The following is a 56,870-nucleotide window of genomic DNA, read 5'->3' as shown; positions in this document are numbered from 1 at the left end:
CGGCCCGACGCGCAGGCTCACACCGCGCTCGGAGGCCTCCACTCCCTTGGCGCCGATGAAGGCCTGCAGGTAGGGATCCTGGAGCAGTTCGGCCTGCTCAACGGGAAATTTCAGGGGACCGGTGGCGGAAATCCTGGCGAGGTATTCCTTCGCGGAATCGTGTTGTCCGATGCTCATGAAACCGGCGATGGTGTGGAGCTGGTTGGCGAACTCGTGGCGTTGGGCGCGCAGGGCCGTGGACATGGTCCCGACAGCGTCCAGCTGGCGTGTCAGCTGCTGCAGCTCGGTGCGGTCACGGAGCATGACAACCCAGCCGAGATCCTCTTTCCGATGCCATGCTTTCCGCGCGCTGGCCACCAAAACCCGGCCGCCAGCCACAAGTTCGACGGGCTCTGCATCCCGGGCCGCAGGCTGCGTCAGCTGCTTGAGCTGTTCGGGGACGCCCGCAGTTGCCCAGTCCTGGCCGGTGGCATCGGGCAGGTCCAGCAGCCGGGAGGCGGCCGCGTTGAAGACGGAGATCCTGCCGTCGGCGGCTATGCCGATCACGCCGTCGTCCACCCCCTGGAGCACAGCCACCTGATCGTGGACGAGGGTGCTGATCTCTTCCGGTTCCAGGCCGAGCGTGAGCCGCTGCAGCCTGTGCCGGAGGAGGAAGGAGGCCAGCACGCCTGCGAGGAGCGCGCCGCCGGCGGTGAAGGCAATGGGCACAATGTCGCGTGCCAGGCTGTTGCTGAGGGACTCCACGGAATAGCCCACGCTGACCTCACCCACGATGGTGCCTGCAGCATCGGGCGAGTACACGGGGACCTTGGCACCGGCGGACGGGCCCAGCGTGCCGGTATTGCGGGTGGTGATTTCCTTTCCCGCGAGGGCAACGGAGGGGTCGGTGCTCACACGTTCGCCCAGCCGGGCAAGGTCGGGGTGGGCCAGGCGCAGGCCTGTTTCGTCCGTGATGACGACGAAGAGGGCTCCGGTGCGCACCCGGACGGCTTCGGCGGCGGCCTGGAGGGGGCCGACTGCCAGCACATCCGCCGGTGGGGTTCCCTCTTCCTTGCTGATTTCCTGCACGCCGGTCCTGATGTCCGGATCTGCTGCGACTGTCCTGGCCAGGGTGAGGGCCTGGTTTTCGGCTTCGTCACCGATCCGTCCGTACACCAACCAGGCGTGGACGGCGCCGCTGAGCAGGACCACCAGCAGGACCACTCCGAGCTGGAGGAGGAGGGTTTGGGTGGAGAACCGCATACCCACCTTGCTGAAAACAGGCACCTTTGCTCCTTTCCTCCTGCTCCATTGAAGCACTGAGCACAATGCGCAAAACGTGCGCAACGAGCACTATCCTGAACAATTCCCTGAAACCCCGGTCCGTGATCGACGCCACCCTATTGTCTGTAGTGCGCATCACATCGATGTGGTGCCCTTCACAGTAGTAAAGGAGCCGGCCATGCTGGTTTTGCTTGGATTCGCAATGATTGCGGTATTCATGGTCCTGATCATGACCAAAAAGTTGACGCCGGTTCTGGCGCTGATCATCGTCCCCACCATCTTTGGTCTCTTCGCAGGGGCCGGCCTGGGCATCGGACCCATGGTCATGGATTCGATGAAGTCCATGACGTCAACGGCCGCGCTCCTGATGTTCGCCATCATCTACTTCGGCTTGATGATCGACGTCGGACTCTTCGACCCGCTGGTCAAGTTCATCCTCCGCAAGCTGGGCAACGACCCGGCCAAGGTTGTGCTGGGCACCGCGATCCTGGCAGCAGCGGTCTCCCTCGATGGGGACGGTTCCACCACGTTCATCCTCACCACCGCCGCGATGCTCCCCGTCTACCTGCGCCTCAGGATGAGCCCCGTGGTCCTGACCTGCGTCGCCGGCCTCGCCAACGGAACCATGAACATCCTGCCGTGGGGTGGCCCCACTGCCCGCGCTGCCACTGCGCTCAAGCTCGACGTCAACGACGTCTTCGTGCCCATGGTCCCCTCGCTCATTGTTGGGCTGATCGTCGTGCTGGTCTTCTCCTGGCTGCTCGGCTTGCAGGAACGCAACCGCCTCCGCTCTGTCGCTCCGGAGATCTGGGGCGACGTCGCCGATCCTGCTGACGCGTTCGACGGCGGCACCGGCCGCGGCGGTTCTGTCGCCGGCGGCTCCGGCTCCGGCAAGGGACGTTTCGGATTCGGCCGTACCGGCTCAACTGCTCCCGTCGGCAAGCCGGGTACCGGCGGAGGTTCCGGCGTCGCGGTCCTGGAACGTACCGAAGAACTGGTGGACGACCACGACACCGCCATGGCCGACACCGCGCTGGACCCCAACCGCAAGACCCTGCGTCCCAAGCTGTTCTGGTTCAACCTGGCCCTCACCGTGGCCGTCATGGTCACGCTGGTCGCCAACGTCGTTCCCCTGCCGTTTGTCTTCATGGTCGGTTCCGCGATCGCCCTGCTGGTCAACTTCCCCAAGGTCAAGGACCAGGGTGCACAGCTGATCGCCCACGCACCGTCCATCGTCGCCGTTGTCAGCATGGTCATGGCCGCCGCAGTGCTCACCGGTGTCCTGAACGGCACGGGCATGGTCAAGGCAATGTCCGAGTGGCTGGTCCAGATCATCCCTGCCGAGATGGGTCCGTTCATGGCCATCATCACGGGCGTCCTGAGCATCCCCATGACGTTCTTCATGAGCAACGACGCGTTCTACTTCGGCGTCCTGCCCGTCCTCAGCGAAACCGCAGCGCACTACGGCGTTGGTGCAGCGGACATGGCCCGCGCCTCCATCACCGGCCAGCCGTTCCACCTGCAGAGCCCGCTGGTCCCCGCCATCCTGCTGCTGGTGTCCCTGGCAAAGGTGGAACTGGGTGACCACCACAAGAAGGTCCTGTGGCGGACCGCAGTCATCTCAATCGTGATGCTGGCCGTCGGAGTCCTGACCGGAGCCATCGGCATCGGCTGACCGACGTGGGTGGCAGGAGTGCCCGGCCCCCACACTGACGGCAAATGATCAGCCCACCGGGTTCGTAGCCTGGCAGGTCTGGTCATTTGCCGTTTGTGTGGGGATGTTGCCTTGCGTAGTGCTTTGGGCTGGCTTGTCGCCGGAAACGAAGTCTTCACCGGCGTAGAGCTGCACGCCTTGGATACCCGTCACCTCCTGGACGTTTGCTGCCGGGAGCCCGAACATCCCGGCGATGTCCGCCGCGACGTCGGCGAAGCCGGCCTGGTAGTACACCATGGTCTGGGCGCGGGGTTGGCCCTGCAGCCGGACGGTCTTGGTGTAGCCCGCAGCCGTGACCAGGGCCGCGATTGCGTTGCTTCTGCCGGTAACACCGGTTCCGTTGGCAATGCTGATGGGCTGGAGTGCTTTGTCAAAGGCGGGTTTGGCTTCGGAGCTTGACGGCGGCGCGGGGGAGGGGGTTCCGGCTTGTGCAAGGTCCGCGCTGTTCCTGAGGGCAGCAAAGAGGTTCGAGGCTGCCGGTTCATCCAGTCCGAGCCTGTTGGGATCTGACGGGGCCGGGACGGTGGGCACGGTGATGAAGTTCACCTTGGCGGGGTCGATGTTCTTGAGCCGGTCGCCAATGGTCAGCAAGGCAGGAACCGAGGCCAGGCCAGTGTCCACCGTCAGGTTCTTGGTCATCGTATCGGCGATGCTCAGCAGCTTTTGTGGGTCGCTGAGCGTCCCCTCGGACTTCAGTTTCCTGGTGAGGGAGCCCAGGAAGGACTGCTGGGCCTTAATGCGGCCCAGGTCGCCGCCGTCGGCAAAAGCGTGGCGTGTCCGGAGGAACGCCAGGGCCTGGTCGCCTTGCACTTGGGAGGTCCCCTTGGGGAGGTGGAGGCCCGAGTCGGAATCGTCGACGGCGGAATTGACGCACACGTCCACCCCACCCACCGTGGTGGTCAGCTCTTTGACAGCGTTGAAATCGGCCATCATGAAATGGTCCACTTCCAGCCCGGTGAGCTTGTTGACGGTGTCAACAGCGCAGCCGATTCCGGCTTCGGCCATGGCGCTGTTGATCATCACGCCCGGCCGGGCGTCGTGCTGCTCGTTGCTTGCCTGGTCTTTGCAGGCGGGCACGTCCACCAGGAGGTCCCGGGGGAAGCTGATGACGTTCACGTGGTTGTTGTCCGCGGAAATGTCCACCAGCATCATGACATCCGACTGCCCGTAGCCGGAGGACTGGTCCGCTGTTCCGTACTGGCTGTTCTTACCGCTTCGGGTATCACTGCCCAGCACCAGGATCTGGAGGCGGTCCTTCCTGTCATCAACCGGACCTTCACTTCGCTGGCCGCCTGCTCCAAGGGAAGTGGTGGAGATATTCGATTGAAGCCGCCACAGCCAGTAACCGCCAAAGCAAAGGACTCCAACGACTGCAGCAGCAACCACGATGACCCCAATCCGGAGCCAGCGGGGGCGCCTGCGGCGCGGTGAGCCGGTACTTTCCTCGACGAGGCTTCCTTGTCCGGGGTAGCGGGGAGAATCACCATCCGGTGAGTTGGGGGCGGGGCGTTCGTGGCGACCGATCACGGCACTGGCCTTTCCTCTGGGTAGGGGCGGGCCTATGCTACTGAGCGATTCTGGGAAATACCCAAGGGCGCCCCCAGGTGCCTATCATTGCTCTGTGCCGCCCTTTGACGTCCTCGTCAGCGCCTGGCAGATCGACTGGGCAGCTGTGATCATGATCAGCGCTTTCGGCGTGCTCTACGGTCTTGGACTGAAGTCTGCCGCCGCCAATGGCCGCCGCTGGCCCCTCTGGCGAACCGTCGCGTTCTATGTCCTGGGCCTCGGATCCTTGGCCGCGCTTACCTGCGGGTTCCTCGGAGTCTATGGCTCAGACCTGCGGTGGGCCTTCACGGTCAAGGTCTCCCTGCTCCTGTTCGTGGTGCCGCTGCTGATCGGATTGGGCAGGCCGATCTCACTGGCCCGAGCTGCCTTGCCTCCCTCCGGCATCGAGAGGCTGAACACCGTCCTGGCCCATCCCGCCGTGCGATTCGTCAGCAATTCGCTCGCCGCGCCGCTCCTGGGTTTGGCGCTGTTCTCCACCTTCCTGACCCCTGCCTTCCACACCCTGCGGGCCGATCCTCTGGCGCAGGCTCTCCTGACCATCCTGATTCCGTTGCTGGGCCTTCTCATGGCACTGCCCATCATCGAGGAAGCCGATTTCCAGCGGTCCAGCGCCTACATCACCTTGGAGTTCGTCTTCGTATTCATCGAGCTCCTGGTTGATGCGGTCCCCGGCATCCTGCTCCGCCTTAACGGGCAGGTGCTCGATCACGTGATGACGACGCAAGCGGCGTTGGGCTGGTTCCCGGATCCCTTGCGTGACCAGCAGTTGGCGGGGGATGCTTTGTGGTTCATCTGTGAAATCGTGGACCTGCCGCTCATCATCCTGATGTTCATCCGGTTTTCGCGCAGCGACAAGCGTGAGGCCCGGGGCTTCGACGACCTGACCGACGAGCAACTGGAAGAACTGAACGCCCAACATCTTCGAGGGCGCTGAGAAGGAGATCGCCATGCCTGACCTTCGCGCCGGCCTGCCCGCGATATGGGCCGACGGTCTGGGACGTGCCAGCATCCGCTCCATCCAGGCCCTGACTGTAGGGGCGCTGGCCTGGGCTGTCATCTGGGCGCTGACCCGTGTCCCACTGGTGTTGATCCCGCTCACGATCGCGCTGATCCTGGCCGCTGCGATCGCGCCGCTGGTGCGTTGGCTTGACCGGCACGGCTGGCCGCGCGCCCTCGCCGTACTGGCCTCGTTCGTGGGAATCCTTGTGGTGTTCGGCGGGATTGTGACGGGGATCGTGTTCCTCATCCGGGCACAGTCGAAGGACCTGACAGCGAAGGCGGTTGCCGGCCTCGACCACCTCCACGATTTCCTGACCTCCGGACCGATCCCGGTGAGCGACGCCCAAATCAACGACACCCGCGAATCGGTACAGCGGTTCTTCACCTCCAGCTCGTTTGGTACGGAAGCACTGACCGGGGCACGGACATTGGGGGAAATCCTGGCCGGAATGGTGCTGATGGCTGTGATCCTGTTCTTCTTCCTCAAGGACGGGCACAAGATCCGCAACTTCCTCATCGGCTTCCTGCCCGCCGAACGCCGCCCCAAAGCGCACATGGCCATCGAACGCAGCGCGGTCGTCCTCGGCGGCTACGTCCGCGGAACTGCCATCGTTGCCGCAACGGACGGAATCATCGTTGGGGTGGCCTTGGCCATCCTGGGCGTTCCCTTGGCGTTGCCGTTGGGTGCCTTTGTCTTCATTGGAGGGTTTATCCCGATCATCGGCGCTACGGCCGCGGGAACCTTGGCGGTCGCCGTCGCCCTGATCTCCAACGGTCCTGTGACCGCGCTGATTGTCCTGGCCGTCGTCATCGGCGCAAACCAGCTGGAACACCACCTCCTGCAACCCCTCCTGATGGGCAGGGTGCTCAGCATTCACGGATTGGCGATCCTGTTGGCCCTGGCTGCCGGCACCATGATCGCCGGAATCGTGGGTGCACTGCTCGCCGTTCCTGTCACCGCCGTCGGATGGACCGTCTTCAAGACGCTGTCCGGGCCGGAACCGGATCAGGAACCTGAACCCGGACCGGACGCTGAAGCAGTTGCGGCTGAGGGCTGACCGAGGCGCGTGCCCGGCCAAGTAGACTGGTTCGGAAAACCAATTGAACTTTGCAGGGGAGATCCATGGCTGCGATCAACCGTGACGACGTCGCGCATCTTGCGCGTCTGGCTCACATTGAAATGAGTGCCGAAGAACTGGACAGGATGGCCGGCGAGCTCGCCGTCATCGTTGATTCGGTGAAGTCCGTCAGCGAAGCCGCGGGAGAGGACGTGCCGGCCACGTCGCACCCGATTCCGCTGACCAACGTGTTCCGTGAAGACGTCGTGGGTCACACGTTCACGGCTGAGCAGGCGTTGTCCGGCGCTCCGGATGCGTACGAGAACCGTTTCAAGGTCCCGGCAATCCTGGATGAGGACTAATTACTGATGACTGAACTGAAGAACGAACTCATCCGCCACTCCGCTGCTGATCTCGCGGCCAAGCTGGCCTCCGGCGACGTATCCGCTGTTGAGGTGACACAGGCGCACCTCGACCGGATCGCCGATGTCGATGGCCAGGTACATGCCTTCCTGCACGTCAACACGGAAGAAGCGCTCGCCGTAGCCGCCGAGGTTGACGCTGCCCGCGCCGCCGGGGGATCCGCCGCCGAGGAACTGCACGCCCTTGCCGGTGTGCCCATCGCCGTCAAGGACCTCATTGTCACCATTGGCCAGCCAACCACGGCCGGTTCGAAGATCCTTGAGGGCTGGCACAGCCCGTACGACGCCACCGTGGTCAAGAAGCTGCGCGCAGCCAAGATGCCGATCCTGGGCAAGACCAACCTGGATGAATTCGCCATGGGTTCTTCCACGGAGCATTCGGCTTTCGGTCCCACCCGCAACCCTTGGGACCTGGACCGCATTCCTGGTGGTTCAGGCGGTGGCTCCGCGGCCGCCGTCGCCGCTTTTGAGGCCCCGTTGGCACTGGGCACCGATACGGGCGGTTCCATCCGCCAGCCTGGCGCCGTCACCGGAACCGTGGGCGTCAAGCCGACGTATGGCGCTGTGTCCCGTTACGGCGCCATTGCCATGGCGTCGTCGCTGGACCAGATCGGCCCGGTTTCCCGTACGGTGCTGGACTCCGCTTTGCTGCAGGAAGTCATCGGCGGGCACGATCCTTTCGATTCCACGTCCCTGACCGACCCGTTCACCAACCTGGTGGCCGCTGCCCGCATGGGCAACGTAGCCGGGATGAAGATCGGCATCGTGAAGGAACTCCACGGCGAGGGCTACCAGGCCGGCGTCGAGAACCGTTTCAACGAGTCCCTCCAGATCCTCAAGGATGCCGGAGCTGAAATCGTTGAGGTTTCCTGCCCCAACCTGAAGTACGCCCTGGGTGCCTACTACCTGATCATGCCGTCCGAGGTGTCCAGCAACCTGGCCAAATTCGACGGCGTGCGGTTTGGCCTGCGTGTCCTGCCCAAGGACGGCCCCATGACCATTGAGCGTGTCATGGCAGCCACCCGCGCGGCAGGTTTCGGTGACGAGGCCAAGCGCCGCATCATCCTGGGCACGTACGCTCTGAGCGCCGGGTACTACGACGCCTACTACGGCTCGGCCCAGAAGGTCCGCACCCTGATCCAACGCGACTTCGACGCCGCGTTCGCCCAGGCCGATGTCCTGATTTCTCCGACTGCACCCACCACGGCGTTCAAGCTCGGCGAGAAGCTCGACGATCCGCTGGCCATGTACTTGAACGACGTCGCGACGATTCCGGCCAACCTTGCCGGCATTCCGGGGTTGTCGTTGCCGGGCGGCCTGGCCGACGAAGACGGCCTGCCGGTCGGTATCCAGCTGCTGGCTCCGGCCCGCGAGGATGCCCGCCTGTACCGCGTCGGTGCTGTCCTTGAATCCATCCTTGAAGAGAAGTGGGGCGGCCCGATGCTCGCGCAAGCACCAGCACTTGGCGCTGCCGCAACTACCGCCGGAGGTTCCAACTAATGTCCGTCGACGCAACCCTGAGCTTCGAAGAGGCCATGGAGAAGTACGATCCCGTCCTGGGGTTCGAGGTTCACGTGGAGCTCAACACCAAGACCAAGATGTTCTCCTCCGCTCCGAACGTTTTCGGTGACGAGCCGAACACCAACGTCAACGAAGTAGACCTCGGCATGCCCGGTGTCCTCCCCGTGGTGAACAAGACGGCGGTGGAGTCATCCATCAAGATCGGCCTTGCCCTGAACTGCAAGATCGCCGAATCATGCCGTTTTGCCCGGAAGAACTACTTCTACCCGGACACTCCCAAGAACTTCCAGACTTCCCAGTACGACGAGCCGATCGCGTATGACGGCTACCTCGACATCGAGTTGGAAGACGGCACGGTGTTCCGCGTGGAGATCGAACGCGCACACATGGAGGAAGACGCCGGAAAGCTCACCCACATGGGTGGCGCTGCCGGCCGTATCCAGGGTGCCGACTACTCGCTGGTGGACTACAACCGTTCGGGTGTTCCCCTGGTGGAAATCGTCACCAAGCCGATCGAGGGCGCCGGAAGCCGCGCACCGGAACTGGCCAAGGCGTACGTTGCGGCTGTTCGCGAAATCGTCAAGAACCTTGGGGTTTCCGATGCCAAGATGGAGCGCGGCAACGTCCGTTGCGACGCCAACGTTTCGTTGCGGCCGCACGGCCGGGAGCGCTTCGGTATCCGTTCGGAAACCAAGAACGTGAACTCCCTGCGCGCCGTCGAGCACGCCGTCCGTTACGAAATCCAGCGCCACGCTGCCGTCCTGGATTCCGGCGAGCCGGTCATCCAGGAAACGCGGCACTGGCACGAGGACACACGTTCGACGACGTCCGGTCGCCCCAAGTCCGACGCCGACGATTACCGCTACTTCCCGGAGCCGGACCTGGTTCCCGTCGTTGCTTCCCGTGAGTGGGTGGAGGAGCTTCGCGCTACCCTCCCGGAGCCCCCGGCGGAACGCCGCAAGCGTCTCAAGGAAGCCTGGGGCTACTCTGACCTGGAATTCCGCGACGTCGTCAACGCAGGCGTCATGGACTCCATCGAGGAAACCATCGCAGCCGGTGCCTCAGCCGACGTTGCCCGCAAGTGGTGGATGGGCGAGATCGTTGGCCGCGCAAAGGTTGCCGACGTCGATCCTTCCGAGCTGGGTGTCACCCCGCAGGTCATCGTGGAGCTGAACAAGCTGGTTGAAGACGGCAAGATCAACAACAAGATGGCCACCCAGGTCCTGGACGGCGTGCTCGCCGGCGAAGGCACCCCGGCGGAGATCGTGGAGAAGCGCGGCCTGGCCGTGGTGTCCGACGACGGCCCCCTCCTGGAAGCCATCGACGCCGCACTCGCCGCGCAGCCGGACGTCGCGGAGAAGATCCGTGGCGGCAAGGTCCAGGCCATCGGCGCGATCGTTGGTGGCGTCATGAAGGCCACCCGTGGCCAGGCCGACGCCGGCCGTGTCCGCGAGCTGATCCTGCAGAAGCTCGGCGTCGAGGGCTGATCCCTTGGCTTGACCCGCAAGTAGCCCGCTGTGGTGCCCGTTCCGATCCGGAACGCCACCACGGCGGGCTACTTTTTTGTCCGGACGCGCGCACAATGGATGCATGGGCACCATCACACCAGGATTTCGAAAGGTCCTCCTTGCCGGCGGGATCGCCGTCGCGTTGACCGGAGGTGGGGCCGCCGCAGTGTGGGCGGGCACCCAACCCAGCCCCTCGCCGTCGAGCTCCACCGCCTCACCAAGCCCGACAACCTCAGCGGACACCAAGGCCGCGGAGGGCCGCGGAAAAGCTATCCACGGCGAGCACGTCGTGAAACAACAGGATGGCAGCTACCGCACCGTGGTCACCCAGGCCGGAACCATTGAATCGGTGAGCGACTCGGAGGTCACGGTCAAGAGCGAAGACGGCTTCACCCAGCGGTATGCCATCAACGCCGAAACCCGCATCACCAAGATCCCGACGGACCTGTCGCAGCTCCGGAACGGAAAGGGCAAGCCCACGCTGCCCTCGGCCACGGTTGCTGAGCTGAAGGCCGGTGACACCGTGCACGCCAGCGGGATCAAGGACGGCACTGCGGTGACCGCGACGCGGATCGTGTCAGGCGAACTTCCGGCAGGACCCAAAGGGAAGCTCGGGCATCGGGCCCACGGCCGCGCCTGAGTCAGGGGCCCGCGCCTGAGTCAGAGGGCCACTGTCCGGAAACCCAGGTTGGCGCTGGCTGAATCGGGCGTGTTGGAACTGCGCGCTGACAGCCGGTAGCGGTTGCAGTAGGAATCGTGGCAAAGGTATGAGCCTCCGCGCATGACCCGCCCGCTGCCGATCGTCGGGCCTGGCGGGTCCATCACAGTGCCCTGTGCCTGGCACGACCTGTAGTACTTTGGCAGGAACCAGTCGCTGCACCACTCCCAGACGTTTCCGCTGGTTTGGTAGAGCCCGTAGCCGTTGGGGCTGTATGAACCGACCGGCGCGGTGGTGAGGTAGCCGTCGTCGAGGTCGTTGCGGACCGGGAAATCGCCTTGCCATATATTGCAGTTGTGGGCGTCCAGGCCTGGAGTTCCGTTGTGGAGTTCGTTGCCCCACGGGTAGCGTTGCCCGGCCAGGCCACCGCGCGCGGCGTATTCCCATTCGGCTTCCGTCGGGAGCCTGCGGCCCGCCCACGCACAGTAAGCCAGGGCATCGTTGTAGGACACGTGGGTCACGGGGTGGTCCGGGATGTCTGTCCAGTGCGAGAGCGGCCCCGCAGGGTGCGCCCAGTCAGCTCCGCGGACATTGAGCCACCAGGGGACCGCGTTGACCCGGTTCAGGATGTCCTCCGGCCTGGCTTTCACGGCCAGGTGGAACACCGCCGAGGTCCCGTAGATTTCGGACTCGGTGCGGTGCCCGGTGGCGTCGACAAAGCCGGCAAATTCCTCATTGGTTACCGTGGTGGCGCTGATTCGGAACGCCGACACCTGTACCTCGTGCACGGGAGTTTCGCCGTCTCCGTCGTAGCCTTCGCCGAACGGATCGCCCATGGCGAAGGTGCCGGCCGGAATGTCGACGTCGGATGTTTCGGATGCTGCGGATGCTCCGTTTGCTTCGGGTGAGGGCGCCGCGCTTTCGACGGCGGTGCCCGCAGCGTTTTCGACGGCGTCGCCCGCCATTGGGCGAACACCTATGGTGTGCAGGGGGAGGGGTCGGCCCTGCTCGAGGGATCTGCCCTGATGGGTATGCGTCCGGGCGCCTGCGCCTGGGCTGCAGCAATCTGCCATGTGAACTCTCTGTCTGAACTCCGCCTGCTAGTACTTTAGCGGTGCCGGAGGCTTGGCCCGCGCCCTGGGCACCCCTTGCACCCGCGCCCCGCGCACCCGCTGCCGCCCTGCGCACCCATTGCAACCCTGGCCCGCACCCCTAGAACCCACACCCCACCGCACCCGTTGCCGCCCAGCGCACCCCGTGCACCCCTGGCACGCACCCCTTGCCGCCCTGCGCACCAGCACTTACGGGGGCGAATGGCGCGTGCAGGTGCGGAGCGCCTCCAGGGAAGCGCCACCCTGCACCAACAAAGTGATGGAAAGTGATTTCTGTGATCAGTTTCAATCATGTTCTTGCAAAAGTGGAAAGCGTCACTTATCGTTTGTTAAACGGTTAACGAGCGTGGCCTGAATCACATTGATGATTTGGGCTCAGCACTTGAGGAGACAGCATGAACTCGACGACGGAACAGGCTCCGGCATTGCCCGAAGCTCGCCGAGTCCCGGCCAGGGCGGGCAGCAAGCCACCCGGAACCGGCCCTAAGAAGCGGAAGGGCAAGGCCCCGCAGCAAAGCTTCCGGTCACGCCTGCGTCGAGACAAGCAAATGCTGCTCATGATGGTGCCGGGCGTGGCCTTCCTGCTGCTCTTCTTCTACATTCCCATCCTCGGTAACGTCATCGCGTTCCAGGACTACCAGCCCTACTTGGGCATCGGTGACAGCCTGTGGGTTGGCTGGCAGAACTTCGTGGAACTGTTCGGAAACCCGGACTTCCTCCACGCTTTCTGGAACACCCTGTACCTGGCAGCCTGGCAACTGGTCTTCCTGTTCCCGGTGCCCCTGGTGCTGGCCCTGATTGTCGACTCGCTGATCAGCACCCGGGTCCGCAAGATCTTCCAGAGCATCGCTTACCTGCCGCACTTCCTGTCGTGGGTCTTGGTAATTGCGTTCTTCCAGCAAATGCTCGGTGGTGCGGGATTCGTCAACAACCTGCTCCGTGATTGGGGCATGGACCCGATTCCGTTCATGACCAACCCCGAGACCTTCCCTCTCATGGTGGTGGTCCAAATGATCTGGAAGGACGCCGGCTGGGCCATGATCATCTTCCTGGCAGCCCTTGCCAGCATTGACGCGTCACTCTACGAAGCAGCCGCGGCAGATGGTGCAGGGCGCTGGCGCCGGATGTGGCACATCACCCTCCCCGGGCTCCGGCCGGTGATCGTTCTGCTGCTGATCCTGCGGATCGGCGACATCCTGTCCGTCGGCTTTGAGCAGTTCATCCTGCAGCGTGACGCAGTAGGGGCCGGAGCTGCGGAAGTGCTGGACACCTTCACCTATTACACAGGCGTAGTGGGCGGCGGTTGGAGCTCCGGCGCAGCAGCCGGGCTCGCCAAAGGTGTGGTCAGCGCCCTGCTGATCTACGGCGCCAACAAACTTGCCCACCGTTTCGGAGAAGACGGAATCTTCGCAAAACAAGCGCGCTGAGAGCCACGCAGGCCCGCGCGGCAGCCGCACAAGGAGAACCCATGGCAACAACACTTTTTACCAGGAAACCCCGGGAACTGACGTACAACCCCAAACGCCCGGTGTGGAAGGAAAAACCTTCCGCGCTCTACCAAACGGTCAAAGCAGTCGTCCTGATCGTCTTCAGTATCTCCATCCTGACCCCCATCCTGTTGGTGGTCTCCACCTCCCTGGCTGACACGGAGCAGCTCGTCAAGGCAGGCGGGTTCGTCCTCTGGCCGGAGCGGCCCACGTTCGAGGCCTATGCCACCATCTTCAAAGGCCCCATGGTCCTGCAGTCGTTGGGCGTTAGCATGCTGATCACGGCAGTGGGCACCATCCTGGCGCTGTTCGTGACCATCACCATGGCCTACGCCACCAGCCGCACTGTCCTCTTCGGCCGGCCGGTGATCCTGGCAGTGCTGTTCACGCTGCTTTTTGCACCGGGCCTGATTCCGTCCTTCCTCATGATCCGTCAGCTGGGGCTGCTGGACTCCTTGTGGTCGCTGATCCTTCCCGGCATTTTCGGTGCCTTCAACTTTGTGGTCCTGCGGTCCTTCTTCATGAACATCCCGGGGGAACTGATTGAAAGCGCCAGGATCGACGGCGCCAACGACTGGCAGATCCTGTGGCGGATCGTCATGCCGCTGTCCAAAGCCGTGATCGCCGTCGTCGGGCTGTTCTACGCGGTTGGTTTCTGGAACTCCTTCTTCAATGCATTGCTCTACATCAACGACCACTCCAAGTGGCCCATCCAGTTGCTGCTGCGCAACTTCGTGGTCCAGGGCAGCGGCGCCGCAGATCAACTCGGAATCACCACAACGCCTCCGCCGCAGTCCATCCAGATGGCCGTCGTCGTGGTTGCCCTGGTCCCCATCCTGATGGTTTACCCGTTCCTCCAAAAGCACTTCGCCAAGGGCGTCATCACTGGCGCCGTGAAGGGCTGACCGCTTCCGCGGACCCGCCAAAGAACTGACACAACACACCATGAAGCAAGTAACCAGAAAGGGTTATGCCATGACGAGCACTACCTCACAGGCTGGATTCAGCCGCCGCGGTTTCCTTGGCCTCGCAGGCCTGGCCGTGACCGCCGTCGGCCTGTCCGCCTGCGGTGGTGGCGGGTCCGCAGGCAACGGAGGCGCCGCCGCCTCAGCCTCGGTCAAACTGCCCACGTACAAGGAATTCACCGGCGTCACCCCGGATATCGCGGGCAACGCCAAGGGCCTCCAGGCCGGATACTTCAAGCTGCCCACCGCTGTGCAGTCCGTGAAGACCCCGCCCCTCAAAGGCAAAGTGACCGGGCTGACCGAAACGTTCGACACCATGAGCCCCGGGCTGAAGGACAACCCGTTCTGGCAGAGGCTCAACGCCAAGCTCGGCGGCGACCTGGAGCTGCAGATCGCCGAGGACATTGGCGACGGCTACCCGGCGAAGTTCGCCACCGTCCTTGCCAGCAACGATCTCCCGGACATGATGTGGGTTCCGCCGAACCAGGGCATCCCCAACGTCGGCCCCATGCTGGAAGCCAAGTTCCAGGACCTGACGCCCTACCTCTCGGGCGACGCCGTCCTTGAGTACCCCAACCTCGCGGCCCTCAAGCCCGATTCCTGGAAGACCGCCGTCGTCAACGGCAAAATCTGGGGAGCTCCCATCCCGAGCACCCCGTTCGGCCAGGTCTATGTGGGCAACCACGCCGTGTGGGAGCAGGTAGGGGGTTTTGAGGCCGGCAGTGCTGATGAGTTCCTGGACAAGGCCAAGGAACTGACGCGTCCCGGTGAGCAGAAGTACGCGTTGGAGCCCGCCTACATCAACGCCCTGCACATGGTCACGGAGTGGTTCGGCGCCCCGAACAGCTGGGCAGTGAACAAGGACCGCACGTTGACGCACCTCTACGAAACCGACGAATACCTGGCCGGTGTGGAGTTCACCGCCAAAATGTTCGCCGCCGGTGTCTTCTACCCGGACTCCAAAGCCACCGACATCCGTTCGCGCGTAGCCAATGGCAGCGTCGCGGCCCAGGTGGTGGTGGGTCCGCACGACATCCGCAGCTACCGCTCGCTGAACAAGGACGCCCAGTTCGACATTTTGATCCCCTTCAGTGCCGACGGCAAGGTCAAGCCCGTCTACGACATGGGGTACGGAACGGTCGGTTTCACACCATTCAAGAAGGCGGACGAGGGCAAGATCCGCGAGCTCCTCGCGCTGATCAACTACCTGTCGGCGCCGTTCGGCACCGTGGAGTACATGCAAAAGAACTTCGGCGAGCTCGGCCAGGACTACACCATCGACGCCTCCGGAACACCGGCACGCACCGAAACCGGCACCACCAACGCCCCCGGCCTGGTATCGGCGTTGAACATCATGGCCAGTCCGGAAAACGTCATTTTCAACCCGGGCTTCGACGACGACACACGCTACGTCAGCAAGCAGGAAGAAAAGCTCCTCGAATTCGCGTGGCGCAACCCCACCAACGGTTCCTACTCGGATACCAACGCCAAGGTGGGAGCAAAGATCACCAAGCAACTGCGCGACAAGGTAGTGGACATCATCACCGGCCGCGCCAAGATCGACGAACTCAAGGACGCCGTGAAGCGCTGGAAGAGCGAGGGCGGTGACAAGATGCGCGACGAGTACCAGGCCGCGTTGGACCCCAACGCCCCGGTCTTCAGGAGCTAGCCTCAGACCAACAAACGAAGAAACCAAGCACGCACCAGCAGGGGGAACCATGGCCAAAACAAGCAGCACCGGAGTCCGACCCACCATCCGTATGGTGGCCGAATTGGCGGGCGTCTCCACGGCCACGGTTTCCTATGTCCTCTCGGGTCGCCGCGGTGATGGCGGACCGGGTGTTTCGGATCCGACGGCGGAAAAGGTCAAGGCCGCTGCGGAGCGGCTCGGCTACCGCCCCAACCAGGCGGCCCGTGCAATCCGGACCGGCCGTACCAACACCGTGATCCTGTCGCTGACCATGCTGTCCGATCCTTGGTCCCTGTCCGTCATTGAGGCCGTCCAGAAGGCGGCCGCCCCGCTGGGCATCACACCGATGATCCTCGGAGATGCGGACTGGGTGAAGGTCCTGGGCACGCATAACGCCGACGCCGTGTTCGTGGACGCTGTCAGCAAGGGCCAGCGGGATGAACTTCGTAAGCTCGCCGAGCACGGAACCACCCTGGTGGTCTTCGACGAAGGGTTGGACGCGGAAGGGTTCGACGTTATCCGTTCCATTGCCGGGCCTGGCTGCCGCATGGCCGTGGAGCACCTGCTCCACGGCCATCGGAAGATCGCTTGCCTGACTCCGGCCACGGCCCAGGGAACCTCTGGTGGGGCACGCTACAGGGCCTACTCCGAAGCGCTCGCAGCCGCCGGAATTGCGGAACGGGAAGACTACGTGGGCTTGTTCGATGGCACCAGCGCCGGGGCCTACGCTGCGGCAACGCGGGTACTCAGCAAGCCGGACCGGCCGACCGCTATCTACGCCACCACTGATTTCGCCGCAGTCAGCGCCATCAACGCCGCTCAACGCCTGGGGCTGGCCGTGGGCGCCGATGTAGACATCATCGGCGTCGGCAACACGGTGGAAGGTGAACGGATGTCGCCGTCGCTGAGCACTGTTGGCCCAGTGGACTTTTTCGACAAGCTGGCCCGGCTGCTCCTGCGACGTGCCACCGGCCATACCGGAGACTCTGCCGGAGGTGCCCCAAAGGAGCCGGGTGTCCTGGACTTCCCCTGGCACTTGTTCGTGCGTGAATCGGCGCCGCATCGCAGCGCCGCAACCAGACTTTACTAATGAATCAGCAGAAGGAAATTTCACACCATGGAAAAGGATTTGAAGGTCGGCATCGTAGGTTTTGGCCTGCGGTCGGGGCTTTGGAAGCATGCCCACAAGCCGGGCGAAGGCTCTGAAGTCACCATCGTTTGCGACCTCAGCGAACGCGGCCGTGCAGACGCTGCTGAACGCATCCCCACCGCGCGGATCACGAATGATCTTGAGGAGCTGCTGGCCAGCGGCCTGGACGCCGTACTTGTCCTGACCCCCGATAACCAGCACGCCGCCGTCGCCGTCCGTACGCTCAAGGCGGGCATCCCCACCTTCTGCGAGAAGCCGCTGGACATTACCGTGGAGGCCGCGGACCTGATCCTGAAGACGGCCTACGAAACCGGTACCCGGCTCTACGTCGGCCACAACATGCGCCACATGCCGGTGGTGGTCCAGATGCGCCAGCTCATCGAGGACGGCAGGATCGGTGACGTTAAGGCGGTGTGGTGCCGGCATTTCGTGGGCCACGGCGGTGACTACTACTTCAAGGACTGGCACGCGCAGCGGGCCAACGTCACGTCGCTGTTGCTCCAAAAGGGTGCCCACGACATTGACGTGATCCACTGGCTGGCCGGCGGGTACACCAAGCGGGTTGCCGCCGTCGGCGATCTCGCAGTCTACGGCGACGTGCCGAATCGAAGCGATAACGCCGGAAAGCGCATGGGCGACTGGTTCTCCATGGACAACTGGCCGCCCACGGAGCAGAAGGACCTCGCGGAGGTGATCGACGTCGAGGACATTTCCATGATGAACATGGTGCTGGACAACGGCGTCCTGGCCTCCTACCAGCAGTGCCACTTCACGCCCGACTACTGGCGCAACTACACCGTGATCGGCACCAAGGGCCGGATCGAAAACCTCGGTGACGGGCCGGGGGAGACCATCAACGTGTGGACCAGCCGGTCGTCCGGCTATGCCGCACCGGATGAAGTCATCACCATTCAGGGCGGCGAAGGCGGCCACGGCGGTGCGGATCCGCGACTCATCGATGAATTCCTGCGGTTTGCCTCCGATGGCGGCCAAACACAGACCAGCCCGATCGCCGCGCGGCAAGCCGTGGTGGCGGGCATCCTGGCAGCCGAGTCCCTGCGTGGCGATGGCTCCGCACAGGAAGTGCCGGAACTCCCGGCCAAGCTGGTGGAATATTTCGACGCCGGCCAGCCCGCCCTGGTCCGCGACTGAGCTAACGGGGGCCGGACAGTTCGATGAGCTCGGTCATGACGGTTTGAAGTGACTCGCAAACCGTCATGACCGATTTTCTTTTGAGAGCCTCAGGCCGGGCGAGTATGTCGATTTTGCGTACGGAATTCACTCCGGCCAGCGGGCGCAGCACCACGCCGGCGTCCAGCACGCGTCGGGCCGTAAACCTCGGCAGCAACCCGATCGCACCACCGGCCGAGACCAGCGCCGCAACGGTGGAATAGTCATTGATGCGGTGCAGGACCTCCGCGGGGCGCCCGCTCACGGCCACGACGGCGGCCAAGACATCCGCGGGGGAGTAGCCATCGCGGCTGGTCACCCAGGTTTCATCGACGACGTCGCAGGGTTCCAACTCGGTCCGGGCCGCCAGGGGGTGATGCGCGGGGAGCGCAATGTCCAACGGTTCGTCGGCCAACGGAATCACCGCGACCTTGTCTTCGGGCCAGGGCGGGCTGTTGTCCATCCGGTGCGCCAGGACCAGGTCGTACCGAGCGGCCAACCCCGGGAAATCCTCCTGGGCCACGTCTTCGTCGGACAGCCGCAGTCGCGGTGACATCCCGCCGTCGGACGCTTTTTCTGCAGCCAGCAGCGCTGCCAATGGCGCGAACAGCGCCTGCCCCGCACTGTGGAAGGCGCTCACGCTGACAGGCGCGTCCGGAGCGTCGTGGTAGGCGCCGATCGCCGCCCGCGCATCTGCCATGGCGTTGACGACGGCGGCACCCGCCTCAGCGAGGACGCGGCCGGCGTCGGTCAGCACCAAAGCCCTGCCCTCCTTGCGGGTCAAGGGCACATCCACCGACCTCTGCAGGAGCGCGAGCTGTTGGGATACGGCGGACGGGGTGACCATGAGGGTCTCCGCCACGGCCTTCACGCTGCCGAGGTCCCCAAGTTCGCGAAGCATCTGCAGCTGATGAATTTCCATTAGCAAATCCTAAATCGTTGATTGAGAAGAATCTAGTTGTGCTAAATCATTGGCGGAGCTTCAATGGACTCAGCAGCAGCGAAGCAGCCCTAAGCCAGTGAGGAATCCCATGAAGGCTCTCTACAAATCCGGACCCCACGCAGGGTTTGAACTCGTCGACCGTCCCGAGCCCGAAGCCGGCCCCGGCGACGTCAAGATCCGGGTCATGACCACCGGCATCTGCGGGACCGACCTCCATATCCAAAGCTGGGACGCCTGGGCGCAGGGGATCATCGAGGCACCCCTCATCGCGGGCCACGAGTTCTACGGCGAAGTGGTGGAAATCGGCGAGGACGTCCGCGACGTCAAGGTAGGGGACCGGGTCTCCGGTGAAGGCCACGTGGTCTGCGGAATTTGCCGCAACTGCCGTGCCGGACGCCGCCAGATGTGTATCCATACCGTCTCCGTCGGCGTGCAGCGCGATGGCGCATTCGCAGAGTACGTTGTCATCCCGGAAACGAACGTTTGGGTTCACCACGACGAATCCGTCACCCCGGAACTCGGCGCCATCTTCGACCCCTTCGGCAACGCCGTGCACACCGCATTGAGCTTCCCGCTGGTCGGCGAAGATGTGCTCATTACCGGTGCCGGACCCATCGGACTGATGGCCATCGCCGTCGCCCGCCACGCCGGCGCCCGCAAGATCGCCATCACCGACGTTTCCGCGCCCCGCCTGGAACTCGCCCGGCAGATGGGCGTGGACCTCGCGGTTGACGTGTCCAAGATGCGTGTCCGCGACGCGCAGCAGGAACTGGGCATGCGTGAAGGGTTCGACATTGGACTGGAAATGTCCGGACACCCCACGGCACTGCCTGAGATGATCGACAACATGAACCACGGCGGACGCATCGCCATGCTGGGCCTGCCCAGCCAGTCCATCGACATCGACTGGGGCAAGGTTGTCACCCACATGCTCACCCTGAAGGGCATCTATGGCCGTGAAATGTTCGAGACCTGGTACGCCATGAGTGCCATGCTCTCCTCCAACCCGGTGCTCCACCGCAGTATCTCCGCAGTGGTCACCGACAAGCTCTCCGCATCCGACTGGGAAAAGGGCTTCGACATCGCCCGCAACGGTACCGGCGGAAAAGTGGTCCTCGACTGGACCGAACTCTAACCGGACCGAATTCCCCTCACCCTTAGGAGCACCCATGTACTCAGCCATCAAAGACCAACTGCAGGGCGAACTCGACGAGATCCGCAGCGCCGGACTCTTCAAGACCGAACGCCACATCGACTCCCCGCAGGCCAGCCACATCGCTGCCGGCCAACTCGGCCAGCCCGCCAACAAGGTCCTGAACTTCTGCGCGAACAACTACCTGGGCCTGGCCGACCACCCGGACATCATCGCCGCGGCCAAGTCCGCCATGGACGAGCGTGGCTTCGGCATGGCTTCCGTACGTTTCATTTGCGGTACCCAGGACCTCCACCTGGAACTGGAGGCCCGCGTTTCGGCGTTCCTGGGCACCGAGGACACCATCCTGTTCTCCAGCTGCTTCGACGCCAACGGGGGTGTTTTTGAGTCGCTGTTCGGTCCGGAAGACGCCATCATCTCCGACTCCCTGAACCATGCCTCCATCATTGACGGCATCCGCCTGAGCAAGGCCAAGCGCTTCCGCTACGCCAACCAGGACATGGCTGACCTGGAAGCGAAGCTCGTTGAGGCCTCCGGTTCACGACGCAAGATCATCGTCACCGACGGCGTCTTCTCCATGGACGGCTACCTGGCACCCCTCGAAGCCATCTGCGACCTCGCCGAAAAGCACGACGCCCTGGTCATGGTGGACGACTCGCACGCCGTTGGCTTCATGGGACCCACCGGTGCCGGCACCCCCGAGCACGCCGGCGTTTCAGAAAGGGTGGACATTTACACGGGTACCTTCGGCAAGGCCCTGGGCGGCGCCTCCGGCGGCTACGTTTCCGGCCGCGGTGAGATTGTTGCCATGCTCCGCCAGAAGGCACGCCCGTACCTGTTCTCCAACTCCCTTGCCCCGGCCATTGTTGCCGCGACCATCAAGGCGATCGAACTGGTCCAGGAATCCGGCGAACTGCGCACGCGCCTCTTCGAGAACGCTGCCCTGTTCCGCCGCCGCATGAGCGAGGAAGGCTTCGAACTCCTCGACGGCGAACACGCCATCATCCCGGTCATGTTCGGCGACGCCGTCATGGCGGCACGCGTGGCGGACCAGATGCTCCAGCACGGCGTCTTCGTCACCGCTTTCAGCTTCCCCGTCGTGCCCAGGGGCGCCGCCCGGATCCGCGTTCAGCTTTCGGCTGCCCACAGCTCGGACGACGTCGAAGCGTGCGTTCAGGCGTTCGTCAAGAGTCGCGCCGCAGTCGCCTAAGCCCGACGCTCTCTCACGTTCCGCCTGTTTGGGCCCGACGCTCTCGCACGTCCTTTAGGAAAGTGCGTGAGGGTTTGGGTTTTGTGGGTGGGATGTGAGAGGGGATCTGTTCTGACAGGATGGAGCCATGGCTTCGAATTATGACGTGGTAATCGTTGGCGGCGGCATCGGGGGGCTTTCCCTGGCCGCGGCACTGGCAGGCAAATGCACGGTTGCATTGGTTGAGGCCGAACAGACCTTGGCTTTCCACACGTCCTCGCGTTCTGCCAGGCAACTCATCCCCAGCTATGGTCCCGCCGTGGTACAGGACCTGACCGTCCGGACACTGGAGATGCTGGGGGAGAGGGACGCGCAGTCAGCCGAACCAATCCTCACGCCCCGGGGCTTCATGCTGGTGGGTGACGAGGAGACCGTCCGGGCTGAAGCCAGCGGCAACATGCACCCTATTTCCCACGACCAGGCCATGCAGCTGTGCCCGGCCCTTAACCCTGATTACTTCACAGCCGCGGGCCTGGATAACGGGTCGTTCGGCTGCAACGCCCCGCTCCTTCTCGAGGAACACCGCCGTACGGCCGAAGCTGCCGGAGTGGACATCATCACCGGAGCCAAGGTGCACTCGGCACAGCGGCTGGGCAGTGGCTGGCAGGTGGGGGCAGGAACCGAAGGGTTCCAGTCCGGCGTCGTGGTTAATGCGGCGGGCGCGTGGGCAGATGAACTGGCCGTCATCAGCGGAGTGGAGAAGCTGGGGCTTCAGCCGTACCGCCGGACGGCGGCGATCGTCAACGTCGACCATCCGCTGACGCCGGAAACGCCCATGGTTTGCGCCGCGGACGATTCCTTCTATTTCCGGGCCGAGGGCCGGCAGGTCCTGATTTCGCCGTCGGAAACGGTGCCGAGCGGTGCCGAAGATGCCAAGCCGTACCCTGGGGACGTTGAGGCTTTGATCACCAGGCTCAACGCCGTGACGTCGTTGGGAATCCGCTCCGTGGACCGCGCCTGGACGGGGCTGAGGACCGAAGCCGCGGACGGAATCCCGGTGGTGGGATTCGACGCCGAAGCGCCTGGTTTCTTCTGGCTCGCCGGACAGGGCGGGTACGGTTTCCAGACATCGTCCGCCATAGCGCAGCTGGCCGCAGCACTCATCCTGGGGGACGTTGAAGCCGACAGTCCGGAATCCCGGACAGCGGAGCAACTCGCGGCAGTACGCTGGTCCATCCGGCGCTGAACAATAGGGTCATGAGCGGAAACAGGAACAGCGGCAGCACACTCATCACCAACATCGGCGAGCTGATGACCCAGGACCTGGAGCACCGGGTCCTCAAGGATGCGGCGATCGTCATCGAGGGGGAGCGCATCGCGTGGCTGGGGTCCAGCGCGGATGCCCCGTCGGCCGATGAAATGATCGACGCCGAGGGCCGCGCCGTCCTGCCCGGCTGGGTGGATTCGCACTCGCACCTGGTCTTCGCAGGTGACCGCACTGCCGAGTTCGAGGCCCGCATGGCCGGCGAAAGCTACAGTGCAGGCGGAATTGCCGTCACCACGGGAGCCACACGATCAGCCAGCGACGACGAACTGACCCGCCTTGTGCGGGACCGCGTGGCCGAGGCAGTCTCCCAAGGCACCACCTACCTTGAAAGCAAGACCGGTTACGGGCTGGACGTGGAAAACGAGGCCCGGAGCGCCCGCATCGCGGCTGCGGAAGTCGATGAAGTCACCTATCTCGGCGCGCACCTGGTCCTGAAAGGATCCGACCCGGAGGAGTACACGGACCTTGTCTGCGGTCCCATGCTCGACGCCGTCCTGCCGTACGTCCGCTGGGCCGACGTTTTCTGCGAGCGGGGTGCCTTCACGGAGGACCAATCGCGCCGCGTCCTGACTGCCGCCCGCGATGCCGGCCTGGGCCTCCGGGTGCACGGCAACCAGCTGGGCGAGGGCCCCGGCGTTGCCCTGGCTGTCGAGTTCGCGGCTGCGAGCGTCGACCACGTCAACTACCTTTCGGACAAGGACGTGAAAGCGCTCGCGGAAACATGGGCCGGCTGGGATCCGGCGACGGGACAGGGGACGAAGGGGACGGTGGCAACCTGCCTGCCCGCCTGCGACCTGTCCACCCGCCAACCACTGGCACCCGGCCGCGAACTGATCGATGCCGGGGTGCAGATTGCGCTGGCGGCCAACTGCAATCCCGGCACCTCCTACACCAGTTCCATGGCGTTCTGCGTCACCACTGCTGTGCTCCAGATGCATCTGAGCGTCCATGAAGCCGTCCGCGCCGCAACGTATGGCGGCGCCTTGGCGCTGGGCAGGGAGTCAGGGAACGACGCCGACGGCGAACGGGCGGTGGGTTCGCTCGCCGTCGGCCATCGCGCTGACCTGCACATGCTCAAGGCGCCGTCGGCCACGCACCTGGCCTATCGTCCCGGGATCCCGCTGACGCACTCGGTGTGGCGGGCGGGCATACGCGCCGTCTGATTCTCAAAAGCAACGCGGGGTCACTTTCGGCCCCTTCCGAAGGTCCGGATGGGCTATAAGTGACCCCGCGTTGGGCCTCCCGCGTTGGGCCTAGGCGCAGCTGAACTTCGCGTCGGCCCAGTCGCCCCAGTCATCGCCTGCGTCGTCGCCGTTCTTGTCGGCGATCAACTCGATAGTGCGAACACCGGTGATGTCCACGTTGAGGGGCAGTGCTGTCGAGTCGGCGCTGAGGACGGGGGTGCGCAGAAGCTCCCGCCCGTCGCCCTTCACGATGAACACCACTGATCCGTGCAGGCCCTTGTTCAGCTTAGTGTCGTCGACTCCCACCACGGCGGTGAAAGCGTTGCACTTGGCTTCCGTGGCGATGCTGATCTTCGAGTCGGCATGGACGCCGATTCCCTTGGAGTACACGACGCCGTCGAGCCGCAGCGCTGGCCCGTCGCCGGCGTTCTGCTCACCATTCGCCCGGTCCCGTTCCGCAGGTCCCCAACCGTTGGTGCTGCCGGTCCAGGGCAGGTCGGAGGCGAACACGGTGCCCGACAACACGGGTGCCGGGGGCTCCTGCGCGGTGGAGGAACACGTGAACTTTGCGTCTGCCCAGTCGGCGTGGTCGTTGCCATTGGAATCGCCGGCGTCGTTGGCCACCAGTTCCACGTACTGGGCCCCGGTGACGTCGACGGTGAGGGGGAACGGTGCACTGGTCGCTCCCAGCACCGGGGTAGTGACCTTGGTGGTGCCGTCAGCCACCACGGAGAACTTCACGCTGCCCCGCGTCGCTTGCGCATCATCAATGCCCACGGTCGCGGTGAAGGCAGTGCAGTAGCCGCCAAGGTAGTACCGGACGTTACCGTTGGCGTGGGCACCGAGGCCTTTGGCATAAACGGTGCCGTTCAGGGTGAGCGGCGTCCCGTCGCCGGCCCCGGTCCCGCCGTTGGACTGGTCCTTCTCCACGGGTCCCCAACCGTTGGTGGCGCTGACCCAGGGATGGTCGCTGGCGTACACCGTGGCCTGGGGAGGTTTAGGTAAAGTCCGCACCGTGGTGGTGGTGCTGAGGGCCCGGGTCCCTGCTGGCTCTGTGGTGGTTGAATACTTGGCCCTCGCGGTGATGGGGTAGTCGCCGTCCGCCGAAGCCGGTGCGGTGATCTTCCACGTGGTGGTCAACGTACCTCCGGCGGGCAGGGTTGCAGCCGTGGCGGGAGTGGCCGGGGTTGCCGCCCACCCGTCGGGCAGCGCAAGGGAGATATCCAGCCCGTTAATGGGGGCCGGTTCATCCGAGGTGAAGGTGGTGACGAAGTCCTGGGCCTTGCCCTGCTGGATCACGTCGCCTTGAAGGGCCGCTGAGAGTTGCGCGCAGGCCGGGACCGATTCGGAGGCTCCGAGGTCTTCCACCAGGAGGTTGTCCAGGGTGAAGTCCGAACCGTTGGAGCTGCCCGTTCGCTGCAAACCGACGAAGTAGTCCCCGCAGAAGCCGGTGTCCAGGGTCTGCTCGAACCGGGTGGTGGAGGTGGCGGCGTCGATCGCCTGGCTGCCTGTCACTGCCGGGCCGGCTTGTGAGTCGTAGCCTGCGACCCAGGCGTATTGCCCGGCCTTGGAGTTCTGGTAATCGAACGACACCTTGTACTTGTGGCCGGCCTGGAACGGCATGGTTGCCTCGGTGGAGCGGTACACCATGCCCGGTCCCCCGTTCGGGCCAAGGTTTTCGTCATGGGCGATCAGTGACCAGTTTCCGCCCAGCACTTCGTCGATCACGTTGGTGTTCCAGCCCTTTTGGGTGAAGGGTTCGTGGCGCTCGGTGATGTGCGTGCGCGGGTCCGTGGAGCCGCCGGCGTCGCCCTTGACGAACGGTCCCCATCCTTGGTCCACGTTTTCGAAGTCCTCGCTGAGCACCCCTGTTGTGGCCACCCGGGTGGTTTTCACCGCCCGGAAGTCGTCGACGCGCACTGTGGCATCGCCGTCGGCGGCTGTGACGGCGACTGTGGCTTTGGTGTTGTTGTGGGGAACGTCCACCAGCACGCGGATGCGCTGGAACGAGGTCCCGTGTTTCTCGTCGCCGGCCACGAAGTTCTCGGCGTTGGAAGAATCAATGGTGGTCTTTTCCGTTTTCCCGTCAACGGTGACGGAGAGCGTCGTGGTCCGGGTTTTACCGGGTTCAATTTCCACCCAGGCGCTTACGGATTGGGTTCCGGCGTCCAGCTTCACGTCCTGGCTGATCGACGACGGCGTTGCCCCCAATGCGGCGAAGCGGCGGCCCTTGTCGTCGCGGACCTGCGTGACGGTGCCGGTGGGGTTCCACGGGGAGAGGTCTGCGCCGTTGAAGCCGGGGTCGTTGAAGGATGTGCCCTCACCAAAGTCCGCCTTCTTGGGAAGTGCGTTGTCCTTGGCGGTGAGGACGTAGGGCTGTTTGGCATCGGCCGTGACGCTGACCTGGCCGTTGACCACCGGGACATCGGCGACCTTGACGCGGCCATTGTCGGTCAGTTTGAACAGCTCAAGCGTGCGGGACTTGGCGAAGTCCTTGGTCAGGGTCCACGTGCTGGCTCCGCCTGCGGGGTTGTAGTGGTAAAGCTTGTCTGCCTTGCCGTCATCCTTGGACGCCCATGGCAGCAGGTACGTTCCACCCTGGAGGACCGATGCGCCGGCAACGGTGATGGTGCGCTCGGCAGCGGTGTTTCCAGTCACGGCCACGCCATCGGCAAGATCGATGCGGTCGGGCGTCCACTTGGTGATCTGGTGATGCTGCAGGAATTTGGCCGGCAGGTTGGCCGTCCACACGTTCTCGCTGAACGCATTGAAGTCGTTCTGCCCGGTCCACCCTTCGAACTCCACAATGTGGCTCACACCGAGCTTGGGGTCCGGGTTCCACACGTCTGATTGGGTGTTGTTGATGAAGCGCAGGATTTGGGAATTGATGCCCTTGTTGGTGGAGCCGCCGTATTTCTCGTCGTTGGCCCAGTGCGACCAGGTGTTGTTCCTGGACAGGTGGTCCGCCCATTCGGACCCCACCCTGAAGCCATTCTTGACGAGTTCCTGCTGCAGCCGTTCGGCGAGCCAACCGAACTCGTAGTAGACGTCCACGTAGACGAAGTCCAGGTTTTTGTCGGTGGCGTCGCGCAGTTCTTTGATGCGTTGGGCGAGCTTGCCGGAGTTGATGTCCTGGCGCTGGTTGATGTAGTAGGACTGGTCCAGCCAGTTCCAGCCGAGGCCCTTGTCCGCCCTCAGGAGGTCTTCGCTGAAGGATTTGGCTTCGGGGTAGATTTCCGTGGCATTGATGTGGACACCGAAGCTGGCGTTCCAGTCCTTGCCTTCCTTGACCAGCTTGTTGAGGTCCTCAAGCCCACCGGCCCGGGTGTTGAAGTTGTTGCCGTAGTCCGTGTTGGCCGAGTCGTGGCCCTCGCTGGTGTAGCCCTTGAGCATCGCCACCTGCCCCAGCCCGTCTGTTGCCAGGGAGATGCGTTTGACGTCGTCAAGGGTGCGGAGGAAGGGGTGGGTTGCTTGTGAGGCGAAGTTGAAGGGGATGTGGGTGATGACGTTGTCCGGGGTCTGTTCGCCCTTGATGGCGCTGACTTGGATGGACCTCATGGCGATGGCCGCGTCCTGCCAGTCCACGCCGCCGTCCGCGTTGGCATCTGCTGTGATTGCCACCCGGGTCCACGGCAGTTCCTCTGTACGCTCGGAGCCATCGGCCCGGTAGAGCCATTGTCCGCTCGCCAGGCCCATGGAAACCCCTCCGGCGCCGTCGCTCACTGCCTGGCGCCAAAAGCGTCCGCGGTCTTTGGCGCCCGGCCCGGACGATGTGTCGTAGAGGGCGTTGGATTCAACGGCGGCGCCCAAGGATGCGGTGTTGGCCAGCGCATATGCGGAGCTCTTGGCCGCAGCATCAAGCGGGGTCGAGGCGGTGATGGGTGTGAACTCATCGCCGGTGACGCTCCGGTCCACGGAGAGGTTTGCCGTGGACACCTGGGCGCCTGGCTGCGTGGAGCTGACGGTCACCAGGTTCAGCCGGGGGAGTTGCAGTGTTTTTACTTGGTGCTCCGCCGTGTCCTTGATCTCCGTGACGTTGAACGAGACCACGTTTTTCTTCACGGACAGCCGGGCTTTGATCACGGTATTGCCGAACCCGGGCACGGTGAGGACGTAGTCCCTTGCATCTTTGCCGGAGGCGGTCGAGGTGCCGCTGACGCTGTACTCCGTGCCGTTGATGGTGATGGAGGCAAGCCGTGTGGTGGTTCCGTCCAGGCGGGCCTTGGTGGCTGTGTCGGTGTAGCCGAGGACTTGAGGAAAGGTGGTGGCCACGTCCACCCGGAGTTGTCCGGAGGTGATGGTGGTCGAATCGGACGCGCTGATGGTTTCGGCGGGTTGGGTGGCGGCGGAGGCCGCTGCGGGTGGGAGGGCCATGAGGCCCAGCGATGATGAGGCGACGACGCACGCCAAACTGAGCGAGGCGAGCCGTCCGGGGGATGACAAGCGGGGCATGATGCTCCTTCTTGATTTTTCCAAGCTATTAACAGTCATGTTCTTGCGGACTCAACCAAGACTGCTGCATCGGACAGAAGTTGACAAGAGTTAACAGGTAGTTAACTAAAATGCACACGAAACCACATGATTTTCGTTGTCCGACACACATCGCACCAATGCGCGGTTCATGAGCAGTCTTCTCCCATGGATGATCCTTGTGAGATCGAAAATGATCGTTTAGTGTTTCTATAGATCAGAAAACGTCATTAACTTGAGCGGGAACGGGAACACGATGAGCGAGAACACACTGGGCGCCTTCATGGAGGAAGAGCTGGTTTCCCAGCCCGACGTTTGGCAGCGGGCCGTTGAACAGGCGGGATCGGAGCAACTGCTCCCCGCCGACGGCCAGCGCATCGCCGTCATCGGCTGTGGAACATCCTGGTTCATGGCCCAGAGCTACGCGGCTGCCCGCGAATCTGCCGGCAAGGGCGTGACCGATGCGTTCGCTGCCTCCGAGGCTTTCCTGAACCACAACAGCGCCGATCGCCAGTACGACGCCGTTGTGGCCATTACGCGTTCCGGCACCACCACTGAGGTACTTGAGATCCTGGCCGATTTGAAGGGGATCGTTCCCACCGTCGCGATCATTGGTGACACGACGTCCCCGATCATTGACTTGGCAGACACTGTGATTGGCCTGCAGTACGCCGATGAGCGTTCCGTGGTCCAGACCCGGTTCGCCACCACGGCTTTGGTCTACCTGCTCAGCAGCCTCGGGATCGACGTGCAGCGGGCCATCGAGGACGCCCGTGACGCCGTCAGCGCTCCTGTCTCCCAGGAACTGTTGGACGCGGAGCAGTTCACCTTCCTTGGCACTGGCTGGACAGTCGGCCTGGCCCACGAGGCCGGCTTGAAAATGCGCGAGGCAGTCCAAGGCTGGACCGAGTCGTACCCCGCCATGGAGTACCGCCACGGCCCCATCTCCATCGCTGCCCCCGGTCGTGTCACCTGGTTGTTCGGTGCCCAGCCCGAAGGCCTTGACCACGACATGGCAGTAACCGGAGCCCTGTACGTCCACACGGACAAGCACCCCCTGGCCGAATTGGCCCGCGTGCACAAAGTCACCCTGGAACGCGCACGCGTCCGCGGACTCAATCCGGATCTGCCCAGGAACCTGACACGCTCCGTCATTCTCGACGCCTCAGCCTAGGTACCCAGCATGGTTCTCGGAGCCGCGGAATCACCCGTCCTGTCCTTCGACGTTGGCGGGACCGACATCAAAGCTGGTTTGGTGGATGCACGGGGTGAAGTCCTTGGCATGCGCCGGGTCCCGACGCCACTGGACTCCTCCCGGCCGGGCGAGGCAGTGCTGGACCGGCTCGCGGAGCTTGCTGCCGAGTTGGCTGCCGAGTTCCCGGGATCACCCGCCCGGGCAGCCGGCATCATTGTTCCCGGCATTGTCGACTCGGTGGCCGGTGTTGGTGTCTACTCCGCAAACCTTGGGTGGCGTGACTTCCCGTTCACAGCCGAAGCCGAGAGGCGGCTGGGCATCCCGGTCGCTTTCGATCACGACGTCCGCTCCGCCGCCGCCGTAGAACACAGCCTGGGTGGGTCCAGGGAGTTCAATGACGTTGTGGTGATGGTAGTGGGAACCGGCATTGCCGCCGCTGTCTTCTCCGGCGGCAAGCCCGTGACAGCGGGCGGGTTCGCAGGGGAGCTGGGCCACGCCCAGGTCCCGGACCCTGATGCCGCCCCTGGCACCGCGGGCTCCACGATCCTCGAAGCCGTCGGCTCGGCAGGGGCCATCGCCAAGCGCTACCACCGCGCCTCGGGCAACAGGGTGAACGGCGCCCGCGGTGTTCTGCTCCGTGCAAACGACGGCGACCAGCTGGCGGCCCGCATCTGGGCCGACGCCGTGGACGCCCTTGCCTTCACCATCTGCCAATGCGTCAACATCATCGGAACCGAAGCCGTCGTGATCGGCGGTGGGCTCGCCGAAGCGGGCGAGGAGCTGCTGGAGCCCCTCCGCGCCCGAGTTGACCACATCCTCGATTTCCAGCGACGTCCACAACTGATCCGAGCCCAGTTGGGACAGGACGCCGGCCTGTTGGGTGCGGCGTTGAACGCCAGGGCTCTCCTGGGAGGCAAACAGTGAACCGAGCCGCCGTGAACCGCATCATTACCGTCACGCCCAACCCGGCCATCGACATGACCTACACCGTGCAGGGCATCACCGAGGGGGCCAGCCATCGCGTCCCGACCCCCTTGAGCAGGGCAGGAGGCAAAGGCATCAACGTGGCCCGCGTGACCCACCAGCTCGGATATCCGGTCCTCGCGATCGCCCCGACCGGCGGTGCGGCGGGGCAAACCCTCGCCGCTGAACTCTGGACCAGCGGGGTTCCGCACACCCTTGTGGGAGTTGCCGCCGAGACGCGGCGAAGCATCGCACTGGTGGACACCGTCGCCGGGGAAACCTCGATCTTCAATGAGGAGGGCCAAGCTCTGCTGCCCGACGATTGGCGCTCGCTCCGGATTGCGGTGGTGGAAGCCGTGAGTGGCAACCGAAACCTTCCCGCCTCGGTGCTGGTCGGTTCGGGGAGCCTGCCGCCGGGCGCGCCTGCTGATTTCTACCCGGATTTGGTGCGGTTGGCCCACGACGCCGGTATACCGGCCATCATTGACACCTCCGGTCCCGGGATCATCGCTGCCGCCAAAGCAGGCGCCGACATCCTGAAACCGAATCACCATGAACTTGCCGAAGCGACCGGCGAGTCCGGCCTTGAAGCGGCTGCCCTGTCGCTGATTGCCATGGGTGCCCGCACGGTGCTGGTCAGCGCCGGCGCGGACGGCATGCTCGCCTTCGACCATGCGGCCCCGGGCGGCTACTGGAGCGCCCGCTTGCCTGAGGCGCTCAGCGGCAACCCCACAGGGGCGGGCGACGCCGGTGTGGCGGCGGCCGCCGTCGCACTCGCCGAAGGCGTCACTGAACCACGCGAAATCCTTCGGCGGGCCACCGCCTGGTCCGCCGCGGCGGTGCTCATGCCCGCAGCGGGCGAAATTTCGCCGCGCTACCAGGAACTTCAAGACCAACTGATCGTGACATGGAAGGAGACCCGGTGACCCTGGTCAACACACGGGAGCTGATGGACTCAGCCGCAGCCAACGGCACAGGCCAAGGCGCGTTCAACATCATCCACATCGAGACAGCCGAGGGCCTGGTTGCCGGCGCGGAAGCGGCGGGGGTCCCGCTCATCCTGCAGATTTCCGAAAACTGCGCGAAGTATCACGGCGGCCTGGAGCCCATCGCGAGAGCGGCCCTTGCAATCGCCCGTTCTGCTGCCGTTCCCGTCGCCCTCCACCTGGACCATGCCGAGTCCGAGGACCTCGCGCTCGCCGCCGTCGATCTTGGCTTCGGTTCGGTGATGTACGACGGCGCGCACCTCCCGTATGAGTGGAATGTCGAAGTTACCCAGCGTGTTGCCGAATACGCCCACGCAAAGGGCGTCTACGTTGAGGCCGAGCTCGGTAAGGTCGGGGGCAAGGACGGAGCCCACGCGCCAGGCGTCCGGACCGACCCTGCGGAAGCCCAGGCTTTCGTTAAAGCCACGGGTGTGGATGCCCTGGCAGTGGCTGTTGGCTCGTCCCATGCCATGACCGAACGCAGCGCCGCCTTGGACCTGCACCTGATCTCCCGGTTGAAGTCAGCGGTAGGCAAGCCATTGGTCCTCCATGGCTCCTCCGGCGTCACAGACGAGGTGCTCGTAGCTGCTATCGCCGCGGGTATGACTAAAATCAACGTATCCACACATTTGAACGGGTTCTTTACCCGCGCCGTCCGTGAGTACCTCGATGCCAACCCTGCAGTGGTGGATTCCCGGAAGTACATCACGGCCGGCCGGGATGCCCTGGTGCTGGAGTCCGCACGTATGCTGACGCTGTTCGCCAAAGCGAAATAGCAAGGAACCCGCGAAAGGCTCGTCATGACCCGCACCGATCGGCTGACCGCCATCCTCGATCTCCTGGCCGAGTCCGGCCATGTGGAAGTCGAGGACATCGTGACGCGTTTGGGCGTGTCGCCTGCAACGGCCCGGCGGGATCTCGACAGCCTCGCCAAGCAGCGGCTGCTCAGCCGAACCAGGGGAGGCGCCACCACCGGGTCCGTTGCCTACGACCTCCCCGGGCGCTACAACCGGGACGATCATGCCGAGGCCAAGCAGGAAATCGCATTGGCCGCGTCGTCGTTGATCCGCCCCGGTGCCGTGATCGGCCTGAGTGGTGGAACCACCAACACGGCCCTGGCCCAGCTTCTCTCCACCCGCGAGGACCTCAACGCGCCGTCAAACAGGCCTACGTTGACCGTCGTGACCAACGCCATCAACATTGCCTCCCAACTGGCAGTCCGGCCCAACATCAAGATCATGGTGACCGGCGGGATCCTGAATCCCCGTTCCTACGAACTCGTGGGCCCCTACACGGATGTCATCATGCAAAAGGTGGCGCTGGACATCGCCTTCATCGGCGTCAACGGCGTGGATCCGGACCTCGGCCCTACCATCACCGATGAAGGCGAAGCCATGGTCAACACAGTGATGGCACGCCGGGCCACGGAGTCCTACGTCGTGGCCGACTCCTCCAAAGTGGGCCGGCGCTCGTTCGCGGCCATGTCCGGCTACGACTTCCGGCACCTCATTACCGACTCGGGCATCAGCGCCGAGGACAAAGCCGCGTTTGAGGCCAAGGGCACCGAGGTCATCGTTGCCCCTGCCGGCTAGGGTCTGCTGCTAGAACCGCATCCTTGGCGCGTGCAGCACAGAGTCGTCCACGTCCCTGGGCACCCACTGGGTGAACGGCAGGTCCAAACTGTACTGGTCGCCGTCGTTCTTGATCAGCGTGCGTAACTCGGCGTTCTCCGGGTTGTTCAGCGACTCGAAGTACTCCACCGTCCAGTGGAACCAGCGCATGCAAAACAGGCGCATTGTCAGGCCGTGCGTCACGAGCAGCGTGTTCGGTGCATAGGTGGGCTTCTGCCAATGGCGGTACAACGTTTCCATGAACGAGGACACGCGGTCGTACACGTCCGAGCCTGACTCACCCTCGCGGAAGCGATAGAAGAAATGGCCGTAGAGGTTGCGGAGCTCCTTTTGGTCCTCGATGTCTCCGGCTATCTGGAAGTTGGCCCAGTCCTGTTCCCGCAGCCGGGGCTCCTCGACCACCCGCTCCACCAGTGAACCAAGGTTCATGGCTTCAAGAGTCTGATACGCCCGCAAGTACGGTGAAACGTAGACGCAGACCTGCTCGCCGTCGAGCCTCCGGCGAAGGTCCTCACCGGCGATCCGTGCCTCCTGCAGACCTTGGTCCGTCAGGGGGATCCGATAGTCCGGCACACGGTTGTAGATGGACGTGTCGGCATTCGCGGCGGACTGGCCGTGCCGAATCATGAAAATTCTCCCAGGGGCACCCATCCCACCAAGCATAGGGCGGCGGTTCCCGGCAAAGTGGCAGGAACTGCAGGCAAGATAGGTACATGTTCCTTGCCTCCCAACGCCGGCTGCGCGCCGAAGTGCTGATTGTGCTTGGTCTTTCCCTGGGGCAGTCGGCCGTCTATTCGGTGGTGCAGCTGCTGGACAAGATGACCCGGGCGCCGTTGGCGGATGCGACCTCGACCTTGAACAGGTCCCAAAGCACCCGCGAATACTTCGACCTCACGTATCAGTTGCTGGACATCGTGTTCGCCCTGGTGCCTGTGGCGCTTGTGTTCTACTTCCTGTCCACGCATGTCCAGGCAAACCGGAACGGCGACAACGGATCGGCGTTCGCCCGGCTGGGGTTCAATTTCGCCCGGCCCGGCAAGGACCTGCTCCACGGACTGGGACTGGCTGCAGCCATCGGTATCCCTTCGTTGGGCCTTTACGCGGCAGGAAGGGCACTGGGCATCACCACGGCGATTGTACCCAGTGGCCTGGACGCGTACTGGTGGACGGTGCCTGTGCTGATCCTGTCCGCGATCCGGCACGGGATCGTGGAGGAAGTGATCGTGGTCGGTTACCTGATGGACCGCTTCGGCAAATTCGGGTGGAGCACGCCGGTGGCCATCGCTGTCAGCGCAGTCCTGCGGGGGAGTTACCACCTTTACCAGGGCTTTGGGCCCTTCATTGGCAACGTCGTGATGGGCCTGGTCTTCGCCTGGATCTACACCAGGACCAAGCGGGTGATGCCCTTGGTCATCGCCCATGCGTTGCTGGACATCGTGGCGTTCGTTGGGTTCAGCCTCTTCGGGAAGGCAGTGGGGCTGGGGTAGGCGGCCGTTAAAAATATCCGGCCGCCATCGGTGGGTGACGTCATTGGCACCCGCTGATGGCGGCCGAAGCTTTTGTGGAACGGTCAGATGGTAACGGCCCCGGAGGCTGTTTCGAAGGTCACAGCCATGATGCCCGGAGTACCCCGCGGTGCGATCCACTGGACGGCTACGTCCTCCAGCGGCTTTTCCACGGGTTCGCCCAACCACTCGGTCACACGTTCCGCCGAGCCCGCAATGGTGAGGCTGGACATCTTCACGTCACTTTCGTAGACCTTTGAAGGATGCAGGGTGGGGTCGCCCTCCCACTTGAGGAGGTAAGGGACCTGGGGATCGGCAATCAGGCCAAGGATGCCGATCTGCTGCCACACCAGCTCGCGGCCGTCAGGGAACTTGCGGTTACCGGGTACGGCGGCACGGCCGAGGCGCTCCTCGAAAGGGGCGAGGTCGTCAACGGCGACGCACCAGCCCATCCAGCCACCACCGGCAGCCGAGCGTGCACGCACTGCCTGGCCAAAGGGGGCTTTGTCGGAAGCCGGGTGGTCCAGGACCTCCACGACTTCCAGGTACTTGTTATCCGCGAGGGGAATGATCATGTTCCGGGTTCCGAAGCGCGGGTGCACTCCGCCCCGGACTGCGTCCACTCCCAATGCCGCGGAAATTCGTTCGGTAGTGGCCAAAAGGCCATCTCGTTCACAGGCGTAAGAGACGTGATCCATGCGCATGGCATCATCTTGGCACTTTGTGATCGGCGTCTCAGCTAAGCCAAGCCTTACCAACATGGGATGTTATTGCACAAGGGTGCAACAGTGTCACAAACGTACGCCGGGGGACCGAATCATTCCACCGGCGTCACAAAGCTGTCCAAGGCCCGCAGGGTGTTCCTAGACTGGCCCCAGTTCACACCACTTCATCAATTCCGTTGAAACCATGTGCCACGAACAGGAGAACTCCATGTCCCAAGGATGGTCTTTCGAAACCCGCCAGATCCATGCAGGCCAAGAGCCTGACGCCGCCACCGGTGCTCGTTCGCTGCCGATCTACCAGACCACGTCCTTCGTGTTCCCCAGCGCCGAAAGCGCAGCCAACCGCTTCGCACTAGCCGAGCTCGCGCCGATCTACACGCGCATCGGAAACCCCACCCAGGATGCCGTTGAACAGCGGATCGCCAGCCTTGAAGGGGGCCTCGGCGCGCTCCTGCTCAGCTCCGGACAAGCGGCGGAGACGTTCGCCATCCTGAACATCGCCGAGGCGGGCGACCACATTGTGGCCAGCCCCAGCCTCTACGGCGGGACCTACAACCTGCTCGCGCACACCCTGAAGAAGTTCGGTATTTCGGTCACCTTCGTCGCGGACCCGGACAACCTGGACCAGTGGCGTGACGCCGTGCAGCCGAATACCAAGCTCTTCTTCGGCGAAGTAGTGTCCAACCCGCGCCAGGACGTCCTGGACATCGAAGGTATCGCAGGGGTCGCGCACCAGGCCGGGGTGCCGCTCATTGTCGACAACACCCTGTCCACTCCCTACCTGATCCGTCCCATCGAATGGGGCGCCGACATCGTGGTGCACTCCGCCACCAAGTACCTCGGCGGACACGGCTCGGCAATTGCCGGGGTGATCGTGGATTCGGGGAACTTCGACTTCGGCAAGGACCCCGAGCGGTTCCCGGGCTTCAACACCCCCGATCCCAGCTACAACGGCCTGGTCTACGCCCGCGACCTCGGCAAGGACGGGGCGCTCGGCGCAAACCTCTCCTACATCCTCAAGGCCCGCGTCCAGTTGCTCCGGGACCTGGGCTCCGCCGTCGCGCCTTTCAATGCCTTCCTGATCGCCCAGGGGCTGGAAACCTTGAGCCTTCGCGTGGAACGCCACGTCGCCAACGCCACCAAAGTGGCGGAGTGGCTTGAAGCGCACGACGACGTCGAATCGGTCGCCTACGCGGGTCTGCCGTCCAGCCCGTGGTACCAGCGCGGCAGGAAGTATGGCCCCAAAGGCACCGGCGCCATCGTCGCATTCAACATCAAGGGCGGCGTCGAAGCCGGCAAGCGCTTCGTGGACGGGTTGGAGCTTCACTCACACGTGGCAAACATCGGCGATGTGCGTTCGCTGGTCATCCACCCGGCCTCCACAACGCACAGCCAGTTGACAGCAGAGCAGCAGGAGATCGCCGGCGTCAAACCGGGCCTGGTGCGCCTGTCTGTTGGCATCGAGCACGTGGACGACATCATCGCCGACCTCGAAGCAGGCTTCAGGGCGGCCAAGGGCGCTTAGTAGCCCGCCTGATCCAGTAACGAACACCTTCTGTGGAGCGCCGCCCGCGCCGTCGAATATTCGAAGGGCGGTGCTCCGCAGCGTCCACTCGCGAACGATGTGACCCGAAACCGTCACAGTGTTGTCATATTCTTCGCCAGAGCGGCCCTGTTTTTCCTACACTCTTTCTATAGGTCACGAGTGCCAGCATGTAGCCCCGGCTTGCTGGCCGGCAACCCTCCTCCGCGGTGGGGTGCCCCGGGTGAAGACCTGGCCCGTTCGCGCGCAAGGCGACGGGCAAGCGCGAGGAATAGGTGTCAAAGGAATGACCATCACTGCAACAGCCATACCCACAGCCGAGGAAGCGGACGGCACGGTTAGGTACGCCAGCATCGGTTCGCTCGAACTCGAGGCCGGTGGTTTCCTTCCGGACGTTGTCCTGGCCTACGAAACGTGGGGCCGGCTCAATGCGGATGCCTCCAACGCCGTGCTTATCGAGCATGCGCTCACGGGCAGCACACATGTGGCCCGCGGAGCAACCGACGAGGAAGGATGGTGGGAACAACTCGTCGGACCTGGCGCCACCATCGATACCACCAAGTACTTCGTGGTCTCCATCAACATCGTGGGCGGCTGTTACGGAAGCACGGGCCCGTCCTCCGAAGCACCGGACGGCCAGCCCTGGGGCTCCCGGTTCCCGCTGATCACGCTGCGCGACAGCACTGAGGCTGAAGCGCGACTCGCAGACACCTTGGGAATCAAGGCCTGGCATGCCGTACTGGGCGGATCCATGGGAGGTGCCAGGGCCCTGGAATGGGCCGTGACATTTCCCGAACGGGTTGAACGGTGCGCTGTGATTTCGGTCGGCGCCTACAGCACGGCCGAGCAGATTGCGTTCGCGCAGGCCCAAACCCTTGCCATCCGGCAGGACCCGAACTTCAATAACGGTGACTACTACGGCGGCCCAGCCCCGGAAGAGGGCCTGGCATTGGCCCGCCGGATTGCGCACATCACCTACCGCTCGGCCCTGGAACTGGATTACCGGTTTGGCCGGGAGCCGCAGCACCAGGAAACGCCGCTTGCTGCCGCCGTCCTCGCGGAGCGGGGCCGATACCAAGTGGAGAGCTACCTGGACCACCAAGGGAACAAGCTTGTCCGCCGCTTTGACGCGAACAGCTACGTTGCCATCACCGAAGCCCTGATGTCCCACGACGTGACCAGGGGGCGTGGCTCACTCCGAGACGCACTGTCCCGGACCACTGCGCAGTTCTTCATTGCGGCGGTGGACAGTGACAGGCTTTACTTCCCCGCACAATCGCGGGAATTGGCGGCCGCGCTTCCCGGGAAGGTTCCGGTCCACGTCATCGAAGCCCCGATTGGCCACGACGGCTTCCTGACCGAAATCGGCCAACTGTCCGCGCAACTCCACCAGGCCTTCTTTTCCCAGTCCGCCTCCTGAAGCGGCATTTAGCCGTTCATGATGTCGCCGCGCTGCTTCATGTAGTCCTCCATGGCGATTTCGCCGTTGCTGAACTTCGCGTCAAGCTCGGCCAGCTTCCGTGCCCTAAAGCCATGCGGCTCCGAAGGGGTGGGTGGGGGTGTTGGCATCGGGGATGAAGGGCTCGACGGCGGAGCCGCCTGCGGTGCCTGATCAGCCGGGCGGATGACGGCCGGGTCGGTGGGGTACCCGGGGTACCCCTGCTGCGGATAGCCCTGGGGTGGATATCCCGGGCCGGGGAGGTTCTGCGGCGGGTAGCCCTGGGGTGGATATCCCGGCCCGCGGAAGCTATTGTCCTGGAGCCTGCGGGCGCGCGAGCGGTTGTACAAGCGGATCCCAAAGGGAATCACCCACGAGCAGACGATGATCCAGAAGATCAGATTGTTCACGGTTCAGGCCTCCTAGGTCTGATCCCAGCTTAGCCCTGACGCCTCATGCCCTTTTGGTCGGGAGGCCAAGGAAGCGTCCGTATCGCTCCACTTCGGCGTCCAGGGCGGTTTGCTCATCCGGCGTCGTGGGCCGGTCCATCCTGATGTCGAGTTCGCAGACGCCGTTGATGAATCCGTGCCGCCACCACCCTGCCAATCGTCCGTCCACCAGCACAACGTGCAGGGGGCTGTTGTCCGTGGAAAGGTACGGTGCCGTTCCGCCGAGGTAATGCCGTGACTGGGAGTAACCCATCACGTACTCGTCATAGCACTGGATGAGGTCAACGCGTGGGAGTGCCGCCTCGTGGCGCGGCCCGGAAAGCCCCTCGACTTCTTCGGAGGCGAGGTGAAATTCCAACCCATCGAAAGAGGCCGACCCGAGCGTTCCGGGAGAGAGCTCACGGGCAACATCGAGCCCCAGCTTTACGTCCTTCATGGTGAGCCCGGACCAGGCTGCGCAGTCCTTCACGGTGGCAGGTCCGCGGCTGGCGAAGTACCGCAGGGCCAGCTGCCCGAGGGCCTGTTCACGGTCCGTGCCGGTCAGTGGCCCGCCCGTGGAACCCGTGATCCGTTCGTCGAACAGGGCATAGGTCTGTTTCAGCGCACCACCCGAGGATCGGACGGGGGTGCCGCTGACCAGTATCCGGCTGATTTCCGCGTGCATGAGTTGATAGATGAACGGCAGCCCCTTGTTGGGTAAACCGGCGGCACCAAGGATCGCGGCGAGCTCTTCGCGGGTCTTGTGGGCCCCGCCTTCCACCGCCCGCGCCAGGACATTCCCGCTCCGGGCTGCGACTTCCTGGTCAAGGCCGGTTTGCCGGTACATCCCCTTGTTTCCCTGATGGAGCCGATCGGCGGACAACCCCATCAGCCAGCCGAGATCGCCCCGGTGAACAAAATGCCAGGTGGGACGGAGGATGTGGGTGCGCAGGATGGCGCCGTCCGCCACCGCCTGCTCGACATCGGCTGCGGTGGCGGCCGCGTGGGGTTGGCACCTTTGGGCGAGCGTCCACCGCGCGTAGGGAAATTCCTGTGACTGGACTGCCAGCAGGTTGCGGAGGGCTTCGGCCGGCGAACCGGCATGGGGAGCACGTAGCTGCTGCCGCCTCAGGCGCAACTGCCGGACCTTTCCCGTCAGGGGAGAACCGTCATCTGACATTGGGGTCCTCCCCGGACGCGAGCCGCACGTCAGTTGCGCGGCAGCAAGGTGCCGTCGGCGCCGAAGACAGGACCCGGCGTCGGGCGCTTTGGCGTTATGCCGTCGCCGGAAGACTGGTGCCGAAGCCTGCGCAGGACCCACGGGACAAAGTACTCACGTGCCCAGACGAGGTCCGAAGAGCGGGCTTCACGCCAGGTCCGCGGCGGGAGGGCTTTGGGCATCAATGGCTCAAGGGTGTGCTCGACGTTGAGGGCGTCCAGGACCATCATGGCGATGGTGTGGTGGCCCAAGGGGGAGAAGTGCAGCCGGTCCACATCCCACATCTGGGAATCCGACAGCTGACGTAGGGACCACATATCGGCGATGATGGCGTCGTGCCGAGCAGCCACTGTCCGGAGGTTCTCGTTGTAGATCGCTACCTTTCCCCGGATCCGGCCAAGGACGGTGGACGCAGTGTCGGGGCCGTTGAACAGGACCACCGTGGCACCGCCGGAACTGAGCTCAGCCACGGCGGCGTCAAGCTTTTCGGCCAGCAGGTCGGGGTCGCCGCCTGGCCGGATGAGGTCGTTGCCGCCGGCGGAAATCGAGACAAGATCGGGCTGGAGCTCAAGGCAGGGGCCCACTTGTTCGTCGACGATCTGCTGCAGGAGCCGGCCCCTGATGGCGAGGTTGGCGTAGGCGAAGTCGTCGTGGCCGCGGCCCAGCTCTTCGGCCACGCGGTCCGCCCAACCGCGGTAACCTCCGGGGTTGAGGGGCTCGGGATCGCCGATGCCCTCCGTGAAGGAATCACCCAGCGCCACGTAACGGCTCCAGGGGTGGTTTTGTGCCGGGGCTCCCGGCTTCAGCAAAGGATTGTTCTCACTCACGCTCATATCCTGCCTCGTGTCCCCCACCCTACGCGACCGTAAGTTGTTACTTGTGGGTAACTGCAAGAATAGACCCATGACTGAAGCTCCCGCATTCCCCGCGCCCGTTGTCCTGTGGTCCCACGACGAAGCCGACCGTGCCGGCAAGCCTTTGCTGGTCCTGCTGCATGGCTACGGTTCCAACGAGGAAGACCTCTTCAGCCTTGCCGGGATGCTGCCGGACGGTTTCGTGGTGGCGGCCCTCCGCGCCCCCATGCCGACGGGGCCTGGGTATACCTGGTTCCCGCTCACGGCGTCCATCGACTACTCCATCGACGCCGTCAAGCTTGCTGCCGAGTACGCCTTGGAGTGGCTCGACTCAGTCAAGGCCAACCACTCCTCAGTGACGCTCCTGGGGTTCTCCATGGGCATGGCCATGGCCACCACGATGCTCCGGTACCGGCCCGCGGACTTCGCGGCCGTCGTCGGGCTTTCCGGTTTTGTCATCGACGCCGGCGCTGACGCGGCCTTCCGCGACGACGAACTGGACGGAACCCTGCCGATGTTCTGGGGCCGCGACCAGCAGGATCCCGTCATCACCCCGGACAAGATCGACTACACCATGGGCTGGGTGCGCAAGCACGTGGACCTCACCAAAGTGCTTTATACCGGGATGTGGCACGGGATCAACCAGCAGGAAATCGGGCATGTGGGGGAGTTCCTCACCCACAAAGTGCTGACGGCTTAAGTTTTTGTACAAAGCCCCCGGGCTAGGCGGCGGTGATCTTCACAGTCTGACCGTTGACCGTCACGGTATCGCCGGGGTGGAGTTGGCGGCCGCGGCGTTCGTCGATCTCACCGTTGACCTTGACCAGGCCGTTCTTGATGAGCTCCGCGGCCTCCACGCCGTCCTCCACCAGGCTGGCAAGCTTCAGCAGCTGGCCTAGGCGGATCATGTCGTCGCGGATGGGGATCTCTTCGATTTCCGGGTTGCTCATACAGCAATGATGCCTGAAGTAGTGTGGTGACAGTGCCGCAGCCTTCTTCCCGTTCCGCCTTTCCGCTTGCCCTTGGGCTCCCGATTGCAGTAGCAACGGGCCTGGTCATTCCGCTTCAAGGAAGGATCAATGGTGCCCTTGGGGCCGCACTGAACGACGGCATAGCGGCAGCGGTGGTGAGCTTTAACACAGGCCTGATTCTTATCAGCGCGATTTCGTTGGCGACCCCCAAAGGCAGGGCCGGTCTTCAGCGCATCGTCCCAGCTGTCCGGAACCGCAGCTTTCCCCGTTTTTACGTGATGGCAGGCGCCATCGGTGCGCTGTTCGTTTTTGCCCAGTCGTTCACGGTGGCACTCCTCGGCGTGGCACTGTTTACTGTTGCCGCAGTGACGGGGCAGACCCTTAGTGGACTGCTCGTGGACCGCATGGGAATCGGGCCTGGCGGGAAACGGGCCATCACCGGTGTCCGCGTCCTGGGCAGTGTCCTGACCGTTGCCGCCGTCGCGTGGGCTGTTTCCCCGCGGGTCGGGGCTGACGCCGATGTTGCCTCGCTGCTGTTGCCTGTGCTGCTTCCGCTCGCCGCCGGATTCCTGATGAGCTTCCAGCAAGCGATGAACGGAACCGCGACCGTCCACTACGGGACGCCCGTCGCTGCCACGTTGGTCAATTTCATCGCCGGCTCCGCGATTCTCTGGATCGCCTGGCTCATCAAACTGGCAGTGGCCGGTCCCGGAAATCCGCTTCCGTCGGAGTGGTGGTACTACCTCGGTGGTCCCATGGGATGCCTTTTCATTGGGCTGGCAGCGCTGCTGGTCCGCAGCCTCGGGGTACTGATCACCGGGCTGGGCATGATTGCGGGCCAGTTGGTGGGCTCTCTGGTGCTCGACGTCGTGATCCCCAGTCCCGGCGCGGTGGTCGCCTTGCCCACGGTGCTGGGAACCGTGCTGACGCTTGCCGCGATCATCGTGGCCACCCTGCCTTGGCCCAGGGGAGCTTTCGCACGAAGGGGTGCGGCCAAAGGCCGGTAGGGTAGGAGACAGCAATTTCCCCAACCTCCCCGCCGGACAACCACGTCCGGAATCCGGGGCTAACCACCGCGGACCGCACCCAGCGGCCCTGTAGAAAAATGGAGTTACCCATGGCAGCAAAATCCGTCCTTGACCAGGTCATTTCCCTCTCCAAGCGGAGGGGCTTTGTCTTCCAGGCCGGTGAAATCTATGGTGGCTCCCGTTCCGCGTGGGATTACGGCCCCTTGGGTGCGGAGCTGAAGGAAAACATCAAGCGCCAGTGGTGGCAGAGCATGGTCCGCGGCCGTGAAGACGTAGTGGGCCTGGACTCCTCGGTCATCCTGCCCCGCCAGGTCTGGGAAGCCTCCGGCCACGTCGAGGTGTTCTCCGACCCGCTGGTGGAATGCCTGTCCTGCCACAAGCGCTACCGCGCCGACCACCTCCTTGAAGAGTTCGAGGAAAAGAAGGGCCGCCCCGCCGAGAACGGCCTCGCGGACATCGTCTGCGCCAACTGCGGCACCCGCGGTCAGTGGACCGAACCCCAGGAATTCTCCGGCCTGCTGAAGACCTTCCTGGGTCCGGTGGCCAGCGAGGAAGGCATGCACTACCTGCGTCCGGAAACCGCGCAGGGTATTTTCGTGAACTTCAACAACGTGCTGACCACTTCCCGGAAGAAGCCGCCGTTCGGCATCGGCCAGATCGGCAAGTCCTTCCGCAACGAGATCACCCCGGGCAACTTCATTTTCCGTACCCGCGAGTTCGAGCAGATGGAAATGGAATTCTTCGTCGAGCCAGGCACGGATGAAGAATGGCACCAGTACTGGATGAAGGAGCGCATGTCCTGGTACACCAACCTGGGCATCCGTGAGGAGAACCTGCGTTTCTTCGAGCACCCGCTGGAGAAGCTCAGCCACTACTCCAAGGGCACCACGGACATCGAATACCGCTTCGGTTTCCAGGGCTCGGAATGGGGCGAGCTTGAGGGCATCGCCAACCGCACCGACTTTGACCTCTCCACCCACGCCAAGGCTTCCGGCACGGATCTGAGCTACTTCAACCAGGCCACCAATGAGCGGTACACCCCGTACGTCATTGAGCCGGCCGCTGGTTTGACCCGTTCCTTCATGGCCTTCCTGATCGATGCCTACACCGAGGACGAGGCCCCCAACGCCAAGGGCGGCGTGGACGTGCGCACCGTGCTGAAGCTCGACCCCCGCCTCGCGCCGGTCAAGGCCGCCGTCCTGCCACTGAGCCGCAACGAGGACCTTTCCCCGAAGGCCAAGGCCCTGGGCGCGCAGCTGCGCCAGAACTGGAACATCGACTTCGATGACGCCGGCGCCATCGGCCGCCGTTACCGTCGCCAGGACGAAATCGGTACCCCGTTCTGCATCACCGTGGACTTCGACACCCTCGAAGACCAGGCCGTCACCATCCGCGAGCGCGACACCATGAGCCAGGAACGTGTGTCCCTGGACAAGGTTGAGGGCTACCTGGCCGCACGCCTGATCGGCGCCTGACCGTGGCTTTGGAGTACCGCGAATGGAAGGAGGGCGACGACCTCGCCCTCCTGGAGATCTGGGGTGGTCCGGAGACCCTGCCCGCTGAGCAGTTCCGTGCGGCCCTGGCCCCGTCCAGCAACCAGCCATGGCGGCGTTGCATCGTGGCCGAAGACGTCGTGGACGGTGGGCGCATTCCCGTTGCCGCCGGCGTCGTCCATGAAGCTTCGCTGCACCCGGAACGCCTTTGGGCGTACATCGAGGTTGCCAAGGACCATCGGCGCAGCGGCGTTGGTTCCACCCTCCTGGCGATGCTGCGCCGAGAAGCCGGGGACTCGCCGTCGGGCGTTTCCAAGCTACGCAGCAAAGTGGAACCGGATACTGCCGGCGCGGCATTTGCCGCTGCAGCCGGACTTGCCCCCATCCAGCGTTCGCAACTGGTTGTGGTGGAACCCGAGCCGCTGAAGCTGCCCCGTTTCGGGGATGGTTCCGAGGAAGCGGCGTCGGAGCGCGTGGAGGACCTGGCAACAGGTTCGGTGGAGCTCAGCGACGTGGTGGGTAAGTACTACTCTCACGTCCACCACTGGGACAGCCCGGGAGAGCTTAGCATCGCGACGGTCCAGCGTTTGTTCTTGCATGACCTCACGGGCGCCCATGGTGCGATCGTCCTGCGGGCGCCGAAAGCCAGTGCTTTTGGCCAGGGCGTTCCGGCGAGCCGCAAGGGCAAAATCCAGGCGTTTGCCATCAGCTACGCCCAGGGCAACTCGGATGAACCATCGGATGTCTTCCTGGGACACGATCCCAGTCTTTCCGATGGGGACGCGGAAGCGGCAGTGCGTGACCTCCTGGCTCTGATCGCCTACCAGCACCCTGTGCTGCTGGAAGTCGACGAATCGATGACCGCGTTGCGCTCGGTCCTGGGACCACTGTTCGAGTCCGGAAAAGCCCACGTGCGTGGTGCGGATACGTTGATCGTGAGCGACTGACCGGAATCCACGTACGACTTTGGAGCACTGCGAATCCTGTCTGGCCCTGTTTCCAGGGTCAGGCAGGATTCGTTGTTTTCTGGTCCTTATCAGAGGTTCTTGACGCGGCCGAGGCTCAGGAGTAGGTCTATCGAAGTAAGCCCCCACGCCGTCACATCCGGGGGAGAGGCGTGTGGAAAGTCCGGTCTCACGTCTTAATCGATGGTAAGCACTATGAACAAGATCGCCCTCGACGGCTGCGGGAACAGTTGCGTGGGCAACTCGTCACTCCTGAAGATCCTGACTACGACGCGGCACGCGCCGTTTTCAACGCGATGGTGGACAAACGTCCTGCCGGGGTCATCCATGTAGCGCAGGTCTCCGACGTCATCGCCGGCGTGAACTTTGCCCGCGAGAGCTCCATGCCGCTGGCCATCAGGGGCCGGCGGGCACAGCGCTCCTGGTTTCGGGACGTGGGACGACGCTCTGGTGTTGGACTTCGTTAATCGCACGGGGGTCCGGGTGGATCCCCAGAAGTCCAGGGCCCGGGCCGAAGGCGGTACGACCTGGGCCGACTTCAACCACGCCACGCACGCTTTCGGGCTTGCGACCACCGGTGGAATCGTTGGATCCACGGGTGTGGCGGGCCTGACCTTGGGCGGCGGGATCGGGTACCTCGACAGGAAGTACGGACTCTCCTGCGACAATCCTTGTCTCGGCAGATGTCGTGACGGCAAACGGCAAGTTCCTGATCGCCAGCGAGGAACAGAATGAAGACTTGTTCTGGGCGATCCGGGGCGGCGGAGGCAACTTCGGGGTGGTGACACCCTTGAGTTCGCACTCCATCCTGTGGATATGGTCCATGCGGGCATCATCATTTACGGCGCGGAGAACATTCCCGCAGTGGCCAGGTTCTACCGTGACTACATAGCTTCCGCACCCGAAGAGTTCGGGGCATTCCTGGGCTTCCATCAAGGGCCGCCTGTGCCTTTCCTTCCGGAGGAATGGCACGGAAAGGCCGTACCCGGCGCTGAACGTCGCCTTCGACGGACTCAACCCAAAGGGCATGCAGGGCTATTGGAAGGCCAACTTCCTGCGCGAACTCAACGACGGGGCCATCGCTGCCCACGCCCAATTTGGGGCCACCGTGACCAGCATGAACACCGCCGTCCACGTCTATCCCATCGATGGCGCTGTGTCCCGGGTAGCCGTAGAGGATACTGCCTTCGCCCACCGGGACATGAAGTTCTCTCCGGTCATTGCGGCCCAGTGGCCCGATCCTGCAGATAACGAAGCCAACATCGCCTGGGCCCGGGCGTACGCGGCCGCATTGGCACCGCACTCGGAGGCTGGTGGATACATCAACTTCATGGACTCGGAGGACCAGAACCGGGTCGCGGACAACTACGGACCCAACTGGGAGAAGTTGGTATCGGTCAAAGCCAAATACGACCCCGACAACCTCTTCCGCGTCAACCAGAACATCCCGCCACGCTGAGCCGGGAGTCCACCGGATCCACGTAGGCTTAAGCCCATGAGGTTTTGCAGCTGATGGGCCACAGTCACTCCCACGGTCATCCTGAGGGTTCGGAACCAACCCCGCAGGCGGTCGCTTCCCGTAAAAGGGCCAACCTGCTGCTGGCGGCAGTCCTGGTTCCCTTGGGCGTATTGACCCTTGTGGCGATGGTGCTCATGTGGCCCTCGGGCAGCCGGGAGGGGATCAACTTTTCAAGTCCCTACCAGGCTGCCCCGGGGGTCACGTTCGACACCGGCAAGATACAAAGCGTCGTGGTGGAAAGCTGTACCCAGACGGGGCAGTCAGACACGGGCCAGCCCACCACGGGTCAGTCCACCACCGGCCAGAACCAGGCCGGGGGCTCCCAGTGCACCTTCGCTTTCACTGTGCCGGACAAGGGCGGTGAGGCGGTCAAAGTGGTCATCAACCCCGATGTTGCGATGTCCCACGGGGTGGACGTTGGTGACTCCATCCGGTACCTGAATCTTTCGGGCGTGCAAGGCAATACGGCGGGCAGTGGCGCGCCGTCGTACGTTTTCGTCGACTTCGTGCGCAACATCCCCATAGCGGCCCTGGCTGTGCTGTATGCCGTGGTGGTGATTGCGGTGGCCCGCTGGCGCGGTTTCCGTGCGCTCCTGGGCCTGGTGGGAGCCTACTTCGTCCTGGTCAGCTTCATCCTGCCCGGTCTGGTTGAGGGCAAGCCGCCGCTCTTGTTGGCGTTGGTGGGGTCCACGGTGATCATGATCGGGGTCCTGTACTTTGCCCATGGGTTCTCGGCGAGGACGTCCACGGCCTTGCTCGGAACCATTTTCGGGCTGGCGATCACGGCGCTCCTGGCGGCGTGGGCCACTGACGCGGCCAACCTGGCCGGCGTAGGCAACCATGATGCTTCCACGCTGGTGAACATGTCACCCCAGATTTCCATTTCCGGAATCATCCTCTGCGGCCTCATCATTTCCGGCCTGGGCGTCCTCAACGACGTCACCATCACCCAATCGTCGGCGGTGTGGGAGCTGTACGAGCTCGCACCCAACACCAGCGCCCGGAAGCTGTTTACTTCTGCCATGAGGATTGGGCGGGACCACATCGCCTCGACTGTCTACACCATCGCGTTTGCCTACGCCGGTGCGGCACTTCCCATTCTGATCATTGTGATGCTGTACGACCGCCCGTTGGCAGAGGCTCTCACCAGCGCTGAATTGTCCGAGGAAGTCATCCGCACCCTGGTGGGCTCCATCGGGCTGGTCCTAGCGATTCCGGTCACTACCCTCATCGGAGTCCTGGTGGTCAAAGCCACCGGCATGAAGCGCCTTGCCGCTGCCGGGGGACCGGCCATAAGTGCCGACGGCCTTGAGGATACCGGCGCGCTGGCCGCGGCCGCCGTCGTCGTCTGTTCCGGGCAGGACGAAACGAACGACGCCGGTGCCCGGCAAGGCGCCACCCCCGAACCGGCTGCCGGGGCAAGGCCCGCCCGGCCAGGGAGTCGGCGGGCGCAGCGCGAAGCGGAGCGCCGAAGCAGCGATTGACCGGATGACATTTGTCATGCCGAACCGATGACACCCGCTACGGGTGCGCGGAAGGTTCCCCGGCTTGAATGGGTGTACAAGACCTATTCCAGGGAGAGCAATGACAACACCCGGAGTGCCGGCCGTTCGCGCCGCCGGACTGCATAAGAGTTTTGGCAAGGTCCAGGCGGTGCGCGGTCTGGACCTGACCGTGGAGCAAGGCGAAGTGGTGGCTTTCCTGGGCCCGAACGGTGCTGGTAAGACCACCACCATCGACATGATCCTGGGCCTCAGCGCTCCGGACGCGGGGGATGTGTCCATCTTCGGGCACGCGCCCCGGGGAGCCATAGCCCGTGGGCAAGTAGCGGCCGTCATGCAGACCGGAGGCCTGCTGCGGGACATCAGCGTCAGGGAAACAGTGCAGCTAACGGCGGCCATGTTCGATTCGGCCCGGCCCGTGGACGAGGTCCTGACCCGCGCAGGGATTCTGGACATCGCCGATCGCAGGGTTGAAAAATGCTCCGGCGGCCAACAGCAAAGGCTACGTTTCGCCATGGCGCTGGTCTCGGATCCCGGGCTTCTGATCCTGGATGAGCCAACCACCGGAATGGACGTCGCCGGACGCCGAGACTTCTGGTCAGCCATCCGCGACGACGCTTCGAGGGGGCGCACAGTCATTTTTGCTACCCACTACCTCGAAGAAGCAGACGCCTACGCTGACCGGATCGTGCTGGTGCGCCAAGGGAAAGTGGTTGCCGACGGCACCGCAGCCCAGATCAAGAACCTGGCTTCTGGAAGAACCGTCCGGGCATCACTTCCCGCAGATGACCGAGTCTTGCTGGCAGGCCTGCCTGCGGCGGATCAGGTGGAGTTCGACGGCGGTCGCGTCACCGTCCGCTCTGCCGACTCGGATTCCGTGGTCCGTTTCCTGCTCACCAATACCGGCGCCCACGACCTTGAGGTCGTCGCGAACAACCTTGAGGAAGCCTTCGTGGCCCTCACCGCAGACGAGGCCGGGCCGGCCACGGCCCCCACAGCCATGGAAGGGGACCGGATATGAGCCAGGGAACAGCAATTCAGGACCGCAAGCCCTCCGCGGGCGGCGTCAACGCCACATTCCTCTGGATTGAGATTAAACGCATGCTCCGCAACCGGCGGACCATCATGTTCACGGTGCTCATGCCGGCGATCTTCTTTTTCATCTTCGGCTTGTCCAACAAGAACCAGCAACTGCCCAATGGACACAGCTACGGTCAGTACATCCTGATCAGCCTCACCGTCTATGCGGCCATGACAGCAGCCACGGGTGCGGGCAGCCAGGTGGCCGTGGAACGTGCCCAGGGCTGGAGCAGGCAGTTGCGCCTCACACCCCTGTTGCCCGGTGCGTACATAGCCGTCAAGGCCGCGGCCGCTCTGACGCTCTCCTTGGTTGCAGTGATCGCCCAGTTCGTGATCGGTGCCCTCGCCGGGGTAACCATGGACGCCCAGACATGGCTGACCGCCGGCCTGGTGGCCTGGGTGGGTTCCTTGGTATTCGCCGCACTCGGTCTCTTCGTGGGTTACCTCATGCCAAGCCAGAACGTCATGCAGATCCTGGGCCCGGCCCTGGCCATCCTGGCCATGCTCGGAGGGCTCTTCATGCCGATTGAGATCATGGGCGATACTTTTGGTGCCATCGCCAAATTCACCCCGGCCTACGGGATCGGACAGCTGGCACGAAGCCCCATCACCGGGGAGTTCGATGCCCTGTGGATCGTGAACGTCCTGGTCTGGCTGGCGATATTCGTGGGCGGGGCAGCCATGGCCTTCCGTCGCGACACCAACCGTGTCTGAGCCGCTGGGCCGTGACTAAGGTGGGATCCATGAGCAGCCCGTCCTTGTGGGAAACACTCCGCGGTCCAGGTCCCCGAAAATGGTTCATCGGCGCTGCGTTCTCCATCGTGTTGTGGGCCTGGCCCACCTGGAACCTCGTATGGTCCGTGGACGAGCCCGTGAGCTGGAAGGTTCTCGCCTCGGCGTCGTTGGTGGCTTTCTTTGCGGCTTACGCCCTCCTGCCCATGATCAGCCGGGGAAGGAACGCCCGGACGGGTTTGGCCTGCGTCACGATCCTCCTGGCCCTGAACGGACTCGTCATCCTGCTGGTGGGCAAGGAAGCACTGTGGACCTGGCCCTTCCTTGCATGCGCCATTGGAATGACCACGCTGCCGCCCCGCGTCGACTTCGCCTTGATCATGGCACTGTCCGGTATCTCCCTGGCCTCCGAACTGGCAGAGGGCAGCCCGGAGCAGGCATTCTTCCAGCCGGCGCTGATCCTGTCCCTCGGCTTCATGATGTCCTCTTTCGCGCGCCTGATCCGCCAGACAACAGCGCTGCGGGCCGCCCAAACAGAACTCGCAGACGCCGCTGTGGCGGCCGAACGCAGCCGCGTAGCCCGGGACATGCACGACATCCTGGGACATTCCCTCACCGTCATTGCCGTCAAAGCGGAACTGGCAGGCCGATTGATGGAAGCCATCCCCGGCGGCCCGGCAAAGGACAGGGCAGCAGGGGAGATCAGTGAAGTCCAGGAGCTTGCCCGTGGTGCGCTCGCCGACGTCCGGGCCACGGTGGCCGGATACCGCGGGGTCAACGTCCTTGCCGAACTTGCGGCGGCGAGGACCGCCTTGGAATCGGCCGGCATCCAAGCCGACCTTCCCCGGACAGTGGAGCAGGTGCCGGCCAAGTATCGGGAACTGTTCGGCTGGGTGCTGCGGGAAGGCGTCACGAACGTTGTGCGGCATTCAGGCGCCGTCCAGTGCCGGGTCCGGTTGACGGCGTCGACCGTCCTGGTGGAGGACGACGGCGTGGGGCCGGGGCCGGGCGTCCCCGGCAGCGGGTTGGCAGGGATCCGGGAGCGTGCCGCCACGGCCGGCGGAACGGTAAGTATTGGTGCGAGCGACCTGGGAGGGTTCAGATTGGCAGTTGACGTATGAGCATTCGGTTGGTGATCGCGGACGACCAGGCCTTGGTCCGGGGTGCTCTTGCTGCCTTGTTGGGCCTTGAAGCGGACATCGAAGTGGTGGCCGAGCTGGGGGATGGAACAGGTGTTGTGTCGGCCGTACTGGAGTATTCGGCTGACGTGGCCATGCTCGATGTCGAAATGCCGGGCCTGGACGGTATTTCCGCAGCGGCCGCCGTTCGCCGTGCGGCGCCGTCGTGCCACGTCCTGATGGTCACGACGTTCGGAAGGCCGGGATATCTCAGGAGGGCCATGCAGGCCGGGGCGTCCGGGTTTGTGGTCAAGGACACCCCGGCGCGTCAGCTGGCCGAGGCGGTTCGGCGGGTGCACCAGGGGCTGCGGGTGGTGGACCCCTCGCTTGCAGCCGAGTCGTTGATGTCGGGAGACAGTCCGTTGACCGAACGCGAGGCGGAGGTGCTGAAGGCGGCGTCCGACGGCGGCACGGTGGCGGACATTTCCAAGGCCGCGATGCTTTCCGAAGGCACGGTCCGGAACTATCTCTCGGCGGCCATGGCCAAGACCGGTGGGCGGACGCGGGCCGAAGCCGTGCGGTTGGCCCATGAGAACGGGTGGCTTCTCTAAGGGGCCGCCTCCCCGATTTGCCCGCGTTTGCAACAATGGATGGGTGACTGTAGTAGCAACGCCCCCCGCACCGAAGCTCGAGCTCCCGCCTTTGAAGCTCGGCGGGATCACCGTGGACACCCCGGTGATCCTTGCCCCGATGGCCGGGATCACCAACTCAGCCTTCCGCAGGCTCTGCCGTGAATACGGCGGCGGCCTGTATGTGGCAGAGATGGTGACCTCGCGTGCCCTGGTGGAACGGACACCGGAATCGCTGCGCATCATTTCCCACGATGATGACGAGAAGGTCCGCTCCGTTCAGCTGTACGGGGTGGATCCTGTGACAGTGGGCGCGGCGGTGCGGATGCTGGTGGAGGAAGACCGCGCCGACCACATCGACCTCAATTTTGGCTGCCCGGTTCCCAAGGTCACCCGGCGAGGCGGCGGTTCCGCCCTGCCCTGGAAAATTGATCTCTTCACGTCCATCGTCCAGACGGCGGTCCGGGAAGCGTCAAAGGGAGATATTCCGCTCACCATCAAGATGCGCAAGGGCATCGATGATGACCACCTGACGTACCTCGACGCCGGCCGCATCGCCCGCGATTCCGGCGTGGCTGCCGTTGCCCTGCACGGGCGCACCGCCGCCCAGTTCTACTCCGGACAGGCCGACTGGTCAGCCATCGCCCGGCTCCGCGAAGCGCTTCCCGACATCCCGGTCCTGGGCAATGGCGACATCTGGTCAGCGGAAGACGCCGTTCGCATGGTCCGTGAAACGGGAGTCGACGGGGTGGTTGTGGGTCGTGGTTGCCAGGGCCGGCCCTGGCTCTTCGGTGATCTGCAGGCAGCCTTTGAGGGCAGCGAAGAGCGGCACCGCCCTGGACTGCGCGAAGTTGCCGAGGGTGTGTACCGGCACGCCGAACTGATGGTTGAGACGTTCGGCAACGACGAATACAAGGCCCTGCGCGAGATCCGCAAGCACATGGCCTGGTACTTCAAGGGATATGTGGTGGGCAGCGAACTGCGCACCAAACTCGCCACCGTCCCCACCCTTGAAGTCCTCCGCGGATACCTCGACGAACTGGACATGGACTCGCCTTATCCTGGCGTCGATTCCGAGGGCCCCCGAGGCCGGGCAGGCTCGCCCAAGAAGCCCGCACTCCCCAAGGATTGGCTGGAAAGCCGTCAGCTGAACGCTGAACAGAGCGCCGATATCTCGGCTGCGGAGCTGGACGTGTCGGGCGGCTAGCCTCACACGTGTAAGACTGGCCCAAGAAGCACCACACCCGGCGCTTGAAGGAGGCAGATACCCATGGGAACCGAAGCGATGGTCGGCCACAACGGAACCGCACACGATTACGTGCAGGCAATTCCCGGCTACGTCGACGCCGATTCCGCGCGTTGGGTCGAAGAACCCCGCAAGAGCAATTACCGCTCGGACTTCGAACGGGACCGGGCCAGGGTCCTGCATTCCTCGGCCCTGCGCAGGCTCGGAGCCAAGACCCAGGTCGTGGCTCCTGACACTGACGACTTTGTGCGCACCAGGCTGACCCATAGCCTTGAAGTGGCCCAGGTGGGCCGGGAGCTGGGGCGTTCCCTGGGCTGCGACCCCGACGTCGTGGACACCGCGTGCCTCAGCCACGACCTTGGCCACCCGCCCTTCGGCCACAACGGCGAGTCCGCCCTCAACGAAGTGGCGCACACCATCGGCGGGTTCGAAGGCAATGCGCAGACGCTGCGGTTACTGACCCGGTTGGAACCCAAGGTGTTGGCCGAGGACGGCCGCCCAGCGGGCCTGAACCTCACCCGCGCAAGCCTGGACGCGGCGTCCAAATACCCGTGGTCAGCCGTGGACGCCCCCGTCATCCACGGGCACCGTACCAGCAAATTTGGCGCCTACGAGGACGACCTTCCTGTGTTCGAATGGCTCCGTGAGGGTGCGCCCGGAAACCGTTCCTGCATCGAAGCGCAGGTCATGGACCTGGCGGACGACATCTCCTACTCGGTGCACGATGTGGAAGACGCGATCGTTGCCGGCCACTTCCAGTTGAAGTGGATGGAGAACCCTGACCACCGTGCCCGCGTGGTGGGCTACACCAAGCAGTGGTACTTGCCGCACCACGATCCTGCGGAAATCGATGCCGCCCTTGCCCGGCTTGAAGCCACCAAGGTCTGGGTCCGTGAAGCCGATGGCAGCCGGAAGTCGATGGCGGCGCTGAAGGACATGACCAGCCAGCTGATTGGCCGCTTCTGCCAGAGCGCCATGGAGACAACCCGCGGACATTTCGGGCCCGCCAACCTGACCCGGTACGACGCCGAACTCATGGTCCCGGATGAAACGGTGGCGGAGATCGCTGTCCTCAAGGGCCTGGCCACCACTTTCGTTATTTCCACGGACCACCGCCAACCGGTGTACGAGCGTCAACGCGAGGTCCTCCACGCGCTGGTGGGCGTCCTGAACGCTACAGGCGACCGTCACCTGGAGCCGATGTTCGCGTCCGACTGGCGTGACGCCGTCGACGACGGCGCCCGGCTTCGCGTGGTGATCGACCAGGTGGCCTCACTGACCGATGCCTCTGCCTTGGCCATGTACGAGCGCCTGGTGGGCAGCCTGCCGTCACTCTGGTGAAGCCGGGAGCCCACGGCCGAGCGACTAGGATGGTGACGTGGCTGGCCTGATCAAACGTGAAGATATCGACGAAGTACGCCAGCGCACGGATATCAAGGAAGTCGTTGACGGTTACGTCACCTTGAAGGGCGCCGGGCTGGGCAGTTTCAAGGGACTGTGCCCCTTCCACGACGAACGTTCGCCCTCCTTTACCGTCCGACCGCAAGTGGGCCGATACCACTGCTTCGGCTGCGGCGAGGACGGCGACGCCATCTCCTTCATCCAGAAGATGGACCACAGCTCCTTCCATGAAGCCGTTGAGAAACTCGCTGCCAGGATCGGGTACGAGCTTCGCTACGAAGACGGCGGAACAGGGCCTAGCCGCGAGGAAGTCGGCAAGCGGCAACGGTTGCTGGACGCCCACAAGATCGCTGACGAGTTCTTCCGTGCCCAACTGTTGACGCCCGGGGCGGCCGAGGGCCGCAATTTCCTGGACGGTCGCGGCTTCGACCGCGCCGCTGCTGAGCACTTTGGCGTCGGGTACGCCCCGCAGGGCTGGGACGCGCTGCTGAAACATTTGCGTGGCCGGGGCTTCACCGACGCGGAGCTGAAACTTACCGGCATGTTTTCCGAGGGTAACCGCGGTATTTATGACCGCTTCCGCGGGCGGCTGATCTGGCCAATCCGCGATATCGCGGGGGACACCATCGGCTTTGGTGCGCGCAAGCTCTACGAAGACGACCAGGGCCCCAAGTACCTGAACACCCCCGAAACTGCGCTCTACAAGAAGTCCCAGGTTCTGTACGGCATCGACATCGCGAAGAAGAATGTCGCCAAGGAACGGCAACTGGTGGTGGTGGAAGGCTACACAGACGTTATGGCCTGCCACCTGTCAGGAGTAGCGACGGCGGTGGCCACCTGCGGTACTGCTTTCGGTACCGAGCACATCAAGATCGCACGTCGCCTGATTTCCGACGACGGGACCGGCGGGGAAGTGGTCTTCACTTTCGACGGCGACGCGGCCGGACAGAAAGCGGCGCTGCGGGCCTTCGAAGAGGACCAGCGGTTCCAGGCCCAGACGTACGTGGCGGTTGAGCCCAGCGGCGCCGACCCCTGCGACCTGCGCCAGCTCAAGGGCGACGCCGCTGTCAGGGATTTGATCCTTAGCCGCAAGCCACTCTTCGAATTCGCCATCAAGGCATCCTTGCGCCGGCACAACCTCGACACCGTCGAGGGCCGCGTGGCAGCACTGCGGGAGGCTGCTCCGGTGGTCGCGCAGATCCGCGACTCCGCCACGAGGCCCGGCTACACCCGCGAACTTGCGGGCTGGCTCGGGATGCCCATCGAGGAGGTCAGCCGGTACGTTGGTGCCGCCATCAAGCGCGGTGGACCTGTCAGTGGCGCGCCAGGCGGCAACGAACAACCGACGACGGCGGCAGCCCCGCCGTCGTCCGGTCCTGTTTTCCAGCGTCCCGACCCGCGGGACCCCGTTGCCGGCATGGAGCGCCAGGCCTTGGAGGTCGTCCTCCAGGATCCCGCGGTACTGGGCGGCGGAGCGTGGGAACGTTTCGAGGCCTCGCACTTCTCCACCCCTGCGTATGGTGCGGTCCATGCGGCCATCAGGGCCACGGGCCTGGCGCACGCAGGGGATCCTGTGGCGTGGGTGGAGCAGATCCGCCAGGAAGTTCCCGAGCCGCTGCGGTCGCTGGTCTCGGAACTGGCAGTAACACCGTTGCCGGCCAGCACTCCGGAGGCCATGCAGCGGTATTGCCGGGACATTTTGGCCCGGCTCTTTGAACTCCAGATCACCCGGATCAAAGCGGACAAGATGGGGCAGCTCCAACGGCTCGATGCCGCGTCCAACCCCGAGGAGTTCCAGCGCCTGAACCGGGAGCTGATGCAGCTGGAGATGGAGCGCAGGGCGCTCCGGGCGGACGGCTGAGGGCTCGATTTCGTTTTCCAGCGAGGCCCTGTTAAGCTAGTAACCGCTTCATTCCTCCGTAGCTCAATTGGCAGAGCATTCGACTGTTAATCGAAGGGTTACTGGTTCAAGTCCAGTCGGAGGAGCGCGCAATACCCCCGTTCCGGTCGGCCGGAACGGGGGGAATTTTTTATACCCCGGGTGGGTATCTTGCGCCGATTTCGCATTGGGTAAAACCTTTGCTAAAGTCATAGGCGCTTCATTCCTCCGTAGCTCAATTGGCAGAGCATTCGACTGTTAATCGAAGGGT

The 56,870-nt window shown here is 64.0% G+C and carries 50 protein-coding genes, 1 tRNA gene and 1 riboswitch (1 of these 52 cut by a window edge); of the genes, 40 read left to right on the top strand and 11 right to left on the bottom strand.

Annotation, left to right across the window (positions count from 1 at the left end; genetic code table 11):
• On the bottom strand, nucleotides 1–1,242 hold the 5' portion of the coding sequence (locus ABHM97_RS03395; RefSeq protein WP_235519749.1) for a sensor histidine kinase. The gene continues 432 nt to the left of window position 1, outside the view; 1,242 of the gene's 1,674 nt are visible here — the first part of the coding sequence; the start codon lies at nucleotides 1,240–1,242; the stop codon falls past the left edge of the window.
• A 169-nt stretch (nucleotides 1,243–1,411) separates the two neighbouring features.
• On the opposite strand from ABHM97_RS03395, the gene ABHM97_RS03390 reads away from it, so the two are divergent.
• Nucleotides 1,412–2,938: a CitMHS family transporter gene (locus tag ABHM97_RS03390; RefSeq protein ID WP_349469595.1), complete on the top strand. Its 1,527-nt coding sequence runs from the start codon at nucleotides 1,412–1,414 to the stop codon at nucleotides 2,936–2,938.
• 48 nt (nucleotides 2,939–2,986) lie between these two features.
• Here ABHM97_RS03390 and ABHM97_RS03385 read toward each other — a convergent pair whose 3' ends face one another.
• Entirely contained in the window at nucleotides 2,987–4,504 is a 1,518-nt protein-coding gene (locus tag ABHM97_RS03385) for an LCP family protein (RefSeq protein WP_349469594.1), read from the bottom strand.
• A gap of 94 nt (nucleotides 4,505–4,598) precedes the next feature.
• On the opposite strand from ABHM97_RS03385, the gene ABHM97_RS03380 reads away from it, so the two are divergent.
• The 6 genes from ABHM97_RS03380 to ABHM97_RS03355 all read left to right on the top strand — a co-directional run bounded on the left by ABHM97_RS03380 (nucleotide 4,599) and on the right by ABHM97_RS03355 (nucleotide 10,691).
• The gene (locus tag ABHM97_RS03380) at nucleotides 4,599–5,477 is read left to right on the top strand and encodes a cytochrome c oxidase assembly protein (protein WP_349469593.1); all 879 of its coding nucleotides are present in this window, start codon (nucleotides 4,599–4,601) and stop codon (nucleotides 5,475–5,477) included.
• Nucleotides 5,478–5,490: 13 nt separating this feature from the next.
• The gene (locus tag ABHM97_RS03375) at nucleotides 5,491–6,600 is read left to right on the top strand and encodes an AI-2E family transporter (protein ID WP_235519564.1); all 1,110 of its coding nucleotides are present in this window, start codon (nucleotides 5,491–5,493) and stop codon (nucleotides 6,598–6,600) included.
• A 65-nt stretch (nucleotides 6,601–6,665) separates the two neighbouring features.
• Complete coding sequence (gatC, locus tag ABHM97_RS03370; RefSeq protein WP_167264767.1) at nucleotides 6,666–6,962, top strand: Asp-tRNA(Asn)/Glu-tRNA(Gln) amidotransferase subunit GatC; 297 nt, start codon at nucleotides 6,666–6,668, stop codon at nucleotides 6,960–6,962.
• A 6-nt stretch (nucleotides 6,963–6,968) separates the two neighbouring features.
• On the top strand, nucleotides 6,969–8,522 hold the full coding sequence (gene gatA, locus ABHM97_RS03365; protein WP_257368524.1) for an Asp-tRNA(Asn)/Glu-tRNA(Gln) amidotransferase subunit GatA: 1,554 nt from the start codon (nucleotides 6,969–6,971) through the stop codon (nucleotides 8,520–8,522).
• Nucleotides 8,522–10,030, top strand: a complete 1,509-nt coding sequence (gene gatB, locus ABHM97_RS03360; protein WP_349469592.1) for an Asp-tRNA(Asn)/Glu-tRNA(Gln) amidotransferase subunit GatB — start codon at nucleotides 8,522–8,524, stop codon at nucleotides 10,028–10,030. The genes gatA and gatB overlap by 1 nt, the downstream gene beginning before the upstream one ends.
• A 103-nt stretch (nucleotides 10,031–10,133) precedes the next feature.
• On the top strand, nucleotides 10,134–10,691 hold the full coding sequence (locus tag ABHM97_RS03355; protein WP_349469591.1) for a hypothetical protein: 558 nt from the start codon (nucleotides 10,134–10,136) through the stop codon (nucleotides 10,689–10,691).
• 20 nt (nucleotides 10,692–10,711) lie between these two features.
• Here the strand turns inward: ABHM97_RS03355 and ABHM97_RS03350 are convergent, their stop codons facing one another.
• Nucleotides 10,712–11,674: a formylglycine-generating enzyme family protein gene (locus ABHM97_RS03350; protein ID WP_502921248.1), complete on the bottom strand. Its 963-nt coding sequence runs from the start codon at nucleotides 11,672–11,674 to the stop codon at nucleotides 10,712–10,714.
• A gap of 542 nt (nucleotides 11,675–12,216) precedes the next feature.
• Here ABHM97_RS03350 and ABHM97_RS03345 point away from each other — a divergent pair.
• From ABHM97_RS03345 to ABHM97_RS03325, 5 genes are all read left to right on the top strand, one after another.
• Complete coding sequence (locus ABHM97_RS03345) at nucleotides 12,217–13,248, top strand: ABC transporter permease (RefSeq protein ID WP_235519571.1); 1,032 nt, start codon at nucleotides 12,217–12,219, stop codon at nucleotides 13,246–13,248.
• A 41-nt stretch (nucleotides 13,249–13,289) separates the two neighbouring features.
• Nucleotides 13,290–14,213 carry a carbohydrate ABC transporter permease gene (locus ABHM97_RS03340; RefSeq protein WP_349469589.1) on the top strand — a complete coding sequence of 308 codons (924 nt, stop codon included), beginning with the start codon at nucleotides 13,290–13,292 and terminating at the stop codon, nucleotides 14,211–14,213.
• A gap of 70 nt (nucleotides 14,214–14,283) precedes the next feature.
• A complete protein-coding gene (locus ABHM97_RS03335; RefSeq protein WP_235519574.1) occupies nucleotides 14,284–15,942 on the top strand; it encodes a type 2 periplasmic-binding domain-containing protein in 1,659 nt (552 codons plus the stop codon).
• 49 nt (nucleotides 15,943–15,991) lie between these two features.
• On the top strand, nucleotides 15,992–17,053 hold the full coding sequence (locus ABHM97_RS03330) for a LacI family DNA-binding transcriptional regulator (RefSeq protein WP_349469588.1): 1,062 nt from the start codon (nucleotides 15,992–15,994) through the stop codon (nucleotides 17,051–17,053).
• A 27-nt stretch (nucleotides 17,054–17,080) separates the two neighbouring features.
• Complete coding sequence (locus ABHM97_RS03325; protein ID WP_349469587.1) at nucleotides 17,081–18,265, top strand: Gfo/Idh/MocA family protein; 1,185 nt, start codon at nucleotides 17,081–17,083, stop codon at nucleotides 18,263–18,265.
• A gap of 1 nt (nucleotide 18,266) precedes the next feature.
• Here ABHM97_RS03325 and ABHM97_RS03320 read toward each other — a convergent pair whose 3' ends face one another.
• Nucleotides 18,267–19,205 (bottom strand): LysR family transcriptional regulator, encoded by a 939-nt coding sequence (locus tag ABHM97_RS03320; protein ID WP_349469586.1) that lies wholly within the window; start codon nucleotides 19,203–19,205, stop codon nucleotides 18,267–18,269.
• A 109-nt stretch (nucleotides 19,206–19,314) separates the two neighbouring features.
• Here ABHM97_RS03320 and tdh point away from each other — a divergent pair, with 109 nt between their 5' ends.
• The 4 genes from tdh (at nucleotide 19,315) to hutI (ending at nucleotide 24,058) form a co-directional block, all read left to right on the top strand.
• Nucleotides 19,315–20,361 (top strand): L-threonine 3-dehydrogenase, encoded by a 1,047-nt coding sequence (gene tdh / locus ABHM97_RS03315; protein WP_257368516.1) that lies wholly within the window; start codon nucleotides 19,315–19,317, stop codon nucleotides 20,359–20,361.
• A gap of 34 nt (nucleotides 20,362–20,395) precedes the next feature.
• Nucleotides 20,396–21,589, top strand: coding sequence for a glycine C-acetyltransferase (locus ABHM97_RS03310; RefSeq protein ID WP_349469585.1), 1,194 nt, complete (start codon nucleotides 20,396–20,398; stop codon nucleotides 21,587–21,589).
• A gap of 127 nt (nucleotides 21,590–21,716) precedes the next feature.
• Complete coding sequence (locus ABHM97_RS03305) at nucleotides 21,717–22,814, top strand: NAD(P)/FAD-dependent oxidoreductase (protein ID WP_349469584.1); 1,098 nt, start codon at nucleotides 21,717–21,719, stop codon at nucleotides 22,812–22,814.
• Nucleotides 22,815–22,825: 11 nt separating this feature from the next.
• Nucleotides 22,826–24,058: an imidazolonepropionase gene (gene hutI, locus ABHM97_RS03300; protein ID WP_349469583.1), complete on the top strand. Its 1,233-nt coding sequence runs from the start codon at nucleotides 22,826–22,828 to the stop codon at nucleotides 24,056–24,058.
• 90 nt (nucleotides 24,059–24,148) lie between these two features.
• On the opposite strand, the gene ABHM97_RS03295 is transcribed toward hutI, so the two are convergent.
• Entirely contained in the window at nucleotides 24,149–28,531 is a 4,383-nt protein-coding gene (locus ABHM97_RS03295; RefSeq protein ID WP_349469582.1) for an endo-alpha-N-acetylgalactosaminidase family protein, read from the bottom strand.
• A gap of 274 nt (nucleotides 28,532–28,805) precedes the next feature.
• On the opposite strand from ABHM97_RS03295, the gene ABHM97_RS03290 reads away from it, so the two are divergent.
• From ABHM97_RS03290 to ABHM97_RS03270, 5 genes are read left to right on the top strand one after another with little or no spacing between them, the layout of a single operon-like run.
• Nucleotides 28,806–29,723: an SIS domain-containing protein gene (locus tag ABHM97_RS03290; RefSeq protein ID WP_349469581.1), complete on the top strand. Its 918-nt coding sequence runs from the start codon at nucleotides 28,806–28,808 to the stop codon at nucleotides 29,721–29,723.
• A gap of 9 nt (nucleotides 29,724–29,732) precedes the next feature.
• A complete protein-coding gene (locus tag ABHM97_RS03285) occupies nucleotides 29,733–30,668 on the top strand; it encodes an ROK family protein (protein ID WP_349469580.1) in 936 nt (311 codons plus the stop codon).
• Nucleotides 30,665–31,633: a 1-phosphofructokinase family hexose kinase gene (locus tag ABHM97_RS03280; protein WP_349469579.1), complete on the top strand. Its 969-nt coding sequence runs from the start codon at nucleotides 30,665–30,667 to the stop codon at nucleotides 31,631–31,633. The genes ABHM97_RS03285 and ABHM97_RS03280 overlap by 4 nt, the downstream gene beginning before the upstream one ends.
• A complete protein-coding gene (locus tag ABHM97_RS03275) occupies nucleotides 31,615–32,469 on the top strand; it encodes a class II fructose-bisphosphate aldolase (RefSeq protein ID WP_349469578.1) in 855 nt (284 codons plus the stop codon). The genes ABHM97_RS03280 and ABHM97_RS03275 overlap by 19 nt, the downstream gene beginning before the upstream one ends.
• Before the next feature lie 24 nt (nucleotides 32,470–32,493).
• On the top strand, nucleotides 32,494–33,285 hold the full coding sequence (locus ABHM97_RS03270; protein ID WP_257368507.1) for a DeoR/GlpR family DNA-binding transcription regulator: 792 nt from the start codon (nucleotides 32,494–32,496) through the stop codon (nucleotides 33,283–33,285).
• Between the two features lie 9 nt (nucleotides 33,286–33,294).
• On the opposite strand, the gene ABHM97_RS03265 is transcribed toward ABHM97_RS03270, so the two are convergent.
• The gene (locus tag ABHM97_RS03265; protein ID WP_349469577.1) at nucleotides 33,295–33,951 is read right to left on the bottom strand and encodes a histidine phosphatase family protein; all 657 of its coding nucleotides are present in this window, start codon (nucleotides 33,949–33,951) and stop codon (nucleotides 33,295–33,297) included.
• Nucleotides 33,952–34,037: 86 nt separating this feature from the next.
• Here ABHM97_RS03265 and ABHM97_RS03260 point away from each other — a divergent pair, with 86 nt between their 5' ends.
• Entirely contained in the window at nucleotides 34,038–34,811 is a 774-nt protein-coding gene (locus tag ABHM97_RS03260) for a CPBP family intramembrane glutamic endopeptidase (protein WP_349469576.1), read from the top strand.
• A gap of 83 nt (nucleotides 34,812–34,894) precedes the next feature.
• On the opposite strand, the gene ABHM97_RS03255 is transcribed toward ABHM97_RS03260, so the two are convergent.
• A complete protein-coding gene (locus ABHM97_RS03255) occupies nucleotides 34,895–35,533 on the bottom strand; it encodes a VOC family protein (RefSeq protein WP_211711634.1) in 639 nt (212 codons plus the stop codon).
• A 205-nt stretch (nucleotides 35,534–35,738) separates the two neighbouring features.
• Between ABHM97_RS03255 and ABHM97_RS03250 the strand changes: the two genes are divergently transcribed.
• Together ABHM97_RS03250 and metX are read left to right on the top strand one after the other, a co-directional pair.
• Entirely contained in the window at nucleotides 35,739–37,079 is a 1,341-nt protein-coding gene (locus tag ABHM97_RS03250) for a bifunctional o-acetylhomoserine/o-acetylserine sulfhydrylase (protein ID WP_349469575.1), read from the top strand.
• Nucleotides 37,080–37,251: 172 nt separating this feature from the next.
• A riboswitch (SAM riboswitch) is annotated at nucleotides 37,252–37,368 on the top strand.
• A gap of 15 nt (nucleotides 37,369–37,383) precedes the next feature.
• On the top strand, nucleotides 37,384–38,517 hold the full coding sequence (gene metX / locus ABHM97_RS03245; RefSeq protein WP_235519621.1) for a homoserine O-acetyltransferase MetX: 1,134 nt from the start codon (nucleotides 37,384–37,386) through the stop codon (nucleotides 38,515–38,517).
• Between the two features lie 8 nt (nucleotides 38,518–38,525).
• Here the strand turns inward: metX and ABHM97_RS03240 are convergent, their stop codons facing one another.
• Genes ABHM97_RS03240 through ABHM97_RS03230 form a run of 3 tightly spaced genes read right to left on the bottom strand, consistent with a single transcriptional unit; the run spans nucleotide 38,526 to nucleotide 41,015 of the window.
• The gene (locus ABHM97_RS03240) at nucleotides 38,526–38,945 is read right to left on the bottom strand and encodes a hypothetical protein (protein ID WP_349469574.1); all 420 of its coding nucleotides are present in this window, start codon (nucleotides 38,943–38,945) and stop codon (nucleotides 38,526–38,528) included.
• A gap of 43 nt (nucleotides 38,946–38,988) precedes the next feature.
• Nucleotides 38,989–40,143: a winged helix DNA-binding domain-containing protein gene (locus ABHM97_RS03235; RefSeq protein ID WP_349469573.1), complete on the bottom strand. Its 1,155-nt coding sequence runs from the start codon at nucleotides 40,141–40,143 to the stop codon at nucleotides 38,989–38,991.
• Nucleotides 40,144–40,172: 29 nt separating this feature from the next.
• The gene (locus tag ABHM97_RS03230; protein WP_349469572.1) at nucleotides 40,173–41,015 is read right to left on the bottom strand and encodes an SGNH/GDSL hydrolase family protein; all 843 of its coding nucleotides are present in this window, start codon (nucleotides 41,013–41,015) and stop codon (nucleotides 40,173–40,175) included.
• Between the two features lie 70 nt (nucleotides 41,016–41,085).
• Between ABHM97_RS03230 and ABHM97_RS03225 the strand changes: the two genes are divergently transcribed.
• On the top strand, nucleotides 41,086–41,736 hold the full coding sequence (locus ABHM97_RS03225) for an alpha/beta hydrolase (protein WP_235519624.1): 651 nt from the start codon (nucleotides 41,086–41,088) through the stop codon (nucleotides 41,734–41,736).
• A 22-nt stretch (nucleotides 41,737–41,758) separates the two neighbouring features.
• Here ABHM97_RS03225 and ABHM97_RS03220 read toward each other — a convergent pair whose 3' ends face one another.
• Nucleotides 41,759–41,986 (bottom strand): RNA-binding S4 domain-containing protein, encoded by a 228-nt coding sequence (locus tag ABHM97_RS03220; RefSeq protein ID WP_284986222.1) that lies wholly within the window; start codon nucleotides 41,984–41,986, stop codon nucleotides 41,759–41,761.
• A 23-nt stretch (nucleotides 41,987–42,009) separates the two neighbouring features.
• Here ABHM97_RS03220 and ABHM97_RS03215 point away from each other — a divergent pair, with 23 nt between their 5' ends.
• From ABHM97_RS03215 to ABHM97_RS03145, 15 genes are all read left to right on the top strand, one after another.
• Nucleotides 42,010–43,014: a DMT family transporter gene (locus tag ABHM97_RS03215; RefSeq protein ID WP_349469571.1), complete on the top strand. Its 1,005-nt coding sequence runs from the start codon at nucleotides 42,010–42,012 to the stop codon at nucleotides 43,012–43,014.
• A gap of 110 nt (nucleotides 43,015–43,124) precedes the next feature.
• Nucleotides 43,125–44,510, top strand: a complete 1,386-nt coding sequence (locus ABHM97_RS03210) for a glycine--tRNA ligase (RefSeq protein WP_235519629.1) — start codon at nucleotides 43,125–43,127, stop codon at nucleotides 44,508–44,510.
• A 2-nt stretch (nucleotides 44,511–44,512) separates the two neighbouring features.
• Nucleotides 44,513–45,475 (top strand): GNAT family N-acetyltransferase, encoded by a 963-nt coding sequence (locus ABHM97_RS03205; RefSeq protein WP_349469570.1) that lies wholly within the window; start codon nucleotides 44,513–44,515, stop codon nucleotides 45,473–45,475.
• A 248-nt stretch (nucleotides 45,476–45,723) separates the two neighbouring features.
• Nucleotides 45,724–45,960, top strand: coding sequence for a hypothetical protein (locus tag ABHM97_RS03200; RefSeq protein ID WP_349469569.1), 237 nt, complete (start codon nucleotides 45,724–45,726; stop codon nucleotides 45,958–45,960).
• Entirely contained in the window at nucleotides 45,947–46,228 is a 282-nt protein-coding gene (locus ABHM97_RS03195) for an FAD-binding protein (protein ID WP_349469568.1), read from the top strand. Before ABHM97_RS03200 ends, ABHM97_RS03195 begins: the two co-directional genes overlap by 14 nt.
• Nucleotides 46,229–46,520: 292 nt before the next feature.
• Nucleotides 46,521–46,952, top strand: a complete 432-nt coding sequence (locus ABHM97_RS03190) for an FAD-binding oxidoreductase (protein ID WP_349469567.1) — start codon at nucleotides 46,521–46,523, stop codon at nucleotides 46,950–46,952.
• A gap of 53 nt (nucleotides 46,953–47,005) precedes the next feature.
• Complete coding sequence (locus ABHM97_RS03185) at nucleotides 47,006–48,496, top strand: YibE/F family protein (RefSeq protein ID WP_349469565.1); 1,491 nt, start codon at nucleotides 47,006–47,008, stop codon at nucleotides 48,494–48,496.
• Nucleotides 48,497–48,596: 100 nt separating this feature from the next.
• Nucleotides 48,597–49,535 carry an ABC transporter ATP-binding protein gene (locus ABHM97_RS03180; protein WP_349469564.1) on the top strand — a complete coding sequence of 313 codons (939 nt, stop codon included), beginning with the start codon at nucleotides 48,597–48,599 and terminating at the stop codon, nucleotides 49,533–49,535.
• On the top strand, nucleotides 49,532–50,308 hold the full coding sequence (locus ABHM97_RS03175) for an ABC transporter permease (protein WP_235519641.1): 777 nt from the start codon (nucleotides 49,532–49,534) through the stop codon (nucleotides 50,306–50,308). The genes ABHM97_RS03180 and ABHM97_RS03175 overlap by 4 nt, the downstream gene beginning before the upstream one ends.
• A 29-nt stretch (nucleotides 50,309–50,337) precedes the next feature.
• Nucleotides 50,338–51,447, top strand: a complete 1,110-nt coding sequence (locus ABHM97_RS03170) for a sensor histidine kinase (RefSeq protein ID WP_349469563.1) — start codon at nucleotides 50,338–50,340, stop codon at nucleotides 51,445–51,447.
• Nucleotides 51,444–52,055 (top strand): response regulator transcription factor, encoded by a 612-nt coding sequence (locus ABHM97_RS03165; protein WP_349469562.1) that lies wholly within the window; start codon nucleotides 51,444–51,446, stop codon nucleotides 52,053–52,055. The genes ABHM97_RS03170 and ABHM97_RS03165 overlap by 4 nt, the downstream gene beginning before the upstream one ends.
• Nucleotides 52,056–52,098: 43 nt before the next feature.
• A complete protein-coding gene (gene dusB / locus ABHM97_RS03160) occupies nucleotides 52,099–53,280 on the top strand; it encodes a tRNA dihydrouridine synthase DusB (RefSeq protein ID WP_235519645.1) in 1,182 nt (393 codons plus the stop codon).
• Nucleotides 53,281–53,343: 63 nt separating this feature from the next.
• Nucleotides 53,344–54,660 carry a deoxyguanosinetriphosphate triphosphohydrolase gene (locus ABHM97_RS03155; RefSeq protein ID WP_349469561.1) on the top strand — a complete coding sequence of 439 codons (1,317 nt, stop codon included), beginning with the start codon at nucleotides 53,344–53,346 and terminating at the stop codon, nucleotides 54,658–54,660.
• A gap of 37 nt (nucleotides 54,661–54,697) precedes the next feature.
• Complete coding sequence (gene dnaG / locus ABHM97_RS03150; RefSeq protein WP_235519651.1) at nucleotides 54,698–56,581, top strand: DNA primase; 1,884 nt, start codon at nucleotides 54,698–54,700, stop codon at nucleotides 56,579–56,581.
• A gap of 52 nt (nucleotides 56,582–56,633) precedes the next feature.
• Nucleotides 56,634–56,706, top strand: a tRNA-Asn gene (locus tag ABHM97_RS03145).
• Nucleotides 56,707–56,870 lie beyond the last annotated feature (164 nt).

Origin of the sequence: Paenarthrobacter sp. CAP02 (assembly GCF_040137855.1) — a bacterium.
In the GTDB taxonomy this organism is placed as follows: Bacteria; Actinomycetota; Actinomycetes; order Actinomycetales; family Micrococcaceae; genus Arthrobacter.
Note: the sequence above shows the minus strand (reverse complement) of the source record. Positions and strands in the feature narration are given on the sequence as shown.

Excerpts from the sequence above, each read along its gene's own strand:
- ABHM97_RS03375 (WP_235519564.1), top strand. The coding sequence starts at position 5,491 with ATGCCTGACCTTCGCGCCGGCCTGCCCGCGATATGGGCCGACGGTCTG.
- gatC (WP_167264767.1), top strand. The coding sequence starts at position 6,666 with ATGGCTGCGATCAACCGTGACGACGTCGCGCATCTTGCGCGTCTGGCT.
- gatA (WP_257368524.1), top strand. The coding sequence starts at position 6,969 with ATGACTGAACTGAAGAACGAACTCATCCGCCACTCCGCTGCTGATCTC.
- gatB (WP_349469592.1), top strand. The coding sequence starts at position 8,522 with ATGTCCGTCGACGCAACCCTGAGCTTCGAAGAGGCCATGGAGAAGTAC.
- ABHM97_RS03355 (WP_349469591.1), top strand. The coding sequence starts at position 10,134 with ATGGGCACCATCACACCAGGATTTCGAAAGGTCCTCCTTGCCGGCGGG.
- ABHM97_RS03350 (WP_502921248.1), bottom strand. The coding sequence starts at position 11,674 with ATGGCGGGCGACGCCGTCGAAAACGCTGCGGGCACCGCCGTCGAAAGC.
- ABHM97_RS03345 (WP_235519571.1), top strand. The coding sequence starts at position 12,217 with ATGAACTCGACGACGGAACAGGCTCCGGCATTGCCCGAAGCTCGCCGA.
- ABHM97_RS03340 (WP_349469589.1), top strand. The coding sequence starts at position 13,290 with ATGGCAACAACACTTTTTACCAGGAAACCCCGGGAACTGACGTACAAC.
- ABHM97_RS03335 (WP_235519574.1), top strand. The coding sequence starts at position 14,284 with ATGACGAGCACTACCTCACAGGCTGGATTCAGCCGCCGCGGTTTCCTT.
- ABHM97_RS03330 (WP_349469588.1), top strand. The coding sequence starts at position 15,992 with ATGGCCAAAACAAGCAGCACCGGAGTCCGACCCACCATCCGTATGGTG.
- ABHM97_RS03325 (WP_349469587.1), top strand. The coding sequence starts at position 17,081 with ATGGAAAAGGATTTGAAGGTCGGCATCGTAGGTTTTGGCCTGCGGTCG.
- ABHM97_RS03320 (WP_349469586.1), bottom strand. The coding sequence starts at position 19,205 with ATGGAAATTCATCAGCTGCAGATGCTTCGCGAACTTGGGGACCTCGGC.
- tdh (WP_257368516.1), top strand. The coding sequence starts at position 19,315 with ATGAAGGCTCTCTACAAATCCGGACCCCACGCAGGGTTTGAACTCGTC.
- ABHM97_RS03310 (WP_349469585.1), top strand. The coding sequence starts at position 20,396 with ATGTACTCAGCCATCAAAGACCAACTGCAGGGCGAACTCGACGAGATC.
- ABHM97_RS03305 (WP_349469584.1), top strand. The coding sequence starts at position 21,717 with ATGGCTTCGAATTATGACGTGGTAATCGTTGGCGGCGGCATCGGGGGG.
- hutI (WP_349469583.1), top strand. The coding sequence starts at position 22,826 with ATGAGCGGAAACAGGAACAGCGGCAGCACACTCATCACCAACATCGGC.
- ABHM97_RS03295 (WP_349469582.1), bottom strand. The coding sequence starts at position 28,531 with ATGCCCCGCTTGTCATCCCCCGGACGGCTCGCCTCGCTCAGTTTGGCG.
- ABHM97_RS03290 (WP_349469581.1), top strand. The coding sequence starts at position 28,806 with ATGAGCGAGAACACACTGGGCGCCTTCATGGAGGAAGAGCTGGTTTCC.
- ABHM97_RS03285 (WP_349469580.1), top strand. The coding sequence starts at position 29,733 with ATGGTTCTCGGAGCCGCGGAATCACCCGTCCTGTCCTTCGACGTTGGC.
- ABHM97_RS03275 (WP_349469578.1), top strand. The coding sequence starts at position 31,615 with ATGGAAGGAGACCCGGTGACCCTGGTCAACACACGGGAGCTGATGGAC.
- ABHM97_RS03270 (WP_257368507.1), top strand. The coding sequence starts at position 32,494 with ATGACCCGCACCGATCGGCTGACCGCCATCCTCGATCTCCTGGCCGAG.
- ABHM97_RS03265 (WP_349469577.1), bottom strand. The coding sequence starts at position 33,951 with ATGATTCGGCACGGCCAGTCCGCCGCGAATGCCGACACGTCCATCTAC.
- ABHM97_RS03260 (WP_349469576.1), top strand. The coding sequence starts at position 34,038 with ATGTTCCTTGCCTCCCAACGCCGGCTGCGCGCCGAAGTGCTGATTGTG.
- ABHM97_RS03255 (WP_211711634.1), bottom strand. The coding sequence starts at position 35,533 with ATGCGCATGGATCACGTCTCTTACGCCTGTGAACGAGATGGCCTTTTG.
- ABHM97_RS03250 (WP_349469575.1), top strand. The coding sequence starts at position 35,739 with ATGTGCCACGAACAGGAGAACTCCATGTCCCAAGGATGGTCTTTCGAA.
- metX (WP_235519621.1), top strand. The coding sequence starts at position 37,384 with ATGACCATCACTGCAACAGCCATACCCACAGCCGAGGAAGCGGACGGC.
- ABHM97_RS03235 (WP_349469573.1), bottom strand. The coding sequence starts at position 40,143 with ATGTCAGATGACGGTTCTCCCCTGACGGGAAAGGTCCGGCAGTTGCGC.
- ABHM97_RS03230 (WP_349469572.1), bottom strand. The coding sequence starts at position 41,015 with ATGAGCGTGAGTGAGAACAATCCTTTGCTGAAGCCGGGAGCCCCGGCA.
- ABHM97_RS03225 (WP_235519624.1), top strand. The coding sequence starts at position 41,086 with ATGACTGAAGCTCCCGCATTCCCCGCGCCCGTTGTCCTGTGGTCCCAC.
- ABHM97_RS03220 (WP_284986222.1), bottom strand. The coding sequence starts at position 41,986 with ATGAGCAACCCGGAAATCGAAGAGATCCCCATCCGCGACGACATGATC.
- ABHM97_RS03210 (WP_235519629.1), top strand. The coding sequence starts at position 43,125 with ATGGCAGCAAAATCCGTCCTTGACCAGGTCATTTCCCTCTCCAAGCGG.
- ABHM97_RS03190 (WP_349469567.1), top strand. The coding sequence starts at position 46,521 with ATGCAGGGCTATTGGAAGGCCAACTTCCTGCGCGAACTCAACGACGGG.
- ABHM97_RS03185 (WP_349469565.1), top strand. The coding sequence starts at position 47,006 with ATGGGCCACAGTCACTCCCACGGTCATCCTGAGGGTTCGGAACCAACC.
- ABHM97_RS03180 (WP_349469564.1), top strand. The coding sequence starts at position 48,597 with ATGACAACACCCGGAGTGCCGGCCGTTCGCGCCGCCGGACTGCATAAG.
- ABHM97_RS03175 (WP_235519641.1), top strand. The coding sequence starts at position 49,532 with ATGAGCCAGGGAACAGCAATTCAGGACCGCAAGCCCTCCGCGGGCGGC.
- ABHM97_RS03170 (WP_349469563.1), top strand. The coding sequence starts at position 50,338 with ATGAGCAGCCCGTCCTTGTGGGAAACACTCCGCGGTCCAGGTCCCCGA.
- ABHM97_RS03165 (WP_349469562.1), top strand. The coding sequence starts at position 51,444 with ATGAGCATTCGGTTGGTGATCGCGGACGACCAGGCCTTGGTCCGGGGT.
- ABHM97_RS03155 (WP_349469561.1), top strand. The coding sequence starts at position 53,344 with ATGGGAACCGAAGCGATGGTCGGCCACAACGGAACCGCACACGATTAC.